Source organism: Noviherbaspirillum sp. (assembly GCF_035254865.1).
Lineage (GTDB): Bacteria > Pseudomonadota > Gammaproteobacteria > Burkholderiales > Burkholderiaceae_D > Noviherbaspirillum.
The window spans coordinates 1-56475 of record NZ_DATFAF010000011.1 but is presented as its reverse complement, the minus strand read 5'-3'; the positions used below and the strand labels follow the sequence as shown (position 1 = coordinate 56475).

The following is a 56475-nucleotide window of genomic DNA, read 5'->3' as shown; positions in this document are numbered from 1 at the left end:
ACGGGCATCTGGTCGCAAGCGATGTCGCTGGCAGCCGCAAACTCAATCTCGAGATCGCCAATGCGATTCAGGCGAGCCGCGGTGCGGCCGTTCCATTGAACGAAGTCGTATTGCTGCCCAGACCCGCGAAATTGCCGCTGATGCTCATGGTGGCGCCGGTGCGGCTCGGTGCGGAGCAGGCACATGGCGCCGCCCTGGTTTTCGTCTTCGACCCCGACCATGCGCCCAGCCTGACGACGGATCGGGTACGCAAACTGTTCGGTCTGACCGACGCGGAAGCGAGCCTGGCGGTGGCTTTGTGCGGCGGCAGAACACTCGACGACATCGCCCGCGAGCGTCATGTCTCCCTGAACACGCTGAAAACGCAGCTCAAAAGCGTCTTTGCCAAGACCGGCACCAATCGCCAGACCGAACTGGTTTCCCTGTTGCTGGCCAGCCCCGCGTATTTTCTGGCGGAGCGCACCGGCCTGGATCTTCCGCCTACCTCCGCCGGCTGAAACTCTCGCGGTGCCACGATCACCTGTTCGGGTGATAGTCGGCCTGACGCTATTCCACTAGCATCCAGACTGGTATTTCCGGAATGCATGTCCACTGACGGACTGGCTTCGCGGAATCGGACAGTGAACAGGGAGATTTCAAATCATGAAGACAGGGTTCAATAGCAAGCTGAGCGAATTAATGATGGTCAGTGCAATCGCCGGCGCTCTTGCCGGCTGCGGCGGAGGTTCGTCCGACACGGCTCAGACGCCTGCGCCGGGCACCAGCCATGCCATTTCAGGTAGCGCGGCTGTTGGCGCGCCGCTGGTCGGATCGGTAACGGTCAAGGACGCGCTTGGCGCCACCAAGACCGTGGCGATCGGAACCAACGGCGCCTACTCGGTCGACGTGACCGGCATGACCGCGCCATTTGTGTTCCGTGCCTCGGGCACTGCCAACGGGCAGACGTACACGGTCCATTCCATTGCAACTGCCGCAGATGCGGACGGCAAGATCAACATCACGCAGTTGACTGACCTGGTGGTCGCCAACATCGCCGGCCAGATTGCGCAAAACTACTACGACAGGTTCGAGCAGAGCGGCAATGCCGGCGCCGGGACCACGGCAGCGATCAATGCCGAAGCGGCCAAGCTGAAGGAGAAGCTGCTGCCGGTACTGACTGCGTTGGGCGTGGAGGCATCCGTCGATCTGCTGCGCACGCCGTTTACCCCGCTCGCCGACAAGCTGGATCAGGCGCTCGATGCGATCCAGGTCTCGGTCGATGCGAATACCAACATTGCCACCATCTCGACATTGGCCAATGCAATCACCATCGCCGACGACCTGAGGATCAAGGCGGCGGCCGAGACTGCGCCGGCCACGCTCAGTGCCGACAACGTGGTCGACGCTGCCGCCGACATGGTGCGTGTCAAGAAGGCCGTGACCGATTTTTCGGACAAGTTTGCAAACGCGCTGCCATCGGTATCGGAGCTGACGCCCTTGTTGACGACGGGTTTCCTCAACGATGACCAGAACAGCTCGGAGTTCCTGGGGTGGATCAGCAGCGAGTCGAACCTGGTCGGTGGCGCGTTCACCGACATTAGCGTCCATCAGATTGACTACAGCGATCCGACGAAAGTCACTGCTCGCGTCTCGTTCACCGTCAAGACCAAACAAGGTATCGAGCTGGGGCGCTTGCAGAATTGGCGCGTGCGCAAGAGCAATACTGACGGCGTATGGCGTCTGCACGGCAACCAGCGTGCGCTTGCGCTGGAAGCTTTCGCAAGCATGACGAAAGTCGTCTCTGCATCGTCTGCTTCGTGCGTCAACCTCGGATTCAATTTCAATATCGAGGATCTCAACAGCACCAATAACGGCGGAGCCATCGACCATGTTCTCGTCACGGGCGCTGGCTTGCCGCCTGCCGGTCTGCGCTACAACAAGCCCACGACGGGCGGCCGTTGGGTCAACACTGTCAACGGCTTGACGAATTACACGCTGGCGACCGACTGCGGCGGTACGTCAGCAGTTTCCGATGACGCGATCGCGGCGATTCCGGATGACTCGGTCTACACGTTCACCGCCTACGACAGCAGCGATGCCAAGGTCAGTTTCCCGTCCGGTACCTCAAACGGCACCTACGGGATCAAAATCCATCGCCGCCCGATGACGCTTGCCGAGGCCAAGGCAAGCACTGCCTACCCGGTCATCTCGCCGGATACGGTCAGCGCTTTCTCGAACTTCGTGAGCGGGACCTTGCAATTCTCGGCCAGCAATGTCAATCCGTCGAAATCGTCCTGGATTCATCTGATCCAGAACACCGCACAAAACGATGCGACGCGCGACATTGAGGTAACCGCACTGCCGACAACGGCGGGAGCTGTCAGCGCCAACCTGGCACTGCCGTCCCTGCAATCGGGCGACAACATCACCTCGCGCAAATTATGGATAGAGTCACCCGATGCGTATCGCCGGAACATGCAGACGCTTTACAATCAATAACGAGCAGGAAGAAGCAGAAAGAGGCAGAATAAGGCAGAATAAGGCCGAGTGTGGTTTGATCGGCCACGTATGCGAATCAGCCCCGCCACGGCGGGGCTTTTTTGCGCGCTTGCGCAGTAAAGGCTGTGACATGTTCTCGCCATGCCGCAAACCGATGGCGGCCTGTCGCATTAATCAACATCATCTCAGTTGCAATGGGTCCGCCACCCGGAGAATGCTTTGCATCGTCGAGGGACAGCGGTATTCTAGAGTTTGTTTCCCATTCCGCCGGCCCATGTCATGCCGGCAATGCCAAATCCGCAATGTTGATCCACGAATACCACAACCGAATCAGCCTGGCGCTCGACGCACTGGGCATCCCTGGCGAACTCATCGCACGCAAGCGCCTCCCGTTTTACGTGGAAGCCAGCGAGCTGGTGATCGCCGAAACCGATGAAAGCAACCGCGAGTACCTGCTCGTGCCCGAGGCGGCGCAGGCGTGGTGGGCGATGAAGGATGCGGCGCAGGAAGATGGCGTTGTACTGGAAGTGGTCTCCGCATTCCGCAGCGTCGAACGGCAGATCGAGATCATTCGTGCCAAGCTTGAACGCGACATGCCGATCGAAACCATCCTGACGCTGAGCGCGCCGCCGGGCTACAGCGAACATCACACCGGGCGCGCGGTCGATATCAACACGCCGGGTTGCGTCGCCACCGAAGAACCCTTCGAGCACACCGACGCGTTCCGCTGGCTGTGCCGCCACGCCGACCGATTCAGCTTCACGCTGTCCTACCCGCGCGGGAACGACCTGGGGTTCATTTACGAACCATGGCACTGGTGTTATCAGACGGGGCGGTAGGCTACAGGCGCACCGTCCGCTCGCCGAAGTAGCCGAGCTGCAGGCTGCCCGCGATGCGGTCGGCGATTTCCAACATTTCGGCCGCCGCAGCATCCTCGAATAGCCGCGTCGCGGTGTCCTTGAACAAGGTCAGCCAGCGTACGAAATGCTCCTCGCGAATGCCGCTGAGCGCCATGTGCTTGCCGAACACGTTTCCCTGGAAGCTGCTGCTGCCGAGCAGAACGGTCGACCAGAATGCATACATGCGCGGCATGTGCGTGTCCCATGCGCCGTGCAGCGCTTCCTCGAACACCGGCCCGAGGACTGCATCCTTGCGCACGCCGTCGTAAAAGGTGTCGACCAGGACGCGAATGGACTCTTCCGTGATTGTTTCAAATTTCATGATAGTCAAATGCTACGCGATGCCGGGCATCGAAAAAGGTGAGGGTGCGTTGGCGCTCATCGGTGTTTGCCCGCGACAACCGGTTGACAAGTTTGCAACTGAAAGCCTGGACAAGGCTTAATTCATCCGTGGGCCGGCCACGCCACAGGGTGTCTTTTTCAGGAAGCTGCGATGCATGCGCGCGAGCTGCTCGCCGGTCCGGCTGTCGGTAATGTCCGCCAGCGTATAGCGGTCCATTGCTCCGTAGAAGGCACCCAGGCCCACCTTGAGCGCCTCGCGCAGCTTGCAACTGCGTCGCAGGCTGCAGCCGCGGCTGTCGCAGCCGACCAGCTCGGTATCGCCTTCGAGTTCGCGCAGCACGGAACCGATCTTCAGGCCGGACGCCTCGACGCAAAGGCGGATGCCGCCGTTGCGCCCCCGCGTTGCCAGCACCCAGCCGGAGCGCGCCAGGTGCCCGACGACCTTGACCAGATGGTTGACCGGAATCTCGAATTGCGTGGCGATTTCCGCAACGGTCACTGGCCTGGGTCTCTCGCCACTGCGGGCGAGATACATCAGGACACGAAGCCCGATATCGGAAAATTGGGTCAGGCGCATCGGATGGATGATTGTGCGAGGTAGGACCATTCTACCAAAGCTGCACCGTGGATATGCGTTTCAGTGCGTTCGCGCACGATTTGAAGCCGGTCGAATATTTTCCTTGACCTCGAGCGCACTCGAGCATCTTTAATGCAATCCCGTCAATCGACGGGAGAAACAGCATGATTGCACTGAAAAACCAGTAACGCAGGCGGGAAATTTTCGAGGAACTGGCGCCAGGCAATGGCAAACGCTTCATCGACAGCCTGCACGACGACTTCTGCTGGATCATAATTGCTCAGCATTCTCCTCACCGCCATTGTGAGGGACCCCGGGCGGGCGCACTTCGTGCTGACATACTCGCTGATCTTCGGGCGACGCTGAAACAGCAAGCGCAGCGCCGCAATTCATTCAAGGAAGAATAATGAGCATTGAACTTTCCAAGGAAGCCCACAAGGAAGCGGTCGCCTCCATCGAACGCTACTTCAAGGAAAACATGGAAGAACCCATCGGCAATATTGCGGCGAGCGGCCTGCTGTCATACTTTCTGGAAGAGATCGGCCCGCTGGTCTACAACAAGGCTGTCGCGGATGTGCAGGAGCGCTTGCAGGCGCGCATCATGGACCTGGACTTCGAAGTGCATGAAGAGGAATTCCAGTACTGGCGCAAGTATGATCGCCAGCGCAAGGGAAAATAAGGTTAAACCTCGATCACCATGCCCGGATCGAAGGCGGGATTCTCCCATTGCAGCTCATCGGGTGACTGGGCGCTGGAGCGGTTGAGCGTGTAGCCGCGCGGGTTCGCGATCACGCGCGTCTTGCCCACGCGATAGTCGAAGCTGTCGTGCACATGGCCGTGGATCCACACATCGGCCTGTTCCACCAGCGGACCGAGGTCGGTGATGAATGCCGGATTCAGCAGGCTGCCGGCGAAACGCGGATGGATCGAGGACGGATGCGGCGCATGATGGGTGACCACCACGGTCGGGCCGCTGAAAGCTTCCTGCAGCTTGTTCTCCAGCCATGCGCGCGCCGCATGATGCAAGGCCTCGGCGTCGCGTGCGGTGAACAAGTTGCCGTTCATCTTGATCAGTTGATGGTCGATCAGGGTGCGCTCCGCTTCTTCCATGGCGTCGGTCTTGCGATCGCCGTACAGTCCGTAATCGGTCCAGAGGCAGCAGCCCAGGAAGCGCACGCCGCCCTGCACATGCTCGTCGCATTCGAGAAATCGGATGTTCGTGCCGGCCGAGGCGGCGCGCAGCTCTTTTACCGTCTCGAGATAGTCGCGGTGATAAGCCTCGTGATTGCCGTGGATATAGATGACAGGAATCGGCCAGTCGCGGAAAGCATTGACGGCGCCGATTCCCTGATGAATATCGCCTGCGATGACCAGCACGTCGGCATCGGTCGGTGCGACAATCCGATATTCCGGAAAGCGGCGCGCGAAGAATTCGAGGTGCAGGTCGGAGGCGATTTGTATCTTCATGATCACGCTATATTACAACGAGCGTGAAATGATTTCTTTCATGATTTCGTTGGCGCCGCCGTAGATGCGTTGCACACGTGCATCGGCATACATCTGCGCAATCGGATACTCCATCATGTAGCCGTAGCCGCCGAAGAGCTGCAGGCATTTGTCGATCGTCGTGCACTGCAGGTCGGAGATCCAGTATTTCGCCATCGACGCCAGTTCGGTATCCATGCGGCCTTCGATCATGTCGACGATGCAGCGGTCGATGAAGGTGCGTGCGACGGTGGCCTCGGTCTTGACTTCGGCCAGCAGGAAGCGCGTATTCTGCATCTCGATCAGCGCCTGGCCGAATGCCTTGCGCTCGCGCGCATGCTCGACGGTGAGACGCAACGCGCGCTCGATGCTGGCCACGCCGGATACGCCGATGATGGTGCGCTCATAGGGCAGTTCATTCATCAGTTGCGCAAAGCCCTTGCCTTCGACGCCGCCCAGCACGCTGTCGAGCGGCATGCGCACGCCGTCGAAGAACAGCTCGCAGGTGTCCTGGCCTTTCTGGCCGAGCTTTTCGAGGATGCGGCCGACGCGGAATCCCGGGCAGTCGCGGGTTTCCAGCAGCATTAATGACACGCCCTTGGCGCCGGCGGCCGGCTCGGTCTTCGCCACCACCAGGATCAGGTCAGCCATGTAACCGTTCGAGATGAAGGTCTTGGATCCGTTCAGCACGTAGGCATCGCCGTCTTTCAGCGCCGTGGTGCGGATGCCTTTCAGATCCGACCCCGCGCCCGGTTCCGTCATGGCAATGGCGGCGATCATTTCGCCGCTGGCGAGTTTGGGCAGGTACTTCTTCTTCTGCGCCTCGGTGCCCTGGTTCAGCAGGTAGTGCGCGACGATGGCGTGCACATGCAGTCCGAAGGCGGTATCGCCCACATAGCTGAGTTCCTCGAACACGATGCACTGATGCGCGAAGCTGCCGCCCGAGCCGCCGAAGTCCTCGGAAATGTCGGCCAGCAGCATGCCCATTTCGCCGGCCTTGCTCCATACCGCGCGGTCCACATGCTGCTGCTTCTTCCAGGTTTCCTGATGCGGCACGATTTCCGCGCTGACGAAGCGGCGCACTGCGTCGCGGAAGCTTTCGAGTTCCGGCGTCATCCAGGGGGAGGTGGAGTTCATGTTGTTTCTCTCGATGTCGTTGTTATTGCCGATTGCGAAATCAGGATGCCTGATACAACGTTACCACGCAGGCACCGCCAAGGCCGAGATTGTGCTGCAAGGCCACGCGCGCGCCTTCCACCTGGCGCGCCTGCGCCGTGCCGCGCAACTGGTGCGTGAGTTCATAGCATTGCGCGAGGCCGGTCGCGCCCAGCGGATGGCCCTTGGACAACAAGCCACCGGAGGGATTGGTCACCACCTTGCCGCCATAGGTATTGTCGCCATCGTCGATGAATTTTTCCGCGCCGCCTTCCGGGCACAGGCCGAGTGCTTCATAGGTGATCAGTTCGTTCTGCGCGAAGCAGTCGTGCAGCTCGACCACGTCCAGCTCGCTCGCGCCGATGCCGGCTTCTTCATACACCTTGTTCGCCGCTTCCTTCGCCATGTCGTAGCCGACCAGTTTCATCATGTCGCCGGACTCGAAGGTGCTCGGCCGATCGGTGGTCATGGCCTGCGCGGCGATGTGCACCGACATGTTCAAGCCCTTCGCCCTGGCAAATTCTTCCGAGACCAGCACCGCCGCCGCGCCGCCGCAAGTGGGCGGGCAGGCCATCAGGCGCGTCATCACGCCGGGCCAGATCATCGGCGCGTTCATCACATCGTCGGCTGACACCACTTGCTTGAACAGGGCGAGCGGATTGTTGGCGGCGTGACGGCTGGCTTTCGCGCGGATCTTGGCGAAGGCATCGAGCCTGGTGCCGTATTTCTTCATGTGGCTCAGGCCCGCGCCGCCGAAGTAGCGCAGCGCGAGCGGAATCTCGGGCATGCCGACCAGCTTGTCGGTCACCGCGTCGAAGGCGTCGAAGGGCGTGGGGCGATCCCGGAACACGGAACCGAGCGCGCCGGGGCTCATCTGCTCGAAGCCGACCACCAGTACGCAGTCGGCCGCGCCGCTGGCCACTGCCTGCCGCGCGAGAAACAGCGCGGTCGATCCGGTCGAGCAGTTATTGTTCACGTTGACGATGGGGATGCCCGTCATGCCCAGCTGATACACCGCCTTCTGGCCGCTGGTGGAGTCGCCGTACACATAGCCGACATAGGCTTGCTGCACGTCTTCATAGCGGATTCCGGCGTCGTCCAACGCGAGCCGTCCGGCCGCAGCGCCCATCTGGTCATAGCTGGCGCTGGCGCCCGGCTTGGCGAAGGGGATCATGCCTACGCCCGATACATATACTTTGCGGCTCATTTTGCGCTCCATCAACGTGAGGATTGGCGGTTACTGTTCTTATAGGTCGGTTGACCTAAAGTGAAATATTATAGGTCAAGTGGCCTATTCGTCAACGCGCGTGGGATAATTTTGCGATTGATCAATAGCTGTCGATGGCAGACCTTCACCATGTCACCCACCCTCAAGACCTCGCTCAAGCGAAAGACATCGAACACGACGGAAAAGGGCTACGAGCGCGCGCACGACATCCTGCGGGCGGCACGCGAAATATTCGCGGCCGAGGGTTACGGCGGCCTGTCGATGCGCCGCGTCGCCGCACAGGTCGGCGCGAGCCTGAGCAATGTGCAGCATTACTACGGCAGCAAGGACACGCTGATCGAGGCCTTGCTGCTGGACGCGATGAACCAGCTGCAGGACAAGATCGACAGCATCGTCGCGTCCATGGAAGGCAAGTCGCGCGTCGAGCAGTTCCTGGCGACGATCGACATGTTTCTCGAAGAGCTGGGCAGCCCGGTCATGCGCGGCATGTTTTTCGAATTCTGGGCGCTGGCCACGCGTAACACCTTTGCCTCCGCGTTGATGGAAAAGATGCAGGCGCGCGAGAGGAAGGCGATCTTCAAGCTGATCCAGGGCATGTCGCCGCACATCTCGGACGAGGATTACATCGTGCGCGCGGCACTGATCGTGGCGCAGGTCGAGGGGCTGATGCTGTTTCGCGTGCGCAATCGCCCGAGGCGGCCGGAACTCGAAGGACTGGAAAACGCGGCGCGCGAGGCGGTACTGCGCCTGGCGACGCAGCCATAAAAAAACGGACGAACAATGCGTGATTCGCCAGAAGACAGCCTGCCGGCCGCACCGCGCCAGATTCCGGAGCGCGACGGGCAAGCCCGCTTCGGCCGCTTTGCCGGTGCGGCGGCAAGCATCGACTGGTCGCGCCTGGCCGCGCCCTACGCCCGCAGCGCGCTCTGGCGGCGTTTTCACCACAAGCGCTGGCAATACATTGCGCTCGCCACCGAAGAGCTGTTTTGCGGGCTGGCCATCGTCGATCTCGGCTGGACCAATACCGCCTTCGCGTACGCCTTCGACCGCCGTCTGCGCAAGGAAGTGGCTGCTTACTCGCAGAACGGACTGCCGGGGCTGAGCGCACGCGTTGCGCAGCATCCGGGGCAGGGCAGTGCATTCCATTGGCTCGGCAATCGCATCGTGCATGAAGTGCATGACGGGCAGCGCCATCGGCTCGCCTTGCATTGCGGCGCGTTCCGGATCGAGGCGGAATTCCTGGCCGCGGGCTGCGCGCCATTGCTGCTCGCGGTCGGCCCGGTGTGCGGAGGATCGGTGCACGCGACGCAGAAATCTCCCGGCATGCCGCTGACGGGCAAGGTGCAGGCCGGCCAGCGCACCTACGATTTGCAGGGCGGCGTGGCCAGTTTCGACTATTCGAACGGATTGCTGGCGCGCGAAACGGCATGGCAATGGGCGTCAGCGCACAATCGGGAACTGGGATTCAACCTGCAGTCCGGTTATTTCGGCGATCAGGAGAATGCCTTGTGGCTGGATGGCCGCCTGATTCCGCTGGGGACGGCGCACTTCGAGCACGACGCCGCCGATCCGCTCGCGCCCTGGCATATCCGCACCGACGACGGTTTGCTGGATCTGCGCTTCCAGCCCGAAGGCGCGCGCCGCGAAGACAAGAACCTGCTGATTGCGGCATCGCGCTACGTGCAACCGGTCGGCAGTTTCAGCGGCTGGGTCAAATCCTCCTCCGATGCGGCGCCACGGACGGTCACGCGTCTGGTCGGCGTGACCGAAGACCATTTTTCACGCTGGTAAGACGCGTCGAAGTTTCGCTGGCAGAATAGCGCTTGGGATTCTGACATTGGCCGGCGCGGGGCATTCGCGCCAATTGCATGAATTCACGACTACCTCCTCCGCAGGGCCGGAGTTCCCTTTATCGCGCGGCGCCATTGACGCCCGATTGAGAAGCACGCATGAGCAACAGCAGAGATCCCTGGAAGATAATCCGCATTCTGGCCTTCACGCAGATCGTGTCCTGGGGCTCGATGTACTACGCGTTCGCCATCGTGGCGCACGACATCCAGCAGGAGTTCGGCTGGCGCACCGAACTGGTGTTCGGCGCCTATTCCTGGGGCTTGCTGATCTCGGGCCTGGCCGCCACGCCGGCCGGCATGCTGATCGATCGCATCGGCGGTCGCGCGGTGATGGGCATCGGTTCGGTGCTGGCCGGTATCGGCATGATCGGTGTCGCGCTTTCGCATTCGGTGCTGCTGTATTACGCCGCGTGGAGCGTGATCGGCGTGGCCATGGCGATGGTCTTGTACGAAGCGGCGTTTGCCACCATCAATCGCGAATTCCTGCACAGCCCGCGCAAGGGCATTTCGGTGCTGACCCTGTTCGGCGGTTTAGCCAGCACCGTGGCATGGCCGCTGACGCTGAAGCTCAACGGCATGCTCGGCTGGCGCGATACCTTCCTGGTCTACGGCATCGTGCACCTGGCGCTGTGCGCGCCGCTGCACGCCTTGCTGCAAACCGGCCCGCGCCGTCTTCCGCCGCCAGGCGCGCATGCGGTGCGCAACTACACCCTGCATGAAGCGTTGCGCGATCCGACCTTCTGGAAGCTGGCCTTTGCATTTTCGGCCAACATGTTCATCTTTTCGGTGCTTGCGGCGCACCTGATTCCGCTGCTGCAGCGCTTTGGACACAGCGCCGGCACGGCCGTGCTGATGTCGACACTGATCGGGCCGATGCAGGTGGTGGGACGCATCGGCGAAATGGCCTTCGAGCGGCATGTGCGGCCGCAAACGGTCGGCAAGCTGACCTTCGCCATCCTGCCTGCCGGCTTGCTGGTGCTGCTCTTCCTCGGCCAGCACCAGTATGCGGTGGCGGCATTCTGCATCCTGTACGGCGGCAGCAATGGCGTGCTGACGATCGTGCGCGGCACCGTGCCGCAAGCCTTGTTCGGACGCGAGAACTACGGCGCGATTTCCGGCGCGCTGGCCGGGCCGTCCATGATTGCCAAGGCGGCCGGTCCGATCGTGGCCGCCGCGTTTATCGAATTCAATTCCTCTCCGGCATGGCTGCTCGGCATCCTGCTTGCGGTCTCCCTCGTCTCGCTCACTTGCTTCGTCGCCGCAGTCAACGGGCGCCGCGCGGAAATGGCCATGGTTGCGGAGTAGAACTTTGTCCGCCGGGCAGGGTCAACCTGACATCTTTGCAGTCGTGAAAGGATGCCGCGATGTCGCCCGGATTCATTTTTGCCACCGGCATTGAGAACAGCATTCCCACCATCAACGGTGGAACGCTGCGCATGGATGAGCTGGAGAAATGCGGACATTACACGCATTGGCGCACCGACTTCGACCGGGTGCAGGAACTCGGTATCGGTTTCCTGCGCTACGGTCCGCCTCTGCATCGCTGCATGGTGGGCGCGGATCGCTATGACTGGTCCTTTGCCGGCGAAACCTTTAGCGACCTGCAGCGGCGCGACATCGTGCCCATCGTCGACCTGTGCCATTTCGGCGTGCCGGACTGGATAGGCAATTTCCAGAATCCCGACTTTCCGGCACTGTTCGCCTGCTATGCGAAAACCTTCGCCGAGCGCTTCCCCTGGGTGCAGTTGTACACGCCGGTCAACGAAATGTTCATTTGCGCGGTGTTCTCCGGACTGTACGGCTGGTGGAATGAGCAGCAGCGCAGCGACCGCGCCTTCGTCACCGCGCTGAAGAACCTGGTCAAGGCCAATGTGCTGGCCATGTGGGCCATCCTCAAGGTGCGTCCAGATGCGCTGTTCATCCAGAGCGAATCGACCGAGTATTTTCACGCGGAGAGCCCGGATGCGATACGCCCGGCCGAACTGGCCAACGCGCGCCGCTTCCTGTCGCTCGACCTGAACTACGGCAAGCGGGTCGACTCCGAGATGTATGAGTACCTGATGGACAATGGCATGACGCGCGGCGAGTACCGCTTCTTCATGCATAACAATCTCAAGCATCACTGCATCGGCGAGTACCGCTTCTTCATGCATAACAATCTCAAGCATCACTGCATCATGGGCAACGACTATTACGTGACCAACGAACACCTGGTGCACGATGATGGCAGCATGCAGGCGTCGGGAGAAATCTTCGGGTATGCGATGATCACCAATCAGTACTACGACCGCTTCCGCCTTCCGGTCATGCATACCGAGACCAATCTGTGCCAGGGGCCGAAAGGCGACGAGGCGGTGTGCTGGCTGCGCAAGGAATGGGCCAATGTGCTGCGCGTGCGCAACGACGGCGTGCCGATTGTCGGCTTCACCTGGTATTCGCTGACGGATCAGGTGGATTGGGACAGTGCCCTGCGTGAAAACCGGGGAACCGTCAATGCGCTCGGCCTGTACGACCTCGATCGCAATATCCGCCCGGTCGGCGAAGCCTATCGCAAGCTGATCGCGGCATGGAAGCAGGTGCTGCCGACGCAAAGCGTCTGCCTGCAGGTGCCGGTAGTGATGCCGAGCGAAGCGGACAAGGAATGGGCGATCAGGCAGCGCGAGCACGCGTATCGCACGCGTCGGCGCGCCGGCTCGGAGGCGGACGATACGACTTGAGGATCATGCTGTTCCGGCTCTTGATGACGGCGTGCGTGAACGATGCAAGGCGAACCAATCCTCCCTACGTCGGCACAAAACTCACCCTGATGCAGGTCCCGCCATCTCGCGAGGAGCTCCGCAGGCTGATCGTCGCATCATGACGGTCGGCCACTTCCTTGACAATCGCCAGGCCCAGGCCGGTCCCTGTGGGCGATCCGTCCGCAAGCCGGTAAAAGCGGTCGAAGATGCGGGCATGCGCGCTTTCCGGAATGCCGGGACCGTTGTCTTCCACTTCCATGAACGGCCGGCCGTCTTCACCGATGCCGCTGCGGGCTGTCACGGTTCCTCCGCGCGGGGTGTACTGGATCGCATTGTTGATCAGGTTGGCCAGCAATTCCCTGAGCAACCATTCCGAGCCTTCAATCAGGGCCGGCTCCGCTTCGAATCCCAGGTCGATGTCCTTTGCCAGGGCTGCATCGAACCAGGACGATGCACTGGCGCGCAACAGTTCCGCAAGATCGATCTTCCTGTGCTCGTTGCCGATGTTGGCCTCGGATCCGGAGCGCGCCAATGCCAGCAATTGATGCGTCAGGTGGCCAAGTCGCTGGGTGGCGTCGCGCAAGCGAACCACGCGGCTGCTGTATTCTTCGGGGAGTTCCTGGGCGGCGAGTTCAAGCTGGGTCTGCAAGCCCGCTAGCGGCGTCTTCAACTGGTGCGCGGCATTGGCAAGAAATACCTGCTGCGCGGCGGCCGCGGCCCGCAGCTCCGCGATCAGGACGTTCATCGCGTTGATGAGTGGTTCTGCCTCTCCCGGCGTGTCGCGTTTCGGTATCGGGCTGGTATCGTGCGCGGGGCGATTGGCGATTTCGTGCCCGAGACGATTCAAGGGGGCCAGGCCTCGCCGCACGCCGAAGTAGACCAGCACGAGGGTGGCAAGGACGAGCAGGACATTGGGCAGGACCATCGTTGCCAGTATCCTGGAGCGGGCGCGGTCGCGTTTCCTGACGGTCTCTGCGAACACCACGGTGACATCGCCGAGGCTGGTCGCCTTCTTGTAGGTCGCTTTCCGGATCTTGAATCCGCGAAGCACGGCGTCGGAAATAAGCAGGCCGCTCTCGGGCAACACGAGATCCGGGGTCAGGTCGGCATCTCCTGCAAGGAGGCGGCCATGCGGATCGTAGACCGCCAGAAATTCCTGGTCGGTGCGGTCGGCGCGCATGAGCGACTCAATGTCGCGCGGAAGATCGACAATCAATGCGCCGTCGCGAACGACGACACGTGCAGCGAGTTCAAAGGCACTCTCCGTCAGTGCATAGTCGTAGGCTTCTTCAGCGGGGCTGACCGCGAGCCGGTAGTCAAAGGGCATGCCCAGCAGGAGCAAGGCCGCCAGCGGCAACAGCAGGGACAGGAGCAGGCGTCGGCGCAGCGTCTGGCGCGCCGGTTCAGGACGGGTCGGTCTCATCGACGCGGTAACCTATTCCGCGCAAGGTGCGGACTTCGACTCCGCTGTCGCGAAGCTTGGTGCGCAGGCGGCATATGTAGATTTCAATGGCGTTCATGGTCAGCTCGTTGTCCCACTCGCTCAGGCTCTCCACCAGTTTTTTCTTGGAGACGACGTTCGGGCTGGCCAGCATCAACTGCTGGAGGATGTCCCACTCGCGGCCTGTCAGCTCGATCGGTTGGTTTCTCAGGGTTGCGGTGCGGCGGGCGAGGTCCAGGCTCAGGGGACCCACGCTCAGTTCGGATGAGGCAACGGAGCGGCTGCGCCGTATCAGCGCGCGCATGCGTGCCTGCAGTTCGGTCAGGTGGAAGGGTTTGACCATGTAGTCGTCCGCGCCCAGATCCAGCCCTCTCACGCGATCATCGATGCCGTCGCGTGCGGTGAGTATGAGGACAGGGACGGCAATGTTGCGGGCACGGATGCGCCGGATGAATTCATGGCCGCTCATGCCGGGCAAGCCGATATCGACGATCGCAAGATCGTACTGCGTCAGCTCCATCGCGTGCTCGACCGGCTCGGCCGAGAGACTGTGGTCCACGGCGTTACCCGACTTTTCCAGCGCCTCGCGTATGCCGGAGGCCACCATGACGTCGTCTTCAATGAGCAGAATGCGCATGTTCAGCCGGGGCCGTAACGCTTGATGGCAAGCGACACATTGCTGCCGCCGAAGGCAAAGGTATTCGACAATGCTGCTTCGATCTGCATATGCCTTGCCTCACCGAATAGGAGATTGATGCCATCCACGTCTGGTTCCTCGAGATGTGCGGTGGGCGGAAGCCGGCCATGTTCGAGCGCAAGCACGGTAATCGCCAGTTCCAGTGCGCCGGCCGCGCCCAGCGTATGTCCGTGCACGCCTTTCGTGGATGATACCGCAGGCAACGCACCCGAGCCCGAAAAGAAGTCGCGGATCGCGGCGGCTTCCGTCTGGTCCCCGATCGTTGTAGCGGTTGCATGGGCATTGATATAGCCGATCTCCGCCGGCGCCAGACCGGCATCCCGCACTGCCAGACTCATCGCCCGCCGCTGGCCGTCCGCATCGGGCCGCGCGTAATTGCTGGCGTCTCCGGCATTGCCGTAGCCGCACAATTCGGCATGCACCCGCGCGCCGCGCTCCAGCGCTACGCTTTCGCGTTCAAGCACGAATGCCGAGGCACCTTCCCCCAGCACCAGGCCGCTTCGCCTGCGGTCGAAAGGTCTGCAACTCTTCTTCGGCGCGCCTTCATCCCGGCGGGCGAGCACCCGCAATGCCTCCCATGCCTGCATCTGACCTTGCACGACGGGTGCCTCCGACCCGCCGACAACGATGCGGTCGGCGCGGCCCCATCGTAGCGCGAGCATGGCCTCGCCGATGGCCGCAGCCGCCGACGCGCATGCCTGCGAAACGGAAAGCTGCGGACCGCGCAGTCCGAATTCGAGAGCGATCTGGGCCAGGGCCGCATTCTGCATTGCCAGCAGCACGGTCATGGGGCCGATCCGCTGCCCGGCATGCAGGCGTGCATAGCTGTTCTCCGTGGTCGCCGCGCTGCCCACGCCCGTTCCCCAATACACGCCCGAGCGTTCGCTCTGTGCCGGAGAAAATTCCGCCAGCCGGGCATCCGACATGGCTTCGCGCACGGCCAGCGAGGCAAGCGTGACATGCCGGTCAACGTTGGTCGGTAGTCCGGGCATGGAGCGAAGCGCCATCTCGTCCGGTATGGTCGCCGCAACCCAACGGCCTTCTGCCGCAGGCCACGGGCGAACGCCGGATGTCCCGGCCAGGGCGCCGGCGAACAGAGGTTCGACACCGAGCCCGAGGGACGATACGGCTCCGATACCTGTTATAAAAACGCGCTCGGGCTTGTTCATTGCACTGTGGATGCGCGAAGCTGGTCAACCAGGGCAGCGATATCCGACAGGCTCTTCAGGTTCGCAGCCTGTGCGTTGTCGACCTCGATGCCGAAGATGTCTTCGATGCGGAAGATGAATTCCAGCAAGCCGATCGAGTCGATCCCGAGCTCGGCAATCGATGCCGCGGGCGCGATCTTGTCTGGATCGCAGCCGAATTCCTTGATGGCGAGTTCGGCGAGGATTGTTCGTGTGTCCATGTTCGGTCTCTCTTTCAGGGGCGGGTCAGGCGAAATGCCTGGTGTTGAAAACGGATTCCTCCGTCAGTTCGCGAAGGAAGCTGACGCTCGCGCGCGCCACGGCGTCGCGATCGTTGTCGAGGGTAAGCATGTGGTAACTGTTGTCGAATATGATCTTCCTGATCATCGACGAACCAAGCCGCGCCGCAAGCAGGGCGGGCGAGCGCAGGCTGGCGACTTCATCTTCCGCCGCGTGCAGGATGAGCGTGGGCTGGCTGATGTCGGGAAGGCTGTTCCGCACCCGCCGCATCAGACGGTACGCTTCGTAGATCGCGGTCAAGGGCAGGTCGCGCGCGCCTGCGACGGAGTTGCCGGTGATTTCCATCTGGCGCGCAATCCATGCGCGGATGCGTACATTCTTGACGCCGTAGGGATCCTTTTCCCGCAAGGAATAGCAGTGCTTGAGCGGCGTGCATCCTGCGACGGGAAGAAGCCACCGATACGAAGGCAGGTTCCAGCCGTCATAAAAGAGCGTCGTGGAAATGAGCAGCAGGGCGCTCACTGAATCGCCTGCACGGTGCGCCAGACGCAGTGCGAGATCCGCTCCGATGCAGATGCCGCCCGCAGCGACCGGACCGTAGCTCTTCGCGAGCAACGCCAGCCGTTCCTGCGCCATGTCCGTCCATTGCTCGCTGCCGGCAAGCGGCGTGCGGTCGCTGTCGCTTTGGCCATATCCCGGCAGGAATGGAACGCTGACAGTGTGCCCGGCAGCATGCAAACGTTGCGCAAGCAGTTGCAGCTCCATGGGGTTGCCGCGCAGGCCATGCAACAGCAGCACCGGGCTGCCGCGTCCTTCCAGGAAAATATCTTTCATCGGGCAGGCTTTCTTGTTCGGGAAAGGCATCTTATCCGGGCCTGTCTTTCATTTGCCTGACAGAGAAAATGCAAAGCGAGCAAGAAACCAATGCCTGATGACATCCATTCGATGTCATCAGGCAAATTCATTGCCAGGGCAACTACCTTGGCAATGCGCGGGGAGCAGGCCCTGGTACGGGCGCGGGGACCTTAGTAGTTGTAGCCTACGTTCAGACCGGCACCCCAATCCGGGCTGCCGTCGGAAAAGCCCTTGGTCGCGTAGGCTTGCATCTTGTAGCCGCCGCCGAGCTTGCGCGAATAGAAGGCGGTGAGTTCGCGCTGGTCGAAGCCGGCATCGGTGGACTTGCTTCGATAGTCGAAGACCGCGCCGGTGCTGGCCTGCTCATCCAGCTTGTAGGAGAGGCCCGCATTGGCGCTGACGACATCCTTGAGCGGCAGGGTGCTTGAGCTGCCGAGCATCCCGTAGCCCACGCCGCCGAAGTAAGTCACGTTCCCGAATTTCCGGTAAGGGTCGACCAGCACCCAGGCGTCGTTTTCACCCGTGCCCAGGCCCTTGGCGCTGTCGGCGGTGCCGAACTTGATCTTCCCGGTGACGTCGACGCCGAACTGCGATGTCGGATCGATCACGAAGGAGTACGTGGCGGCGGTGGTGATGTCGCCGAAGCCGGTCGAGGTGCGCACCTTGGTGGTGGTCGGTCGCACTGCACCGACGCCTGCGATGACGCTGTCGGAACCGGTGATGCGCACGTAAGGCACGGTCAGCTTGAAGGCCCAGTTGCCGGTTTCATAGTTGGCGATGAAGGGAATCGACGAAATCTCGGTGCGCGTATTGGTGCCATACGTGCCGGTGCTGTAGTCGAACCCGGTCTTCACCGTGAAATTGCTTTGGGCGAGCGCTGCCTGCGACAAGAGAACTGCGGCTGCTACAAGACTCAGTTTTTTCATTCTTTCAACAATCGGTTTGTTCAATAAAAAACCGGGCAACGCATGTTGCCCGGCTGGAAGTGGCGATATTTAGTTGCGGCGCGTACGCTCAACCTTTTCGGGGCGCTCTACCCGTTCAATCTTTACCGGCCTTTCAATTTTTTCCACTTTGGCGATCTTCTCGAGCTTTTCGATTTTCTCGACCTTCTCGACTTTTTCCACTTTCACCGGCCGTTCTACCTTGAGTGCCAGAGCGGCTTCATGTCGTTCTTCGGCAGCGACCCGGTTTTCGGCGGCCCGTGCCTGTCCGGCCTGCGCTGCTGCCGGCAACACCACGGTCGCGCCATGCTTTTTCGCTACTACGCCATCCGGCAGGGTGGCGCCACGCTTGTAGACCGTGGCGCCTTTTTTGACGGCTGCGGCAGTCGTGGTGGTAGTCGTGCCCGTCGTCGTGGTGGTCGGATCAGTCGTTGCCGTGGTCGTTGTACCCGTTGCAGTGCCCGTGCCGGCCGTCGTTGTCGTGGTCGTGCCTGTGGTCGTTGTACCAGTCGTCGCCACCGGGGTGGTCGTTGCCGTGGTGGTGCCCGTTGCGGTATCCGTGGTCGTCGGGGGCGTTGTCGCAGTCGTGCCTGTCGTCGCCGTTGTGTCGGCTGTCGTGGTTGTCTGCGCCATGGCGGCGCCGGTGGACAGCAGAGCAGTGACAAGTGTGCTCAGAACAACAGTGTGGCTCAGGGACTTTGTATGTTTCATGGTATTTCTCCGATGACTGTTATCAAATTGATGATGCGAGCTCATCTTAGGGGCTGTGTCGCGATTCGAGATCCACTGAAGTTGTATCAGCTGTAAGAGAATGCAACCGGGAAACGAAATCGATGCCGATTCTTGCCAAAGCATTATCAAGCTTGCAGATCGAATAATGATCTGCACCCCTTGTTGTCATTCTTTGCATGGCGATGTTCTAGTCGCCGTCGAGCTGCGGCCTGTGGAATTTATAATCGCCGCTTTCTCTATTACTCGGAGGCGCGACATGGATGACAAGGACCAACAATTCGAAGGCGGCTTGCAGATGCGCAAACAGGTCATGGGCGAGGAATTCGTCGAGAAGGCATTTGCCAACGCCGACGCATTCACCCTGCCGCTGCAGGAATTCATCACGCGCAATGCCTGGGGCACGGTCTGGTGCCGCGATGGTCTTGACCTGAAGACGCGCAGCCTGATTACGGTATCGATGCTCACGGCGCTCGGTCGTGCACACGAGCTGAAAGGGCATGTGCGCGGCGCCCTCAACAACGGCGCGACGCCGGAAGAAATTCGCGAAGTGCTGTTGCATGCAGCGGTGTATTGTGGCGCACCGCTGGCGGTGGATGCATTTCGTGTCGCGCAGGAAGTGGTGGCGGCGGCCGCTTGATCCTGCGCATGGGCACAGCGGGTGCGCGGACCTATGATGAAGATGCGCACTGTCCGCGGGGAATGCGGGCGTGCGCGGGCATTCTTCCCGAAAGGTATCTGCCATGTTCACCGACCGCCTGTCTGCAATACGCACTTGTCTGCTGGGTGTTGTCGCCGCCGTTTTGCTTGCCGCTTGCGGTGGCAGTCCCGGGCCCAGGATACGGGTATTCACAACGACCTTAAGCAGCGCGGAGGAAGTGCCGCGCACGGCCAGCAACGCGATCGGCACGGGCCTCATCACGGTCGACCTCGACACGATGGCAATGACCGCGAGCATCGTCACTTCCGGCAGTGCGGACAGCGGCGCGGCGATCCATGAGGGCGGGTTCGGTGTCAATGGCCCGGTGCTGTTTCCGCTGGCCAGAATCTCGGGCAGTCCGGTGTGGACCGGCGGCGCGATGATCAGCGATGCGCAATTGCGCGCACTGCGCCGCCAGGCCTATTACTTCAATGTGCAGAGCGCCGCATTTCCGGCCGGTGAAATCCGCGGCCAGATCATCGAGCAGCTGCCCTCGTCCGACGAATGGGCGCAGCTGAGCCATGCGCGCCAGCTTTCGCCGCAACTGGATCAGCAATTGTGGCTGCTGGAGCATGCGGATGACTTCCGGGATTGGCGCTTTTCCGGTATCGGGTTGGGATTTACGATTGGTTTTTGATTACGGTTTCGGATACAGCTGATAAATCGCTCCCGCGTAATCATCCGAAATCAGCAGATTGCCTTTGCCATCGGGGATGACGTCGACCGGCCTGCCCCATATTGCACGGCTGTCGGGATCGGTGACGAAGCCGGTGACCAGGTCGATTTCCGCGCCCGCGTTGCCCGCGTCATCAAACGGAAAATAGATGACCTTGTAGCCGGCGCGCAGGCTGGTGCAGTTCCAGCATCCGTGCAGGGCGATCGCCGCGCCCTTGCGATAATCGGCCGGGATATTGCTCGCTTGCAGGAAGCTGAAGCCGAGCGGCGCCGAGTGCGCGCGTATGCCCTTGGATGCGCGGTCGACCGTGGCGCAATTGAAATCGGCGCCGCCCTCGTTCAGTTCGAAATCCGGCAGAACGTCGAGATTCGACATGCTCGCATTCGGGACAGCATTGCAGAACGGCCAGCCGTAGTTGCCGCCGTCGCGTACGAAGGTGAAGGGTTCGGGCGGATTTTCATCGACATACGCCGGCACTATCTCTCCAAGGTCGCTGACCTTATCGCCATTGACGTCGATATCGAGCGGGACGCGGATTTCATCACGATTGTTGACGGCTGCCCACAGCGTGTTGGTACCGGGAATGAAGTCCAGTCCTTCCGCATTGCGCAGTCCGCGCGCAAAAAGCCGCCGGTCCTTGCCATCGGCGCTGTACTGATAGATGGCGCCGCGTACCGGGTCGCTGACGGTATCCGACACGCAGGCGTTGCAGGTGGAAGCGATCGAGACGTACAGCTTGTGGTCAGCCGAGAGAGCGATGTTCTTCAACTCGTGCCCATAACTGCCTTGCAGTTCGGGCGTGGAGTCATCGGGCAGATCGGCGACGACGGTTTCGCGCGCACCGCTTGTGGTCTCGCCGGTCTGATAGACAGAACGCGTGATGCGATTCGATTCCGCGACATACAGATAGATGACGTCGCCGATGCGGTGAAACACCATGCCATGCGGATTGCGCAGACTCGTGGCGTAATCGAAGGTCTGCGGCACGTCGTTCGGGCGTTCGCGCAACAGCACGATCTTGCCCGAACCCGGGATTGATACCAGGATGTCGCCGTTGGGCGCTGATGCCATGAAGCGCGCGCCGCGTACGCGTGCCCACAGGCGGACGCCGAAGCCGGGCGGGACGGTGAGCTTGCGCTCGCGGTCAAAGGGATCGTCCGCGAGTGCTTGCGGCACCTCCAGCACGCGCGTAACGCTTGCTGCGGCAGGTTGCGTGCTGGCCGGAGCCGGAGCCGTTGCCGCGCTGGTGTTCGTTGCATCGCTGCTTGTTGCCCCGCCACCTCCACCGCCGCACGCGGTGGTTGCCATACCTGTCGCCAATGTCAGGGCGAACAGTATTCCCAGCGCGCGCAACTTGTGGCTGCGCAACGCTTCACTGATCGACGATTTCATTTTGCACCAACACCTTAATCCATTGCCCAGTGTGATGCGAAAGTGTCAATTTGGTTCAAGCTTGAGAATGATTGAGATAGCTGCTCGCTACGATTTACATAAATCAATGGCGAGCATCATCTGTTTTCGTCGCGGCACTCTGCGGAACGAAAACCACAGGAACAGCGGTGAGCATTGATCGAATCGATCGACGCGTATCGGCCACTTACAGCCAGTACTGGAACGCACGTGCGGCCCATTCACGCATGCGCTGCATGAAGCCGCGATGGCGCCATTTCTCCGGATCGATTTCCACCGAGTCCTGCAAGTCGCGCACGAACAGGTTTTCCATGCGTTGCGCGAAATCCACGTCCAGCACCACCGCATTGATTTCATCGTTGTGCAGGAAGCTGCGGATATCGAGATTGGTCGATCCGATGGTGGACCACACACCGTCGATCACCGCGGTTTTTGCATGCAACACGTAAGCCTTGCGCTCATACACATGAATACCGGCGGCCAGCAGTTCCTCATAGAAGGAGCGGCCGGCATGCAGGATCATGCCCACGTCGCTCAGGCTGGGGAAGATGATGCGCACGTCCACGCCGCGCCGCGCCGCATCCGTCATCGCCTGCACCACCTGACGGTCGGGCACGAAATAGGCGGTAGTGACGTGGATCGTCTTGTCGGCATTCGCGAAGGCGGAAATATAGGTCTTGTAGATGGCGTAATCCGCCTTGTCCGGCGTGCTGCCGATGGCGCGCACCAGTGCCTTGCCTTCGACTTTCAACGGTGGAAAGTACATGGCGTCGGGCAGGGTCTCGCCGGTTTCGCGCTGCCAGGTGGCGAGGAACAGTTTCTGGAAATCCGCCACCACCGGCCCTTCGATCTGCATGTGGGTGTCGCGCCAGGCATTTTCCTTGGCATCCTTGGGTGGCGGATTGCTGCGCTTGCTTTTGATGAGCGAGCTCTTGCCGTACACCTTGCTGATGTTGACGCCGCCGGTGAAGGCGACGTGACCGTCGACCACCAGCAGCTTGCGATGGTCGCGCTGGTTGATTTCCCAGTCGCCTTTGGCGTTGGCCGGATTGATCGGGTTGTATTCGAGCACGTGGATGCCGGCTTGGCGCATGCGGTCGAAGAATTCGCGCGGCGTGCCGAGTGCGCCGACGCTGTCGTAGATCAGATTGACGGTGACGCCGGCGGCGTGCTTGCGGATCAGCAGATCGGCCAGCGCGCGTCCGACTTCATCGTCTTCAAAGATGTAGGTTTCGAGATTGATGTGATGGCGCGCATTGCGGATCGCTGCCATCATGGCGCGCATCGTGACCGGTCCGTCGGCCAGCAGCGTGACCTTGTTGCCCGCCACCAGCGGCGTGCCGCTGATCGCTTCTTCCGCCGCGACGTGGCGCGACAGGATGTCGGTATGTCCGACCCGATTCTCCATCCGGTCGAGCAGCACTTGCTTCTTCGCATCGGGCAGCTCGCCGCGCACGCTGACAATGGTGGCATCCTGCGTGCCGAGCTGGCGCTCCTGCAGATAGCGGACATCGGGCAGGCTGGCGCATGCCGCCAGCAGCGCGACCACCACCAGCACGCGAAACCATGCGCCGCGTTTCGGGCGGTCCGCGCTTTCATGCAAACGGTCCATCGCTGCACCAACCTTCCACTTGTTATTGGTATCCACCATTGGAATCCGTTTGCCGCGAGATAATTCCTGAAAAAATAAAGCTGCACGAAAAGAGTTGCCGAACGGAGTTGCAGGGCGCGCACGTTAAACTTGTCGGCATGAACATCATCGGTGTCGATTTCACTTCCGCGCCTCGCCGCGCCAAACCCATCGCCGTCGCCCACGGCAGCAGCGCGGGCGATGTGCTGCGCATCGACAAGATCGTCGCGCATGCCGACTGGGACTCGTATGAAGCATGGCTGGCGCAACCGGGGCCGTGGATCGGCGCTTTCGATTTCCCATTCGGCCTGTCGCGCGAACTGGTGGAGCATCTTGGCTGGCCGCTGAGCTGGGCAGAGCTTGTCACGCATTGCGCCGCGATATCGCGTGCGGAATTGCGGACGGTCTTCAAGGCATTCTGTGACGCGCGTCCGGTCGGCAACAAGTTCGCGCATCGCGTGACGGATGGGCCGGCCGGCTCCAGCCCGTCAATGAAGTGGGTCAATCCGCCGGTGGCGTATATGTTTCATGAAGGAACGCGGCGTTTGCTGCGCGCCGGCGTGACCGTGTTCGGCCTGCATGAGGGTGATCCACAACGCATTGCGCTGGAAGGCTATCCGGGTCTGGTGGCACGCGCAGTCACGCGTGCTTCCTACAAGAGTGACGAGCGAGCCAGGCAAACGCCGGAGCGTCGCGCCGCGCGAGAAGCCATCATCAAGGCATTGGAAGAGGGTGCCCATCCCTTGGGCGTCATCCTGCAACTGAAGAAGTCCTTGCGGCGAACGCTGCTGGACGATGGCACTGCCGATTGGCTGGACGCAGTCTTGTGCGCGGTGGCCGCAACATGGGCCGCGCGCAGGCCGCATTACGGCTTGCCTTTGGAGATCGATCCGGTAGAGGGGTGGACGGCGGGAGCCGCGCATGAAGGCTTGTGATAGCGATGCGTGCCGCCTTGTCGTTTCAATGGATGAAAGCTGGCACGGCGACCAGAACTGGTGCCGTGCGCATGTGAGACGCCCTGCGCCGGCCGCTGGAGCGGGCCGGCATGTCATCAAATATTCGGACCGATCCGAATCTTGTTATTCACGCTCGATATCGCGTAACCCTTTGCGCTGATCTGCTGTAGCGCGTCGTCCGCCGACAGGCCATGCACCGGCTCGTTGTTTTCGTCGAGGTCGATATTGTGCTCGGCTGTTTCCCAATCGGTATTGGTTGCCTCCTCCGGTATCGGTCGTCCTTCGGGCACTGCCAGATAAGAAAACCTGCCGCCGCGGTCAGGGCGTTTGTACACATCAACTTTCATAGTGACATCCTTTTAAGAACGGGTGTGAGCTATTGACTCCTCGCCATCACAAAGGTTGCGCGTTACCGCAAATAAAGTGTAGTGCATGCCAGACATCGCGTCAGCACTATTGCTTAACGTTAGAGCAACAAGCGTGCATAAAACGTTCGGACTTGCAACAAATTCGTAAAAAAATGTTTCCGAGTTGCATAAACGCATATTGAGTCCTGGAAAACCGGTATTTAGAATGGGCAACACTTGTGCTGCATCAAGAATTTTGAAGCAGCACGCCGGCGGTTCGCCAAGCGGGCCGGTGTGTTCAACATTCGACGTGTATCGGATCTATGACAGGCTTATTTGTACAGAAACCCCACGCGAAGAAAACCTGGACCCGATCCGTTGTTCTGGGCATTCTGATTTTCGCTTCAAGCTTGCTGGCCAGCACCACTCCCGCCGAAGCCGTCGTGCTCGACGCCGCTCTCAACGAGCAAGTCGTCATGATCCCCGTTGTTTCCGGCGGCGCGACGGTCGAACTGGAAACCACGATTTTCAAACCGCCGGGCAATGGCCCGTTCCCGCTGGTGATCATGAATCACGGCAAGGCGCTCGGCAATCCGCATTCACAACATCGTGACCGCTTCGTCGTGCTGAGCCGCGAATTCGTCAAGCGCGGTTACGCCGTCGTCGTTCCGATGCGCAAAGGCTTTTCGAAGTCGACCGGCGAGTATATCGATCCGGGTTGCGACATGACCGCGCACGGCCAGACCCAGGCCGACGACCTGCAGGGCACGCTGGAATACCTGCGTGCGCAAAGCTGGGTGGACCGCGAACACATCGTTGTCGCCGGCCAGTCGTATGGCGGCTTGACTGCGCTCGCTTTCGGCACGCGCCAGTTTCCCGGCGTGCGCGGCCTGATCAATTTCGCGGGCGGCCTCAAGATGCACGGCGGCGATTGCCGTTGGCAGCAGTCGCTGGTGCAGGCATTCGCGACCTACGGCGCGAAAACCACGCTGCCGAGCATCTGGTTCTATGGCGAGAACGATCATCACTTCGGCCCGGATCTGGCAGCGCGCCTTTTTAGCGCCTACAACCAGGCCGGCGGCCGAGCCAAACTGGTGGCCTATGGCCCCTTCAAGAAGGATGCGCACGGCATGAGCGCAAGCCGCGACGGCGTCAAGATCTGGTGGCCGGAGACGGAGAAATTCCTCAAGGAACTCGGCATGCCGACGCAGCAGGTGCTCGCGCTGGATGACGAAATCAAGGTGCCCGCGCATGAATACGCCGCCATCGACAATGTCGAGGCGATTCCCTTCCTGAAGTCCGGCGCACGCGAGCAGTATCGCGTCTTTCTCGGCAAATCTTATCCGCGTGCCTTCGCGGTTTCGCCGACCGGTGCATGGAGCTGGGCCGAGGATGGTGATGATCCGGTAGAGCAGGCGCTCTCCGATTGCCAGATGCACAGCAATGTCCCGTGCAAGCTGTATGCGGTCGATAACCATGTTGTGTGGACCGACGAGCAGAATCCGGTCATGGCCACCGCCGCAAGTCCGGCCGTGACCAGCGTTCCCGATCAGCCTGCGCCCGCCGCCGCTGCGATCACCGCGGCAGCGCCGACCACCGCCACGACCGCTGCGGTTGCCGGCCCCTGACTTCGCGGCATGGTCATCCCGCGGCCGCGAGGATGACCATGCCCCACCAATGTTTTTTACGCAACTCGCCTCGATGGCGAAGCCTGCGAACCGGTCCATCCCGCTTGCCAGGAATAAAACGTCCTGTCGCAAGTACTTCCACTCGCCAAGCAAATACGCGCTGCGAGCTTGCCGGATGGATCGCTTCGCCACACCATGCAGTCAAGGAGTATTCGATGACCAAGCAATCTGATCCGATCCCGCCCACTCCCAGGAAGCCGAATCTCCTGACGCTATTCGCCAGAAATTATTCCGGACCGATAACCGGCGTTGCACTGTCCGCGCTGAGCGCCTGGATGATCGTCACGGGTCTGAAAGGCCTCGCGGGCTTCGAAGTCACGCAGCAGAGCGCGCTCGCCGATCTGCTCGGCATTGTGATCATCATCGGCATCGCACGCTGGCTGAAGATCAGATTCAATGTGAAATAGGCTCTCCCGCGGCCTTTCCGCCAAACCCGCTTCCGGTGGACGGAATCGGGTCTACACTGGCAGAGAGAGGCTGCGGAAATCCGCTCACGCATGCGCGCTCCCGCACAGTTCCCGGCAGCCGCAAGCGGTTGCTGTCGCTCGCACACGTATGGCCGTTCGCAATTTGACTGGACAAGGATATTGAAGCCGATTCATTGATACCGTCCCGCGCTGTTTGCTTTCACCGGAGGGCAACATGTCGACGATCTTTCGTACAAGACATCTGGCGTGCGCCTTGGGCGCGCTGTTGCTGAGCGGTGCTGCCTGCGCGGCCGAACTGGTCGCGTTGACCGAAGACCTGCCGCCGCTGAATTACAAGGAAGGCGGCGTCGTCACCGGCTACTCGACCGAGTTGCTCAAGGCAATGGCCAGGGAGTCGGGCTTCGATCTGTCAGTCACCATGCTGCCGTGGCCGCGCGCCTATCGCACCACGCTCGCGCGTCCCGACACGATTCTCTACAGCCTGGTGAAGACCGAGGAACGCGATCCGTTGTTTGCCTGGATCGGACCGATCAGCCCGCGCAAGATATTCCTGTTCCGCCTGAAACAGCGCAAGGACGTGCACGTCGCCACCCTTGCCGATGCCCGCAAATACCGTATCGGCGCCGTCTACGAAATGGCAGCCACCACGACGCTGATGCGACACGGGTTCAGCTTCCGGAAGGAACTGGATGGTGCGCAGAATGACGAAAGCAACATCAAGAAGCTGTTTGCGGGGCGGGTCGACCTGATCCTCGCGCTCGACTGGTCCGCGTATTACTACGCGAAGAAGTACGGCCGCAAGCCCGCCGAGCTGGTACCGGAAATACTGGTCGACGACAGCCACGCCTACTACTTCGGCATGCGCAAGGATAGCGATCCGGCGATTGTCAGGCGGTTGTCCGACGCGCTGGAGAAAGTGCGCGCCGACGGATTGACCGAAAAGCTTCGGAAGAAATACATGGGGAAGTGATGCGGCAATCGCATAACCGCGACAACGGAACGAGCGCGCAAGCCGCTTCAGCCCCGTCAGGGAATGTACTTGTCACCTGTGCGCGCCGCCGCTTCATACACCTTTGGCAGCACGAAACCACGCGCCTTCATCTTCGATCCGTTCATCGTCACGATGAACTGGCTGGACGTGGCAACAGGAATGACGGACGGCGCCTTGCCTTCCAGTGCAATCTGTATCGCCATGGTCGCCGCCACTTCACCTTGCTCATAGGGTGAAGTGCCGATCGCCAGCATGCCGCCTTCCTCGGTGAAGAAACCGTTGCCGGAAATGACCGGCACGCGTGCATGCCGTTCGGTCCACTCCACCACTTCATGCGCCGGCACCAGCGATTTGTCGCTGGCCGAACGCGCCAGCCGCCGATAACCGGTAAGCAGGATGACATCGGCCCGCGTGCCCAGTGTTTCCACCTGCGTCTGCCATTCCGGCCAAGTGGCGACGCGAGCGGTGTCGGTGAGTTGCACCGGCGCCCAGGCAAAGCCCTTCACCTGGCGCGCGTCGCCGCTGACGCTCTCCGACTTGTCGCCAAGGTACGCCAGCCGCACCGGCCGGCCGAGCGCCTTGAAATTGTCGGCGATGAGCAGCGTCTCGCGGATCGCGCCCAGCGGCAGGCGTTCCAGCACGCCCGTCACATTGTTCGCGCGGTCGAAGCCGTAGTCGCTGGTGTCGTTGTTGACGCCGGCGAACACGATCCTGATTTTCGGGTCGTTGAGGAAATAGCGCGTCACATATTGCTGCGCGTCGTCGTCCACAGCGATGATCACATCCGGTTGCATGTTTTCGATCACGCGACGCGCGGCAACGCCTGCGCTGGTACGGTACTCCGGCCACGGATGGCGCTTGGTATCCATGTAATACCAGCGCAACCGATAGTCATGCTTGCTGTCGAGTACACGCTCCAGTCCCGCCGTGACATCGCGCGTCCACGCGTAGCTCTTGTCATAGCTGTGCAGCACCAGGATGCGCGGCTTGGACATGTTGAACCATCCGAACAGCGCCAGCGAGGCTGCCAGGAACAAGCCGATCAGCAGGTTTTCGGGCTTGAAATTCTTCATAGCAGACCAAGCATTTTCCAGTAAGGGAGCGATACGTACACTGCCGCCAGCCGGGCGAAATTCATCAGTGCGTTAAAGCGCAGGAAGGCGCGTTCGTCATACATCGCTTGCTGCCGGTTGGCCTCCTGCAGTTGCAGGTAGTAGGAGCACTGGTAGGGGAAGAACCAGGTTTCGGCGAACAGCAGGATGATGAAACCCACCACCCAGGGATTGACGCCGCCGATATCCGCCAGCGGCATGAGGATCGCCGCCAGTATCACGACCGTGGCATTGATCGGCACCACCAGCCGCACCAGGTTGACCAGGCCGAACAGCAGCAGCACGAACACCCCGAAGCTGCCGCGCATGGTAGCGCCCAGCCCCGGCAGCGCCGCCCCAAGCGCCTTGTCGAGACCGAGATAATCGAACGCGGCGACGATGCCGGTGATGCCGCTCAGGTAGAGCAGAAAGGTCCAGTCGACCTTTTCCTTCAATTCCTGCTTGCGCAGCACGCCGCACAGCAGCAGCCCGAACAGCATCGCAAAGCCGAGCCAGGGCGGCTGCACCTTGTGGATCGAACTGGTGACGATGCCCACGATCATGAAGCCGACGCCGGCCAGCGCCGCCCATTCGCGCGTCTTCATCGGGCCCAGCAGCTTCAGCTGCGCCTGCACGCGCTCCTTCGGCAGTTGCGGCACTTCGCCGTTGCGGAACCAGATGGCGACCGCTACTGCATTGAGCGCCAGCAGCGCCGCTCCCGCCACGCTCGCGGTGAGCAGCCAGGTCAGCCACTGGAAATGATCCTGCCCTTGCGGTGGCAACAATCCGAACACCGCGAAGTTGACCGACTTGCTGGTGATGACCATCGCGGAAAACAGGCTGATGCCGCCGAAGCAGGCGATTGCCAGTCGTGTCGCCGCCGCGCCCTGAGGTTTGAGGTACAGGCTCTCCACCATGTCGGCGTAAAACGGCGCCACCAGCGCGACGCGGCCGTTCGCGGTCGGGATCACGGGCGTCAGGAAGCTGCCGGTGATGAACAGTCCGGCAAAGTGCCAGAACTGGGTATTGGGCAGGCGCAGCAGCAGCGTCAGCATCACGCGATAACTCAGCCCCGAGCTGACCACCACGGTGCCCAGCGCCAGCGTGCTGAGCGCCATCATGAATCCGTCCGACGCAAAGCCGGACAGGATCACCGGCGCCGGCACCAGCCCCGTCACCAGGGTGGCCAGCAGTGCAAACAGGCCCGGAATGTAGTCGTCGACCAGATTGAACACCCACATCGACACCGTGGCCGAAAAGATCGCGGTGAAGGTGAGCGCGTTGCGATCCAGTCCGAAGCGTCCGCCATACAACAGCACCAGCAGCGGCAGCAGCAGGGTCAGCAGCCATCCGGCGACTGGCGCCCATCCGCGTGCTGCCGGTCTGGCCGCGGCTTGCGCACTGTGGCGCTGCAGTCGTTCTCCCGCGAGATGGCTGGCCAGCGAGAGCAGCAAATCGGTCTTGAGTGCCGGATTGGCCGCCACCAGTGCCGTCATCGCGCCGCGCGGAATGCTCAGGACGTGCACCGGTGCCAGCGCGACAGCATCGGTCAGGTAGTGGCTCGCGTCGGACGCGGCTTCTTCGCCGAAGCGTCGGTGCATCAAGCCCGACTCGCGCCCCTCGGGGGACACCAGCTTCACCGCGCCGTCGGCCAGCAGATAGAAATGATCGGCCGCATCGCCGGCGCGATAGATGGTTTCGCCGGTGGCGAATCGCCGCGCCGCAAGCTGCGGCAACAGCCGTGCCAGGCTCTGGTAGTTGCTTCGGCTGAAAACCTCGTCGCGCAGCAGGATATCGATGGTGTCGGTAGTGTCAGCCATGTGCATCCGTCATGAGCGGATCGCGCGCGATCGTGGCGCGCGCATCAGCGATCGCCAGCAGTACGCTGTGCGGAAGCTGTGGGTTGTCGAGATTGGCATTGGCCATGCGGGACAAGGTCTGCGCCTTGATGCCGGCCAGCCGTGTCTGCAGGTCGCTGATGGCCTCCGGTGTTGCGGCACCACGCGCGCTCAGTTCCTCGTATTCCTTCTCCAGGGCCGCCACCTGGCCGATATAACCGAGGAAGGCTTCGTCATCCTTCTCCGGTTCCGCCTCGGGCGGCACGCCCAGGAACCACTTGACCGCGACCAGTACCGTGGACGCGACCGACAGCAACAGGCCGAACAAGGCTTGCAGGCGGTCCAGCGTTTCGGAGGAGAAGGGCGGGTTCTTGCGAGCCATGAACATCTTGGTGCCTTCCGACAGTTCGAATCCGGAAGGCACGGTCAGCAGGCTTTCGTCCATCTTCATTTTCAGCCGCACTTCCAGCGCCGGGCTGAACAGGCTGTCGAGGATCTTGAAAATGGCGCGCGGATCGACCTTGTCATTGGCAACCAGGTGCAGGTTGACGCCGATGGTCTTGATGTCCTTCGGCGGCACCGGCGGACTTACGTTGTACATGTAGGCCAGGATTCGACTGTCGGCGACCCAGCCCAGACGCAGCGCCAGCGACGCCGGAAACGGAATTTCGAGCAGCCTGAAGCCGCGCTGCTTGATCAGGAAGTCGGCCACGTCGGACGGGGCGAACGAGGTGATCACGATGGCGTCGGGCAGCTTCTCCGCGCGCATCGTCAGCAGGTCTTCCGACGGAATGTTGGATTCCACGTAGTCGATGCCTTCGCTCAGGCCGGAGAATTCCAGCACTTGCCGGGTGATCACGCGCGTACCTCCCCGCTTGCTGCCGAGATTGACCAGTTTGCCGCGCAAGTCGCCGATATCCTTGATCTCCGGCCGCACCAGCACATGCAGCAATTCCGGCGCGACGGTGGCCACATGCGTCACGTGCGCATAATTGTTTTCGAGCCCGCCCTGGATTAATGCGAGGTCGAGCTTGCCCGCGTCCACCAGCGCCAGCGCCTCCTGCGACCCGGCGATCGGGTGCACATCGAGCGATACGCCATGGCTTGCGGCCTCTTCCTGCAGGCTCTTCGCCAGATAGTGGCGGTTGCTCACAATGTCGCCGCCGCTGATCGTCAGCGCGTAGCGGCGTGGCATCACGTCGTAGGCAAAATAGGCGGCCACGCACAGCAGCGCCAGCAGCAGGCACACGGCGAGCAGCTTGCGCACGATGGCATTGCGCTGCAGCCGCGCCAGGAACCTGGATAGTATCTTCTCCGCTTCATTTGCCATGGGCAGGTCTTTCGTGTGTTGGTTCGGTGGCAGTTCAGCGGTTCAGCGGACCGGCACCAGGCCTTGTTGCGCGACGATCTTCTGTCCCGCTGCGCTGCGCGCGAAAGCGACGAACTCGGCGGCCACCGGATGCCGCTCGCCGTACAGCACCATGTGCAGCGACTGCGTATAGGGGTAGCGTCCCGACAGCACCGATTCCCGCGTGGCGATCACGCCGTCGACGCCGAGCTGCACGATGCCGGAAACATCGTTGCGGTCCTTCAGCGACAGGTAGCCGACCGCGTACGGATCGGCGGCCACCTGTTCGGACAGCTGGCGCGAAGTCTCCACGTCGCGCGCGTTCACCGCGATATCGTCGCCGCCCAGCACCACCTCCTCGACGAACTGGCGCGAGGTCGAGCCGCGCGTGCGCGAGATCAGCCGCACCGTCGCGTCAGGGCCGCCGAGCTGTTTCCAATTGGTGATGGCCCCGGTCAGCAAGGCACGCACCTGCTCGCGTGAAAGCGAGGAGAGCGGCGACCTGGCGTTGACGATGATGGCAATGTTGTTGCGTGCGATCAGGAAATTGCGGGTCAGCAGGTCGTCTTCAGCTACCGACAGATCGCGCTCCAGGGCCGCCACGTCGAGTGCGCCGCGCTTGAGCGCAATCAGCGCCGGCAGCGATCCGCCTTTTTCCACCACCGCGTCGACCAGCGGGTGCTGTGTCGAGAACGCCGCGACCAGCGCGAGATTCAGGTTGAACATGGTCGGCGAACCCGCGATCAGAAGCGGCGTACGCTCGGCCTTGACGCTGAAAGACCACGGAAAGACGCCGGCATGCGCGCTGCTGTTGCCGAGCAGGGATGCGCATGCCGCGCCCAGGAAATTGCGTCGTTTCACTTGCGCTCCTCCCTCAATCCACCGATTCCACGGTGACGATGCCCGCAAAGCGGTTGCGTTTGCGCGGCCTGGAAAAGTACCTGACGAAGTCGCGCGCGGCGGCTGAGGCGTGCTCGCGCATGACCAGCGTCAGCGGGGAGCGCAATGGGTAGCGCCCGTCGAGCACGGTTTCGGTGGTCGCGGAGATGCCATTGATGTTGAGCCGCTTGACGCTGGGATTCGTTCCGCCGAAGGCCACGAAGCTGATGGCCAGCGGGTCGGCGGCCACGCGCCGGACCCGTTCATCGGTGGCGAGCACGATGCCTTTTGCGGTGTAGGTGCCGTCGTCGCCGATGATCGCTTCCTTCCACGCCTCGGTAATGCCGCCCGAGGGCGGGCCGACATACACCTTGATCGGCGCGTTCCTGCCGCCGACATCCTTCCAGTTGCTGATGCGGCCGGTGAAGATGTGTTTCAGCTGGTTGGTGTCCAGGCTGCCGAGTGGATTGGAGAGATGAACGATAGGCACCAGTGCGTTGTAGGCCGCGGTGACGCTCGCCAGCTTGATGCCGCGCCGCTGCATTTCGCGTTCCAGTTCCGGCGGCATGGGGCCGCTGACCAGGCCGACGTCGGCCGTGCCGTCCAGCACGGCCTTGTAGCCGCGCGCGGTGCCGCCGGCGCTCACGGCGATGGTGCTGCCGGGATGTTCCGCCATGTAGGATTCGGCGATGCGCTGCGCCATCGGCAGCAAGGTGGTGGAGCCGCGCACCTGAACCGCCGGCGCGGCGCCATCCGCCGCGTTGGCGACGGACGCAAACCAGAATGCGCCGACGAACAGCGCGGCGCCAGACAGATACTTTGACATGTCCCCCAACCCTCGCCTTCGGCGATTGTAAAATTGTTGCAAGATTGTAATGGTTGCGGACCACTTGGTAAACGAAGGATTTGCCGTTTGGCATGCAGTCCAGCCGCCAGCAGGTTTGCGTACTCTCAAGCGCCCGCCGAACGAGTCTGGTAAATCTTGCGGTTCATCTCCCTTTTCGGCCTGTCTGCCGTCGATCACCATGCGAATGCTCTCCCTGCTTGCGCTCTTCATGCTCGTTCCCGCCACCTTCGCCTTGGCGGAAGAGGCCGACTTCAGCGGCGCGTGGGTCGCCTGGATATGCCCCGCCGGCGTGCAGCGCGCATCGGGAAAGTGTTCGAATTTCACGCTCGAACTGCATCAGCAAGGCGACAAGCTGTGCGGCTCGCATTTCTTCGCGACCGCCGGTGCGGCCGAAATCGATGAAGGCGCCGCGCCCTCGCTCATGGGCGACATCGCCGACGGCAAGGCGAATCTGATCGCGGTCAGCAGCCGCGCCTCGCCGCCGGTGCGGCTGCGGGTGGAAATCAGGAAGCACAACGATAGCCTGCAATGGCAGCGCCTCGATGATCCCGTCGGCAATTACCTGCTGCCAATGCAGGCGCGGCTGACGAAGTCGAGGAGCAAGACTCTGTTCGCGCCCATCTTTGCGCATGAACTCAAAGCCGCGTGCCTGTCGGCCTTCACCATGGTCGACAACGGCCGGGCGAGAGAAGCGGAGCCGAAAAAGCAGTAGGCCTCCCCGGTGCTGACTGCCGCATGCCGAAAACACAAGCGCCGCAAGTCCCGGCGCGGGTTCGCCGGCCGCATGCCGCGTTTTCGGCCTGTTTTTCTGACCATGCCGCTGAATCTTCTTAGATAGAGCGCACGACTTTCCGGATTTTCTATTGCGGGAGGACTGTTACATTTCTTGCGTGGTCATTTTGCCCACAGCGAGCCGAAGCTGCGCACCCACCGTGGACCGGCCCGATGCAAGATGCAGTCTCTCCTCAGTGTCTCCTGAGGTTTGGAGTGGAGATATACGGTGACAATGCAGTCTCCACTCCATTTTTTCGGCGACAGCGCAAGGCCGGCATGCTCATCGGCGGGTGCGACGAATGCGGCTAAAGTCGGCAGAGAGTGGTACGCTTACACTTTTGTCGCCTCTGGGAAACAGCCTGCCGGGGTGTGACAATGCTCTTGCATCCGCGTCAGCCCCCACATGCCGATCAATTATCTTGCTTCCTTAACCGCTCCCGAACGTTCCGCGCGCGCCAACCTGCATCTCGGGGTCTCGCTTGCGTTTGTGGCGGGCGCCCTCAACGCCGGCGGCTTCCTCGCCATCGGCCAGTACACCTCGCACATGACGGGGATGCTGTCCACCGCCGCCGATTTTTTCGTGCTCGGCAATCTCGAGGTGGTGGGCACGGCTTTCCTGTCCGTGCTGTCGTTCGCCGGCGGCGCGGCGTCGACCGCCATCATGGTGAATTATTCAAAACGCAACACCGATCGCAATATCTACATGCCGCCGTTGCTGGTGGAAGCCGTGCTCCTGCTGGTGTTCGGGCTGATGGGCGCGAATCTGCAGATGCACGAATTCATCAACCTGTCGCTGACGGCCGTGCTGCTGTGCTATGTGATGGGACTGCAGAACGCCCTGGTGACGAAGATTTCGAATGCAGAGATCCGTACCACCCATGTGACGGGGCTGGTCACCGATATCGGCATCGAACTGGGCAAGCTGTTTTACTGGAACCGGCACGACAGCGATGCCAGGGAGTTCTACGTCCTGGCCAACCGCACCAAGCTGCGCGTGCATCTGATGCTGGTGACGTCCTTCTTTTGCGGCGGCGTGGTCGGCGCGATGGGCTTCAAGCATATCGGTTTTGCCACCACCATTCCGCTGGCCATCGGGCTGGTGCTGATGTCGTTCGCATCGATGTTCAAGCCGAACGACTGAACCTCGGGCAAAGGGATCTGCGGCGGGCTGGCCTGCCGCCATGCTCGCCTTTCGCGGGAATGCCGGTATGAGACCTTGCCGGGGAAGGGGTTACTCCGGCGTTGCGCTCAGCGCGTCTTCAAGCTCGGCGGCATGCCAGGTCTTTTCTTCCGGGCGCCTGAATGCGCACTCCAGTATCGTGCAGTGACGATACATCTGAAAAAGCTTGCGCTCGGCGTCAGCCCGGTCGCGCCCGCCGATGATGATGTTGCTCACCCGCTGGCCCATCCGGTTCTTGACCGAGAAATTGAACTTCAACATTCTCCCCCCTCCCTGTACTTCTTGGAATTGTTGTCACTTTATAGGAGACATTACAAAGCTTGTCAAAGCGGATCAGGTGGGGAAAACGGGCCTTATTCACACTTCCTTACAACTCTTACGCCTGTGAACGGAAATTGGTTACAGGTTCAGGCCTTGCTGAGGATCGCGGCCTTCCATTTGTCGACCAGGCCGAGCGCCAGCGCGGTCGCGCACAACACGATGGCAATGCCGACGACGGTGCCGGGGGTGACCGGCTCGTTCAGGAACAGCCAGGCCCATATCGAGGCGGTGGCCGGCACCAGGAAGGTCACCGTAATCGCCTTGCTCGATCCTTCGGTGGCGATCAGGTGGAAGAAGATCGCATAGGCCAGGCCGGTGCAGAAGATGCCGAGCACGGCGACGGCCAGCAGGACCGTTCCCGTCGCCGCCGCTGCCGCGTGCGGCACGCCGGGCAGGGCAAACGGCAGCAGCGCCAGGCCCGCCGTCAACTGGCTGCCGGTGGCCGTCGCCAGCGAGGGCAGATCGGACGCTTTCATGCGGGTGTAGGTGGCGGCGAAGCCATAGCAGACTGCCGCCGCCATGCCGGCCAGCACGCCGAGCACCACATTGAGCGTCACGGCGGTTGGTCCGACGCCGACCAGCACTGCCACCCCGGCCAGGCCCAGTACGCAGGCCGCCACGCGTGTCGCGGTCAGGCGTTCCGCCAGCAGCAGGATGCCGAACACGCCGGTGAAGATCGGCGCCAGCGAATTCATGGTCGCCATGTAGGAAGAGGGAATGTACAGCGCGGACCATGCAAACAAGGCAAACGGAATCGCCGTATTGAACAGGCCGATGATCAGGTAGGTGAAGGCATTGCGGCGCCACGCGAAGTCGATGTCGCGCGAGCGGGCGAACAGATACAGCGCGGCGCCGCCCAGCAGCACGCGGCCGAGCGTGGTCAGCATGGGGCCGAGTACCGGTGCGGCTATGCGCATGAGCATGAAGCTCGTGCCCCAGATGGCGCCGAGCAGAAAGAGTCTTATCAGATTGGAGGTGGACATGGGAGCGATGTGCTTGTTGTCATCGAGTCAAGCTCTTGTGGTGCTCGCAGGATGGCAAACAGGGAAGGATTTTTTCCAATCCTCCATTCTATGTGTGCAGGTGACGAAAAGCTAACGAGATTTATTGGCATGGCCTGTGAGGAAAACTCACAAAACAAAAATGCCGCATGCACCCCGTGCCTCGCAATGGATTGCATGCCTTCGCATCATGGCGGCATGCGACGCAGGCAGCCCTCATGCGAAAGAGAATCAGGTCGAATACACTGGCGGGCTGGTTCTGTTTTAAACATATCCGCGTCATGATCCAAACCACACGCCTTTCAAGCCTCGCCGCCGGAGCGCGCGACACCTTGCCGATGCTGGTCGGCGCCGCACCCTTCGGCATGATTTTCGGTACGCTGGTCGCCACCACCCCGCTCGCCGCCTGGCAGGGGCAATTGATGTCGATGAGCGTGTTTGCCGGTTCCAGCCAGTTCATCGCCGTCGGCCTGGTCGCCGGCCATGCCGGTCTGCTGGTGATCTGGCTCACCACCTTCATCGTCAACCTGCGGCACATGCTGTATGCGGCGACCATGCTGCCACATGTGGCGCACCTGCCCGCGCGCTGGCGCTGGACGCTCGGCTTTCTGATGACCGATGAAACCTTCGCGGTGATGAACGGCTATTACAGCAAGCGCGGCGACGCACGGCTCGGTCACTGGTATTTTCTCGGCTCCGGCCTGTCCATGTACGCCAACTGGCAGTTGTGGACGCTGGTGGGACTGCTGTTCGGCGCGGTGTTCCCGCAGTTGCCGTCGCTGGGCCTCGATTTCGCCATGGTGGCGACCTTCATTGCGATCGTGGTGCCGCAGCTGAATCGCTTGCCGCAATTCTTCGCGGCGCTCGCCGCAGGCATCTTTGCCTATCTGTTGAAGGATGTTCCCTACAAGCTGGGCTTGATGAGCGCGGTGCTGATCGGCGTAGCGGTCGGGATGGCGCTGACAAAACAAGGGAAGAAATGATGAATTACACGCTGATGATCGTCGGCATGGCGCTGGTCACCGTCGTTATCAAGGCCGGGATTTTCATGCTGGGCGGCCGGCTGTCGCTCCCGCCACTGATGCAGCAGGCCCTGAGTTTTGTGCCGGTGACGGTATTGACGGCCATTATCGTCCCGCTGGTGCTGGCGCCGCAGGGCGCGGACCTGGAGCTGAGCTGGCGCAACCCGCAACTGGTGGCGTCCCTCGTCGCGATAGCGGTATGCGCGGCGACACGCCGCCAGCTGCTCACGATTACGGTGGCGCTGGGCGTGTTCTTTGGGTGGCGCTTCGGGGTGCTTCTATAAGACAGACTAGGCGTTCTGCTTGCGCTTCTTCTTCGGCGCCAGCAAGGTACGGCGGCACTTTTCCGCGCCGCACAGGCAGCCGTAGGCACGCTTGAGCGCCGGTGTGTGACGTTCGTCCAATGTCAGGCCATAGTCGTAGTTGAGTTCCTCGCCGCGCTTGATGTCGCGCAGCGCGTAGATGAACACATGGCCATCCTCTTCTCGCGCTTCGCAATTCGGCTCGCACGCATGGTTGATCCAGCGCGCGTCGTTGCCCTTGCTGCCGCCGTCGATGATCTTGCCGCTTTCCAGGCTGAAGAAGAAGGTGTGGAAATCGTCGGCAGCCTTGGCGTTTTCCCGTTTGACTGCTTCCTTCCAGTTGATGCGCTCGCCTTCGTATTCCACGATGCGAGTGCCGGCGGGGATGTTGCGCACCGCGAATACGCCGCGGCCATGGATGCGGGAATTGCGGACCGCGAAGATGGGGCGAACGGCGGATGCGGGTTCTGTCTTGCTGATGCGACTCATTTCGATTCCGGAGAAAGTAAAACGAAAAGGCTTGTATACAACACGTATTTTGCGAAGGTTTGAAGTTTAAACAATTCTCATGGGCTTTTGGTCCTTCTGCCCGCCAGGACTCTTAAAAATGTTGGGCAGGGCGCCACGACAGGCACTGCCGGCTGCCATGCAACGCGGCCAGCGGAACCAAGGGCGGGATGTTTCCTCAAATACAAGGCAAGCCTGTGCGCCGGGTCTCCTGTACGCGGCGGGGCCAAGGCTAATTGACGAGCGGCGCGCACGGCCTATGCTGTAATTAAAGACATGTACCGGCGCCCATGGATCGTCACGACCGCCACGATTGCAAAGGGATCTGATGCACAAGACCGCCAGGAATATTCTGATCGCCCTCGCCGCACTGATCGCGCTGCTGCTCGCGGCGGCCGGCATTATCGCGGCGACCTTCAACCCGAACGATTACAAGCCCTTGCTGATCCGCCTGGTGCAGGAGAAGAAGCAGCGCACGCTCAGCATTCCGGGCGACATCAAGCTGACCTTCTTTCCGAAACTCGGCGCCGACCTGGGCCGGGTCAGCATTTCCGAGCACAACAACAAGGCCGAATTCGCCGCCGTGGATAGTGCCAAGGTCTCGCTCGCGCTGATTCCGCTGCTGGCGAAGCAACTGGTGGTCGACCGTGTTCGCATCGATGGCCTGCGTGCCCACATCACGCGTTCCGAGGATGGCAGCGCCAACTACGACGACCTGCTTTCCAAGGATGAGTCGGGGCAGCAGGTCAAGTTCGCCATCGACAGCGTGCATATTTCGCGCGCGAATGTGATCTATGACGATCGCCAGCAAGGGCGCAAGTTCGAACTCGCGAACATGGATCTGGAAACCGGCAAGATCGCCAACAATGTGCCAAGCAAACTGGACTTTGCGGCCGACGTCAAAGGCAACAAGCCGGAAGTGAATGCGCGGGTCAACTTCAAGACCGGCTTCACGCTCGACCTCGATCGAAAGCGCTATACGCTGAAGAGTCTGGACGCACAGCTCAAGGGTGGTCTGCTCGGTTTCAATGACCTGCTGCTGAAGGCGGCCGGCGACGCTGACCTGCAACCGGAGGCCAAGCGCTTCCTGCTCGATGGCATCAAGCTGTCCGCCAACGGCAAGCAGGCCGGCAATGCGATCGACGCCAGTGTGGACATACCGAAGCTGGCGGTGACAGACGCGAACGTCAGCGGCGGCAAGCTGAGCGGCCAGGCCAAGCTGAGCGAGGGCGGACGCAGCATCAGCGCCGACTTCAGCATGCAGTCCTTCGAAGGCACGCCGCAGGCATTCAAGCTGCCGGCCCTGACGCTCGACGCCGCCATCAAGGACGCCACGCTGGATGCCAAGGCGAATATCTCCGGCGCATTGGCCGGCGACTTGGACAAGCTCCTGTTTACATCGCCGCAACTTGCCTTGCGCCTGTCGGGGCGGCAGGGCGACACCACGCTCAGCGGATCGCTGACCACGCCCTTGTCGGCCGACCTGAAAACCCAGCTGATCGAACTGTCGCGCATCGCGGCGGACTTCACCCTGCCCAATCCCGGCGGAGGAACGCTGGCGCTGAAAGCCGGTGGCAATGCGAGTGTGCACCTTGGCAAGCAATCCGCGTCGGCCGTGCTCAAGGGCAGCCTCGACCAGAGCAATTTCAATGCGAAACTCGGGCTGAAGGATTTCTCCCCCGCTGCGTATACTTTCGATATCGGCATCGATCAGCTCGATCTTGATCGCTACCAGCGCAAGGCCGCGGCGGCAAGCGCGCCGGCATCAAAGCCGGCGACGGAAGCGCCCATGGATTTTTCCGCACTGCAGAAATTGCAGGCCAGCGGCAGCGTGCGCGTCGGCGCCCTGAAGGTGGCAAATCTCAAGACCTCGAACGTGCGCTTCGACGTGCACGCATCGGGCGGCAAGCTGGACGTCAGCCCGCTCGCCGCCAATCTGTACGGCGGCAGCGCAAGCGGCGCGCTCGCCATCACGGCAGGCAAGCCGGTGCGTTTCGCGCTGCGTCAAACGCTGTCCGGCATCAACGTCGGTCCGCTCCTGAAGGATGCGATCGACAAGGAGCCGATCGAAGGCCGTGGCAATGTGCAGCTCGATGTCAGCACCAGCGGTGCGAGCTTCAATCAGATCAGGAAAGGCTTGAACGGCAACGCAAGACTGGAACTGCGCGACGGCGCGATTCGCGGCGTCAATATCGCGCAAACGGTGCGACGCGCAAAAGCGCAGATTGGCGCCGTCCGGGGTGATGCACCGCCGCAAAGCGGGACTGCCTCGGCGGCGGAGAAAACCGACTTCAGCGAACTGACCGGAAGCTTCCGCATCGCCAATGGTGTCGCGCACAACGACGACCTCAATATCAAATCGCCACTGGTGCGTGTTGGCGGTTCTGGCGATATCAATCTGGGCGAAGAACGCATCGACTATCTGGCCAGGGCAACCGTGGTGTCCACGCTGCAGGGGCAGGGCGGTCCGGAACTGCAGGCGCTGAAGGGATTGACGGTGCCGGTCAAACTATCGGGACCGTTCAGCGCGATTGGCTGGCGCATCGACTTCGCCGGCATGGCGAGCGAACTCGCCAAACAAAAGATCGATGAAAAGAAAGAAGAAGTGAAAGCCAAAATCCAGGAGCAGCTCAGGGACAAGCTGAAGGGATTTCTTGGCAGATAAATTCCGTGGCTCTTTTACTATATCCGACTACAAAAACGGTGCAAGAAAAATCATGACAAGTGCATTGTGATTTTGCATCGATGCAACGCATAACAGATGCGTTGCCCTTCAATTTTCTTCACAAGGTGCAAGGCAATCGCATGAACAGCGCGTGCTTTTGCGTTCAATTCCCGCGATAGATTTTGCGACGCATTTTTCGATGCGTGAAGAGTGTCGCATTTACGCAAACATGCTGCGCGTATTGCGTGGCAAAGGCGAGCGAACAGCAGAGGCTTTCGACCATGCATGTGCAAAAAAGTTTTGCGCAATCGAAAGTTTTTCACGACTAAAGTGCGAGAAATATCGCTTTGAAAAGATGAAGTGACTACACAAATTCTCAACGATTTTCTCTGTCGGAAAAAAACGAAAAATTTTCTATGGACAATGGAAAACAACGCGTATTATTAAATTGCGGAGTGGAAATTCAAATCTGTATCCGACACCCACTGACCGGTAGATTTACAAAGGAAACCCCATGAAAATCTTTGACAACTACGCATCACGGTATGAGCGGACACGGGAAGAGGAGTACTCCCTGCAAGAATATCTGGAATTGTGCAAGCGCGATCGACTCGCCTACGCCACCGCTGCCGAGCGCATGCTCGAAGCGATCGGCGAGCCCGAACTGGTCGACACGCGCCACGATCCGCGACTCTCGCGCATCTTCGCCAACAAGGTTATCAAGATCTATCCTGCCTTCCGTGAGTTCTACGGAATGGAGGAAGTCATCGAGCAGGTCGTCTCTTATTTTCGTCATGCAGCACAAGGCCTGGAAGAGCGCAAACAGGTGCTCTACCTCCTCGGCCCTGTTGGCGGCGGCAAATCGTCGATCGCCGAAAAACTGAAAGCGTTGATGGAACATGTTCCGTTCTACGCGATCAAGGGTTCGCCCGTGAATGAATCGCCGCTCGGCCTGTTCGACGCGGATGAAGACGGCGCGATCCTCGAAGAAGATTACGGCATCCCGCGCCGCTATCTGAAAACCATCCCCAGCCCTTGGGCAGTGAAACGCCTGCACGAATTCAACGGCGACATCAATCAGTTCCGCGTGGTGCGGCGCTATCCGTCCGTGCTGAAGCAGATCGCGATTTCGAAAACCGAGCCGGGCGACGAAAACAACCAGGACATCTCATCGCTGGTGGGCAAGGTCGACATCCGCAAGCTGGAAGACTATTCGCAGGACGATCCGGATGCCTACAGCTACTCCGGCGGTCTGTGCCTGTCGAACCAGGGCCTGATGGAATTCGTCGAAATGTTCAAGGCCCCGATCAAGGTGCTGCATCCGCTGCTGACTGCAACGCAGGAAGGCAACTACAAGGGTACCGAAGGTTTCGGCGCGATCCCCTTCGACGGCGTGGTGCTGGCGCACTCGAACGAGTCGGAATGGAAGGCGTTCAAGAACAACAAGAACAATGAAGCATTTCTCGATCGTATCTACATCGTGAAAGTGCCGTATTGCCTGAGAGTGTCCGAGGAAATCAAGATTTACGAAAAGCTGGTCCGCACCTCCTCGTTGTCGCAAGCGCCCTGCGCGCCCGGCACCTTGAAGATGATGGCGCAGTTCGCCATCCTGTCACGCCTGAAGGAACCGGAAAATTCCAGCATCTTCTCCAAGATGCAGGTGTATGACGGCGACAACCTCAAGGACACCGATCCGAAAGCGAAGTCGCGCCAGGAATATGCGGACTATGCCGGCGTTGACGAAGGAATGAACGGCCTGTCGACACGCTTCGCGTTCAAGATCCTGTCCAAGGTATTCAACTTCGACAACACCGAAGTCGCGGCCAACCCGGTGCACTTGCTGTACGTGCTGGAGCAACAGGTCGAGCGCGAGCAGTTCCCGCCGGAGACCGAGCAGAAGTACATGTCGTATATCAAGGAGTACCTGGCGCAGCGTTACGTGGAATTCATTGGCAAGGAGATCCAGACGGCCTACCTCGAAAGCTATTCGGAATACGGCCAGAACATCTTCGATCGTTATGTGACCTTCGCCGACTTCTGGATCCAGGATCAGGAATTCCGCGATCCGGACACCGGCGAGAGCTTCGACCGCGAATCGCTGAACAGCGAGCTCGAGAAGATCGAGAAGCCCGCCGGCATTTCGAATCCGAAGGACTTCCGCAACGAGATCGTCAACTTCGTGTTGCGTGCGCGTGCCCAGAACAACGGCAAGAACCCGGCCTGGACCAGCTACGAGAAGCTGCGCACGGTGATCGAGAAGAAGATGTTCTCGAATACCGAAGAGCTGCTGCCGGTGATCTCCTTCAACGCGAAGGCGAGCGCCGACGACGCGAACAAGCATCAGGAGTTCGTCTCGCGCATGGTGGACAAGGGTTACACCGCCAAGCAGGTACGCCTGCTGTGCGAATGGTATCTGCGGGTCCGCAAGTCGTCTTGATGTAGAAGTACCCCGCGCCTTGCATGTCGGTTCCCTCCCCCTTGCAGGGGGAGGGGCAGGGTGGAGCAGGGAGGTCGAGATATCGGTATCGATGGCTCGGGCACTCTACCCCCATCCCAACCTTCCCCTTACAAGGGGGACGGCGCCGGCAAGCGGGTGCAGGATAATCCCTCGCTTGCGAGCAAAAGAGGGATATAACAAACGCCCATACAGAGTTTCAGGAGGCATTTTGGCTTACCTCATCGACCGGCGTCTGCAAGGCAAGAACAAGTCCGCTGGCAACCGCGAGCGCTTCCTGCGTCGTTACAAGTCCCAGATCAAGGACGCCGTTACACGTGCCATCAAGGGCCGCTCGATCACCGAGGTCGAGAAAGGCGAAAAAGTATCCATTCCGGTCAAGGACATCAACGAACCCACGTTCGGCCATGCGCATGGCGGCGTGTGGGAAACGGTGCGGCCGGGTAACAAGGAATATCAGAAGGGCGACCAGATCCAGCGGCCGAAAGGCGGCAATGGCGCCGGCAAGGGCAAGGCGGGCAACAGCGAAGAGATTACCGAAGACGATTTCGTATTCGAGCTCTCGCGCGAAGAGTTCATGAACTACTTCTTCGAAGACCTGGAGTTGCCCAACCTGGTCAAGACGCAACTGACTTCCATCACGGAATTCAAGCAGCAGCGCGCCGGCTACACCATCTCCGGCACGCCGACCAACATCCATGTGCTGCGCTCGATGCGCGGCGCGATCGGCCGCCGCATCGCCGTGGGCGCCAAGTCGCGCAAGCGCCTGAAGGAAGCCGAAGCGGAGATGGACGAGCTGCTGAAGACCACCTTCGAGGACGACCACCGCATCGTGGCGCTGCGCAAGGAAATCCATCATCTGCGCGCCAAGCTGTTCGGCATTCCCTTCCTCGATCCGATCGACTTGCGCTACAGCAACCGCATCAAGGTGCCGAAGCCCTCGACGCAGGCGGTGATGTTCTGCGTGATGGACGTGTCGGGTTCGATGGACCAGGCGAAGAAGGACGCGGCCAAGCGTTTCTTCATCCTGCTCTACCTGTTCCTGGAGCGCGCCTACGAGAAGATCGAGGTGGTGTTCATCCGCCACCACACGCAGGCGACCGAAGTCGACGAAAACGAGTTCTTCAATTCGCGCGAATCGGGCGGCACCGTGGTGTCGTCGGCGCTGCACCTGCTCGACAAGATCATCAACGAGCGCTACGCGCGCGGCGACTGGAACGTGTATGTCGCGCAGGCGTCCGACGGCGACAACTGGGACAACGATTCGGTGACCTGCCGCGAACTGTTGATCAACAAGATCATGCCGCTGGTGCAGTACTTTGCTTATGTCGAAATCACCGACGGCGAACCGCAGAACCTGTGGCATGAATACACGCAGATACCGGACATCCATCCGCACTTTGCGATGCAGAAAATCGAGTCGCCGGCCGATATCTATCCGGTGTTCCGTGAACTCTTCAAGAAGCAGGCGAAATGACGACGACTGAGCTCAAGAAACCGGCCAGGAAGTCTCGCAAGAAGGCCGTCAAAACGTTCCGGCTTCCGGAGCAATCGGAGTGGACCTTCGAGCTGCTCGAACAGGTGCATGAAGAAATCCGCCGGGTGGCCGAGAACTTCGGCCTCGATACTTACCCGAACCAGCTGGAAGTCATCACCGCCGAGCAGATGATGGATGCCTACGCATCGGTCGGCATGCCGGTGTCCTACAGCCACTGGTCCTTCGGCAAGCATTTCCTGGCGACGGAAAAGAGTTACAAGCGCGGCCACATGGGGCTGGCGTACGAGATCGTGATCAACTCGAATCCGTGCATTGCCTACCTGATGGAAGAGAACAGCCTGACCATGCAGGCGCTGGTCATCGCGCACGCCTCCTACGGCCACAATTCCTTCTTCAAGGGCAATTACCTGTTCCGCACGTGGACCGATGCGGAAGCGATCATCGACTACATGGTGTTCGCGAAGAACTACATCGCGGATTGCGAGCGGCGTTACGGCATCGAAGCGGTGGAACTGCTGCTCGATTCCTGCCACGCGCTGCAGAACTATGGCGTCGACCGCTACAAGCGCCCGACCAAGCTGTCGATGGCGGAAGAACGCGAGCGGCAGGAAGAGCGCGAGCGTTACCTGCAGTCGCAGGTGAACGATTTGTGGCGCACGCTGCCGCGCAAGGCGGAAGTGGTGCAGGAGGATGCGCCCAACCGTTTCCCGGCCGAGCCGCAGGAAAACCTCTTGTACTTCATCGAGAAGTACGCGCCGCTGCTGGAACCGTGGCAGCGCGAAATCGTGCGCATCGTGCGCAAGGTGTCGCAATACTTCTATCCGCAGCGCCAGACCCAGGTGATGAACGAGGGCTGGGCCACGTTCTGGCATTACACCATCCTCAATCAGTTGTATGACGAAGGCGTGGTCGGCAACGGCTTCATGATGGAATTCCTGCAAAGCCATACCAACGTCGTCTATCAACCGCCGGTCACCAGCAAGTACTTCAACGGCATCAATCCGTATGCGCTCGGCTTCGCGATGATGCGCGACATCCGCCGCATCTGCGAAGACCCGACGGAGGAAGACCGCCAGTGGTTTCCGGATATCGCCGGCAGCGACTGGAAGAAGACGCTCGACTTCGCGATGCGCAACTTCAAGGATGAAAGCTTCATCTCGCAATACCTGTCGCCCAAGCTGATCCGCGACTTCCATTTCTTCTCCGTGCTGGACGACGACAAGAAGGACAAGCTGAGCATTTCCGCGATCCATGACGACGATGGCTACCGCTATCTGCGCGAACAGCTCGCCGGCCAGTACAACATGCACAACCGCGAGCCGAACATCCAAGTATGGTCGGTGGACACGCATGGCCAGCGCTCGCTGACCCTGCGTCACAACCAGTACCTGCGCCGTCCTCTCAGCCAGCAGACGGAGGAAGTGCTGAAACACGTGACGCGCCTGTGGGGTTTTGATGTGATTCTGGAAACCGTCGATCCGGACGGGACTGTATTGAACACTGTCGAATGCAAGTGCGAGAAAAGACACCGTTAGAAGACCGGTCATAAGGTTTGCGAGGACGCTGCTCGGAAAGGGGAGCGCCGCAAGGCGCAGCGGCGTCCTTCGCAACCCGCCTGCAACCGGTGCGCTTTCGCGTCTTGCAGGCGGCATTGACCGTTCTTCGTTCATGGGCGCTTGCCGGAGCAATCCGGCAAGTCTTGATGCCAAGGCGAAAGCCTTGGCATTTTTTTTGCGCACAACTTTTTCCCCGTGTTTCCTGCTGGCCCACATGGCCGAATATTCGCTGTAAATATTGCATTTCCTTGTAGTCTCTTCCACATCTGCATCGCATAAATTGCCGCCGGCGCGGCATCGGCTCGCCTGCGCACTCTGGCACGCACATTGCCTGACTGCTCACGCATCATCCGATGCAATTCGTTGGCTATTGCCATCATGTTCCTGAAGGAGACTAGAGATGCAAGAACGTAACAAACTCAATCGCCTGCTCGGCGTCGCCGCGCTCGCGATGCTTTTTGGCGGGACTTCGGTCTACGCGCAATCCACCGCGCCGGACGCCTCCGGCATGACGAAGGAAAACAAGGCCGGCAAGATGAGCCCGACCGGCCAGAACGAAACCTCGAGCGCGAAACCGTCAAGCAGCGCGCCGAGCAGCAGCGCGTCGAGTTCCAGCGACAAGGCTTCGTCCTCCAGCAGCGGCGCGTCCGGTACCAGCGGACAGGCGGCGTCGGGCAGCAGCGCGTCGGACACCTCGAGTAGCGCAAGCAAGAGCGCGAGCGGCGCATCGCTGAGCAAGGCCGACCAGAATCTGATGCGCGACATCGCCTATTCCAACCTGGCCGAAATCGAAGCGGCAAAAGTTGCGCAGAACAAGACCAAGAGCGATCAGGTCAAGACCTTTGCGCAAAAGATGATCGACGACCATACGCAGGCCCAGAAGGACCTGGAACAACTGGCGCAGTCGAAGGGCGTCACGCTGCCGACCGAACCCGACAGGAAGCATCAGGCCGAGCTGAAAAAGCTCAGCGCGCTGGAAGGCGACAAGTTTGACAAGCAGTACATGTCCAAGGGCGGCGTGGGCGACCATCGCAAGACCGACAATATGCTGAAGAAGGCGGAGCAGCGCGCCAAGGATCCGGACCTGAAGGCGCTGGTCGCGAAGATCAAGCCGACCGTGGACGAGCATCTGACCATGGCCAAGGACATTTCCAGCGGCAAGAGCACCGCATCGGGATCGTCCGGCAAGTCGGGCACATCGTCGAGCGGCGCCGGTTCATCCGAGAGCAAGGACAAATCCAAGCCCTCCGACACCTCCGGCTCGTCGAGTACCAGCGGAATGGAAAAGAAATAGTTCCGGGCCTCGCATGAATGCCGCGTTCCGTCGCTCCCCACGCCGGGAGCGACGCGCGCCGGTGCGAGCCGATGACATGCAACCATGACGGGAGCGGGCATGGACAACGATGAAGTAATCTCGACCTTGAACAAGCTGATCGAAACCAGCAAGGACGGCGAGGAAGGCTTCCGCAGCTGTGCGGACAATGCCAGCGATCCGCAGCTCAAGACCTTTTTCTCCAATCGCGCGCAGACCTGCACGGCGGCGGTGATCGAGTTGCAGGAGCTGGTGCGCGCCTATGGCGGCGACCCGGAAAACAGCAGCGACCTGGGGAGTGCCTTGCACCGCCGCTGGGTCGACATCAAGGGGCTGGTCACCGGCAAGAACGACAGGGCGGTGCTCAAGGAATGCGAACGCGGCGAGGATGTCGCGGTAGCGAGTTACCGCAGCGCGCTGGACAAGAATCTGCCGGCCGATGTGCGCAGCGTGGTGGAAAAGCAGTTTCACGGCGTGCTGAAGAATCATGACCAGGTGAAGAGCCTGCGCGACCAGTATCGATAGCGGTGACAGGTGATGCCAGGGCGATTGCATGAAGCCACTGCGCTGTCCACGGAAGACACGGAAAAATACAACACAAGTTCTTTCCGTGTTTTCCGTGTCTTCCGTGGACAATGTATTGCTTTTCCTGCGCAACGCACCGCTACATGCAAGCACGCCGCAGGCGATGCGCCGGTTCTATCTCGCACTTGTTTGCAGCTTGTCGATGACAAATTCCACCATCGGGACGCGACGCACCGTCTCGACGGCGTTGCCGCGCTGGCTCTCTTCGGCAATGCAACCCTCCAGCGTGACCCATTTGTGTTCCGTCGAGACCCATATCGAGGAACGCTGCAGTTGCGGCGCCGCCTTGATCGCCTGCACCACACCCTTGTTGATCTCGTGGTCGTGCTGGTAGGGGCCGCCCGGTTCGCAGCGTCCGTCCAGCACGCAGGAGTTGCCGCGCTCGATGCGATGATGGGCATCGGCAAGCGCTTCCTCCTTCGTGCGCAACGGGCCCTTGACTTGGCCGCACTGCGGAATCGTGTCCGTCGCCTGCTCGAAGGGATCGTCGTACCAGTTCTTCCTTTCCTCGGCCTGCACGGCGCCGGGCAGGAGAATCAAGGCGGCTGCCATGAGCCGCAAGGGCTTGCGAATCGGGATCGGTAACTTGCCCATCATTCCTCCACGCCTGGTCATTGCAGGCAGATTACCTGATAGGCACTTTGTTGACAAAAATGCTTCGATGCAAGGGCAGGCTCAGGTGATATGCCGTAGAGTAAAATAGCGCCCTTCCCATCGGACTCTCCACGCCACGCACATGCTGCGACTGACCAACGTCATCCTCCCGCTCGACCATACCGACGCCGACCTGCAAGCCGCCATCCTGGCAAGGCTGAAGATTGCGGCCGGCGATCTGATCCGCACCATCGTCTTCCGGCGCGGCTACGACGCGCGCAAGCGTAGCGCGATCACGCTGGTGTACACGCTCGACGTGGAGGTGAAGAATGAGGAGGCGCTGCTGGCGCGCCTGAAGGAAGTGCCGAACGTCGGCATCGCACCCGACACCAGCTACAAGTTCGTCACGCAGGCGCCGGCTCATGTCGACAAGCGGCCGGTGATCATCGGCTTCGGCCCCTGCGGCATTTTCGCGGCGCTGATCCTGGCGCAGATGGGTTTTCGGCCCATCATCCTCGAACGCGGCAAGGTCGTGCGCGAACGCACCAAGGACACCTGGGGCCTGTGGCGCAAGCGCGAGCTCAATCCGGAATCGAACGTGCAATTCGGCGAAGGCGGCGCGGGCACTTTTTCCGACGGCAAGCTGCACAGCGGGATCAAGGACCCGAAGCATTACAGCCGCAAGGTGCTGACCGAATTCGTGAAGGCGCACGCGCCGGAAGAAATCCTGTATGTCAGCAAGCCGCACATCGGCACCTTCCGCCTGGTGAAGATGGTGGAGGCGATGCGCGAGACCATCGAATCGCTCGGCGGCGAATTCCGTTTCGAGGCGAAAGTCACCGACCTGGAGATCGAGCAGGGACAGGTGCACGGCGTGGTGCTGGAAAACGGCGAACGTATCGCCACCAATCACGTCGTGCTGGCAGTCGGGCACAGCGCGCGCGACACCTTCCAGATGCTCTACGACCGTGGCGTGTATGTGGAAGCCAAGCCCTTCTCCATTGGTTTCCGTATCGAGCATCCGCAGTCGCTGATCGACAAGGCGCGCTTCGGCAACTTCGCCGGCCATCCGCTGCTGGGCGCGGCCGATTACAAGCTGGTGCATCACTGCAAGAATGGTCGCACGGTCTACAGTTTCTGCATGTGCCCGGGCGGCACCGTGGTGGCCGCGACCTCCGAGCCGGGACGCGTGGTCACCAACGGCATGAGCCAGTATTCGCGCAATGAACGCAACGCCAACAGCGGCATCGTGGTCGGCATCACGCCGGAGGATTATCCGACCGATCGCGGTCCGAACCATCCGCTGGCCGGCATCGACCTGCAGCGCGAGCTGGAATCGCGCGCCTATGTGCTCGGCGGCAGCAACTATGATGCGCCGGGCCAGCTGGTGGGCGACTTCATCGCCGGCAAGCCCTCCGGCGAACTCGGTGCGGTGCAGCCTTCGTACAAGCCGGGCGTGCATCTGACCGATCTCGCGCCCTCGCTGCCTGCTTACGCGATCGAAGCCATACGCGAAGCGCTTCCCGCATTCGATCGCCAGATCCGCGGATATGCGATGCGCGATGCGCTGCTGACTGGCGTCGAAACGCGGACCTCGTCACCGGTACGCATCAAGCGCCAGGACAACTTCCAGAGCGTGAACACCAAGGGGCTGTATCCGGCCGGCGAGGGCGCCGGTTACGCCGGCGGCATCCTGTCGGCGGCGGTCGATGGCATCAAGGTCGCCGAAGCGGTCGCCCTCAGCATGGTCGGCAGCGCCGATGCACGCGGCGGCGCCCAGGCAGGTGAGCAGATTTACTGATCCTGTCCCACCTTGTAGTTCATCCAGATGACATTAAGCGGTGCGGCAGAACGGCATGATTGTCCACGGAATACACGGAAGGCACGGAAAAAACCCTTGAGCTTTTTGCGTGGCGCGCCGAGTGTCTTTTGTGGACAAAGGTTTCTGTCCTGCTGCAGGGAAATGATGGATATCCGCGAAGGACAAGAAAATAATGATTCTTTTCGTGATTTCCGTGTATTCCGTGGACAGTCATAGCATCCCTGGCGCACCCATTCAAATCATCTAAATCCTCTACCAGGGCGACGGGGCAGATACGCTTCACAAGCGGCAAAAAATTGATCTGGATCGCGTTCCGGCAACGCCGACGTTGGCGCGGGCGGTACTCCGCGCTAATGTACTGATGACCCTCTCCGATCCGGCCGGCGGCCGGATAGCGCGATCGCCACAAGCGATCCGGAGAGCGGTGCCGAGAGATTCATCCGATTTCACGGCTTCGGTGTGGAGGAGAAGATGGAGCAACGGACCAATACCGGCTCCCCAGCGCAGGCGGCTACCGCCACTGTGCCGGGCGGGCTGTCCTTGCCGCTGGAAGTGCGGGTGCACGGCCGGGGCGGACAGGGCGGCGTCACCTGCGCCAAGCTGATCGCGGCGCTGTACACGCAGATGGGCTTGCATGTGCAGACCTTCGGGGATTACGGCAGCGAGCGCTCGGGCGCCCCCGTGCAAGCCTATACCCGCGTCGATCACGTCCCCATCGCCAACCGCAACAAGGTCTATCGGCCGAACCATTTGCTGGTGCTCGACGAAGGCCTGATGGGCGAACCGATCCTGTCCGGTGCCTCGGCGGGCGCGGTCCTGCTGCTCAACTCCCACGCCAGCCTCGACACCTACACCGGACGTTTCGCGCACTATCAGTTCGGCGTGGTGGATGCCACCGAGATCGCGCGCGAACACGGCATCGGCAGCAGTTCGGTCGTCATCATCAATACCACCATGCTGGGCGCGTATGCGCGCATGATGGGCATTCCGCTGACGGTCCTCGAAAAGACCTACGCATCGATGGGCCTGAGCGACGACCTTGACGCCGCGCGCGACGCCTATGCGCATGTTCGCATGCGCGACGCGGACCACGCCGCCGACATCCCCTCCGCCTCAGTCATCCTCGCCGCGCTGCCGGACGTGATGCCGATGAGCGAGCACAGCGCGGACACCCCGGCGACGCTCAAGACCGGCTCCTGGAGCAACCAGGCGCCGCTCTATCGCGAGCATGCAGCGCCCTGCAATGTCGCCTGCCCCGCCGGCAACGATATCGTGGGATTCATCCAGGCGCTGAAGAAGGATGGGCCGGAAGCGGCTGCAGCGATTCTCTTGCGCACGCAGGCGCTGCCATCGGTGTGCGGTCGCGTCTGCCCTGCGCCCTGCATGAAGGAATGCAATCGCGCCGCGTTCGACGGCGCGGTCAGCATCCGCAGCCTTGAACGCTGGATAGGCGACAAGGCAGCGTTGCAGCCGGCACACCAGACACCGACGCAGCGACGCCGCTTCGCTGTGGTCGGCGGCGGCCCGGCCGGCTTGTCGGCCGCGTATCAGCTTGCACTGCGCGGCCATGCCGTGACCATTTACGAAGCCGGCCCCGCGCTGGGCGGCGTGCTGCGCAACGGCATCCCGGCCTTCCGCCTGCCGCCGGAGGTATTGAAGCGCGACATCGACCGCATCATGGCGCTCGGCGTGCAAGCGCAATGCGGCCAGGCCCTGCGCGGGGAGCAACTGGCCCGTCTGGCGCAGGAGTTCGATGCGGTGATCGTGTGCACCGGCTTCGGCCCGCCGACCAGTCTTGCCGCAGAAGGTGCCGGCATGAGCGGCGTGGAACAGGGACTGGAATTCCTCGATCACGCCAAGCGCGGCGGCGTCACCCTGCAAGGCCATGTGGTGGTCGTGGGCGGCGGCAATACCGCCATCGACTGCGCGCGCAGTGCACTGCGTTGCGGCGCCACCTCGGTCAAGCTGATCTACCGGCGCGGCCGCGAAGACATGCCGGCCATCGAAGAGGAAATCGAAGACGCCGAAGAGGAAGGCGTGCGCCTCGTGCTGCATCGTCAGCCGGTCGGCTTCAGCGGCAAGGGCGCGGTCGACGGCATCGTCGTCGCGGAAGTGGAGCCCGGCCCGCCCGACGCGAGCGGGCGCCGCCGCCCTGTCGTCAGCGATCGCACCACGACCATCGCCTGCGACAAGGTGCTGCTGGCGCTCGGCCAGCAAATAGACAAGGAATTGCTGCCGCCGAACTGGCAGATGCGCGACGGCCGCGCATGGCGGGGAGACGAGGCGCTGCCGGTCTGGTTCGCCGGCGATTGCGCAACGGGCGAGGGCACCGTGACGCATGCCATCGGCAACGGCAGGCGCATTGCGTTGCAGGCATTGACGGGCGAGACGGTGGCAACGCAGCCGACGATCAACCCGGTCGCCCCTGCGCAAGTCCGCTTCTCGCATTTCGACCTCGCGACACCGCACAAGGACAGGCACCTGCCGGCGCCCGCGCGCAGGGAGAGCTTCGTCGAATACAACCTCGGCCTGGCCGGCCCCGAAGAAGCCGACCGCTGCTTCTCCTGCGGCCATTGCACCAATTGCGACACTTGCCTGGTCTACTGCCCGGACGGCGTGATCTTCCGCACCGAGGACGGCTATCGGGTCGATGAAGAGTTCTGCAAGGGCTGCGGCATGTGCGTGGCGGAATGCTCGCGCAGCGCGATGGAGATGATCAACAAGAACCAGCGGGAGGCAAGCACATGCCGCTAGAACTCATCAGCGCCAATCATGGCGCAGCACTGGCAGCGACACTCGCGGCGCGCGCCAACCGCACAGGGCGCGGCTTCTGCAGCGGCGTCTATCCGATCACGCCATCCACCGAGTGTATGGAATACCTGTGCGGACAGAGCATCGACAAGGGCAAGGTCATCCGCGTCGAGAGCGAGCACAGCGCCATGGGCGTGTGCATCGGTGCGGCTGCCGCCGGCGCGCGCAGCTTCACCGCGACCTCCTCCAACGGCCTGGCCTACATGGCGGAAAACTGCGCGGCCGCCGCCGGCCTGCGCCTGCCGGTGGTCATGGCCGTGGCCAACCGCACGGTCGGCCCGCCATGGAACATCTGGGCCGACCAGGGTGATGCGCTGATGCTGCGCGACCTCGGCTGGATCCAGTTCTATTGCACCGACAACCAGGAACTGTTCGACACGGTGTTGTGTGCCTTCCGCCTGGCCGAAGACAAGCGCATCATGATGCCCGCCATGGTCTGCATGGAAGGCTTCATCTTGTCGCATACGGTGGCGCAGATCCAGGTCCCGATGCAGGAGCAGGTGGACCGCTTCCTGCCGCCCGCCGCCATTCCGCACCAGCTTGGCGACACGCCGCATACGCTGGGACAAATGGAAGTGCCGCACCTGACCGAGATGCATCGCCTGCAGCATCACAATGCCATGCTGTCGGTGCCGGCCGTGTACGGCGAAATCCAGGATGCCTTCGCCGAGATCTTCGGACGCTGCCTGCCGGATGCCGTGGTGCCGTATCGCGCGGACGATGCCGATACCCTGATCGTTTCCATGGGCACCATCGGATCGACCGCCGAGCGCGTGGTCGACGCGCTGCGCGCCAAGGGACGCAAAGTCGGCGCCTTGCGCGTGCGCCTGTTCCGGCCGCAGCCCTCCGAACTGATCCGCGCCTGGTTTGCCGGCAAGAAGAGGATCGCCGTCATCGATCGCAACATCAGCCTCGGCTTCGGCGGCATCCTGTGGGGCGAAGTGCGCGGACTGGCCGATCCCGGCGCGGTGGTGCAGAGCTACATGGCGGGCGTGGGCGGCGGCGACCTGCGGCCGGAACACATCGACAACATCCTGGCCGACATCGAAGCGCGCCAGCAGTCTGGCCAGCCAACCCTGGTGGAGGCCGTATGAACATGATGAACGAACCGCTCCTGTGCGGCGTCGCGCAGACCGCGCTCGATCGCGCGCAACCGCTGCTGCGGCCGGGCAATACCAATTGCGGCGGCTGCGGCATGTCCAACCTGCTGCAGATGATGCGGCGCGCGATGGCAGACCGCCAGGTGCAATTGATCATCCCGGCCTGCTGCGGCGCGGTCGCCGCCGGCCTCTTCCCGCAAAGCACCTACGGCGTGCCGACACTGCTCACCACCTTCGCTTGCGCACCCGCGGCAGCCAGCGGCGCGGCCAGCGTGGCGCAACTGAACGGCGAAGACACGCGCGTGATCTGCCTGGCCGGCGACGGCGGCACCTACGACATCGGATTCGCCAGCCTGTCCGCAGCGGCCGAGCGCAACGAAGACGTACTCTACATCTGCTACGACAACGAAATCTACGGCAATACCGGCGGCCAGCGTTCCTCCGCCACGCCGCACGGCGCAGTCACCACCAACACGCCGCACGGCAAGCCGGAACAGAAAAAGGATATCGTCGCCATCATGGCCGCGCACCGCATCCCCTACGCCGCCTCTGTCTCGCTCGCGCACGCCGACGACACCCTGCGCAAGCTGCGCCACGCGCTCGACCTCAAGGGCTTCCGCTTCCTGCATGTGCTGTCGCCATGCCCCACCGGCTGGAAGTCCGAGCCCGCGCTCGGCATCGAACTGGTGCGGCTTGCCGTGCGCTCCGGCCTGTTCCCCGTGCTCGAAGTATTCGACGGCAAGCGCTACGCGATCAATATCGAACCGGACTTCTCCGACGAAGCGCTCGACATGTATTTGTCGCTGCAACGCCGCTTCCAGAAATCCGGACTGAGCGCGGCCGACCTGCGGCCCGACATCGAGCGTCACTGGCAAAACCTGCGCGCGCTGTCCGGCCGCATCGTGCCCGCCAGACGCCAAATCTGAATCAACAGCCAGAGAGGACAACCGTGCGCAAATATGTCGGAGAGCGGATACAGAAATTGCGTGAAGCGCAAGAGCTGACGATCGAGCAGGTCTGCAAGCTCACCGGCATCGAAGCCGAGCGCCTGCGCGCCTACGAAAGCGGAGAAGCGGTGCCTTCCATCGGTGCCGTGATCCAGCTCTCGCGCGTGTTCGGATCGAAGATGGAAGGCCTGCTGCACGGCGGCGCCACGGTGACCGAATCGCTCACCATCTGCCGCTCCGGCGAATCCTTCTCGGGCGAGCAGGGCGACACCGAGCAGAGCTACGCCTACAACTCCCTGACCCGCCCCGGCACCGCCGGCCACGTCATGGAACCGTTCCTCCTCACCTT

Annotated in this window: 54 protein-coding genes (1 of these 54 only partly in view); 29 read left to right on the top strand and 25 right to left on the bottom strand. The window is 61.5% G+C overall.

Features of this window, described 5'->3' with window-relative positions; genetic code table 11:
* The 3 genes from VJ651_RS03310 to VJ651_RS03300 form a co-directional block, all read left to right on the top strand.
* Positions 1-497: the final stretch of a helix-turn-helix transcriptional regulator gene (locus VJ651_RS03310; RefSeq protein WP_324106060.1), read on the top strand. It extends 700 nt beyond the left edge of the window; only the last 497 of its 1197 coding nucleotides appear in the window; its start codon lies off the left edge, out of view; it ends in the stop codon at positions 495-497.
* 145 nt (positions 498-642) lie between these two features.
* Positions 643-2478 (top strand): hypothetical protein, encoded by a 1836-nt coding sequence (locus VJ651_RS03305; RefSeq protein ID WP_324106059.1) that lies wholly within the window; start codon positions 643-645, stop codon positions 2476-2478.
* Between the two features lie 302 nt (positions 2479-2780).
* Positions 2781-3317, top strand: a complete 537-nt coding sequence (locus VJ651_RS03300) for a M15 family metallopeptidase (protein WP_324106058.1) — start codon at positions 2781-2783, stop codon at positions 3315-3317.
* A 1-nt stretch (position 3318) separates the two neighbouring features.
* Here the strand turns inward: VJ651_RS03300 and VJ651_RS03295 are convergent, their stop codons facing one another.
* The 3 genes from VJ651_RS03295 to VJ651_RS03285 form a co-directional block, all read right to left on the bottom strand.
* Positions 3319-3699 (bottom strand): group III truncated hemoglobin, encoded by a 381-nt coding sequence (locus VJ651_RS03295; protein ID WP_324106057.1) that lies wholly within the window; start codon positions 3697-3699, stop codon positions 3319-3321.
* A 117-nt stretch (positions 3700-3816) separates the two neighbouring features.
* The gene (locus VJ651_RS03290; protein ID WP_324106056.1) at positions 3817-4296 is read right to left on the bottom strand and encodes an Rrf2 family transcriptional regulator; all 480 of its coding nucleotides are present in this window, start codon (positions 4294-4296) and stop codon (positions 3817-3819) included.
* 143 nt (positions 4297-4439) lie between these two features.
* Positions 4440-4583 carry a hypothetical protein gene (locus VJ651_RS03285; RefSeq protein WP_324106055.1) on the bottom strand — a complete coding sequence of 48 codons (144 nt, stop codon included), beginning with the start codon at positions 4581-4583 and terminating at the stop codon, positions 4440-4442.
* A gap of 119 nt (positions 4584-4702) precedes the next feature.
* Between VJ651_RS03285 and VJ651_RS03280 the strand changes: the two genes are divergently transcribed.
* Positions 4703-4975: a DUF2164 domain-containing protein gene (locus VJ651_RS03280; RefSeq protein ID WP_324106054.1), complete on the top strand. Its 273-nt coding sequence runs from the start codon at positions 4703-4705 to the stop codon at positions 4973-4975.
* A 2-nt stretch (positions 4976-4977) separates the two neighbouring features.
* Here the strand turns inward: VJ651_RS03280 and VJ651_RS03275 are convergent, their stop codons facing one another.
* The 3 genes from VJ651_RS03275 to VJ651_RS03265 are packed head-to-tail and all read right to left on the bottom strand — an operon-like array spanning position 4978 to position 8143.
* Positions 4978-5763: a metallophosphoesterase gene (locus VJ651_RS03275; protein WP_324106053.1), complete on the bottom strand. Its 786-nt coding sequence runs from the start codon at positions 5761-5763 to the stop codon at positions 4978-4980.
* A gap of 12 nt (positions 5764-5775) precedes the next feature.
* Positions 5776-6918: an acyl-CoA dehydrogenase family protein gene (locus VJ651_RS03270; RefSeq protein WP_324106052.1), complete on the bottom strand. Its 1143-nt coding sequence runs from the start codon at positions 6916-6918 to the stop codon at positions 5776-5778.
* A gap of 40 nt (positions 6919-6958) precedes the next feature.
* On the bottom strand, positions 6959-8143 hold the full coding sequence (locus VJ651_RS03265) for a lipid-transfer protein (protein ID WP_324106051.1): 1185 nt from the start codon (positions 8141-8143) through the stop codon (positions 6959-6961).
* Between the two features lie 150 nt (positions 8144-8293).
* On the opposite strand from VJ651_RS03265, the gene VJ651_RS03260 reads away from it, so the two are divergent.
* The 4 genes from VJ651_RS03260 (at position 8294) to VJ651_RS03245 (ending at position 12731) form a co-directional block, all read left to right on the top strand.
* On the top strand, positions 8294-8929 hold the full coding sequence (locus VJ651_RS03260) for a TetR/AcrR family transcriptional regulator (RefSeq protein ID WP_324106050.1): 636 nt from the start codon (positions 8294-8296) through the stop codon (positions 8927-8929).
* Positions 8930-8944: 15 nt separating this feature from the next.
* Entirely contained in the window at positions 8945-9955 is a 1011-nt protein-coding gene (locus VJ651_RS03255) for a DUF2804 domain-containing protein (RefSeq protein ID WP_324106049.1), read from the top strand.
* 158 nt (positions 9956-10113) lie between these two features.
* Positions 10114-11319, top strand: a complete 1206-nt coding sequence (locus tag VJ651_RS03250) for an MFS transporter (protein WP_324106048.1) — start codon at positions 10114-10116, stop codon at positions 11317-11319.
* A 59-nt stretch (positions 11320-11378) separates the two neighbouring features.
* The gene (locus VJ651_RS03245) at positions 11379-12731 is read left to right on the top strand and encodes a family 1 glycosylhydrolase (RefSeq protein WP_324106047.1); all 1353 of its coding nucleotides are present in this window, start codon (positions 11379-11381) and stop codon (positions 12729-12731) included.
* Between the two features lie 64 nt (positions 12732-12795).
* Here the strand turns inward: VJ651_RS03245 and VJ651_RS03240 are convergent, their stop codons facing one another.
* The 7 genes from VJ651_RS03240 to VJ651_RS03210 form a co-directional block, all read right to left on the bottom strand.
* Entirely contained in the window at positions 12796-14175 is a 1380-nt protein-coding gene (locus VJ651_RS03240; RefSeq protein ID WP_324106046.1) for a sensor histidine kinase, read from the bottom strand.
* Positions 14156-14830 (bottom strand): response regulator, encoded by a 675-nt coding sequence (locus VJ651_RS03235; protein ID WP_324106045.1) that lies wholly within the window; start codon positions 14828-14830, stop codon positions 14156-14158. Before VJ651_RS03235 ends, VJ651_RS03240 begins: the two co-directional genes overlap by 20 nt.
* A 2-nt stretch (positions 14831-14832) precedes the next feature.
* Positions 14833-16059 (bottom strand): beta-ketoacyl-[acyl-carrier-protein] synthase family protein, encoded by a 1227-nt coding sequence (locus VJ651_RS03230; protein WP_324106044.1) that lies wholly within the window; start codon positions 16057-16059, stop codon positions 14833-14835.
* Complete coding sequence (locus VJ651_RS03225) at positions 16056-16298, bottom strand: acyl carrier protein (RefSeq protein WP_324106043.1); 243 nt, start codon at positions 16296-16298, stop codon at positions 16056-16058. Before VJ651_RS03225 ends, VJ651_RS03230 begins: the two co-directional genes overlap by 4 nt.
* Positions 16299-16323: 25 nt before the next feature.
* Complete coding sequence (locus VJ651_RS03220) at positions 16324-17151, bottom strand: alpha/beta hydrolase (protein ID WP_324106042.1); 828 nt, start codon at positions 17149-17151, stop codon at positions 16324-16326.
* A 191-nt stretch (positions 17152-17342) separates the two neighbouring features.
* Positions 17343-18098 carry a hypothetical protein gene (locus tag VJ651_RS03215; protein WP_324106041.1) on the bottom strand — a complete coding sequence of 252 codons (756 nt, stop codon included), beginning with the start codon at positions 18096-18098 and terminating at the stop codon, positions 17343-17345.
* A 69-nt stretch (positions 18099-18167) separates the two neighbouring features.
* Positions 18168-18827, bottom strand: a complete 660-nt coding sequence (locus VJ651_RS03210; protein WP_324106040.1) for a hypothetical protein — start codon at positions 18825-18827, stop codon at positions 18168-18170.
* A 277-nt stretch (positions 18828-19104) separates the two neighbouring features.
* Between VJ651_RS03210 and pcaC the strand changes: the two genes are divergently transcribed.
* Positions 19105-19485, top strand: a complete 381-nt coding sequence (pcaC, locus tag VJ651_RS03205) for a 4-carboxymuconolactone decarboxylase (RefSeq protein ID WP_324106039.1) — start codon at positions 19105-19107, stop codon at positions 19483-19485.
* Between the two features lie 103 nt (positions 19486-19588).
* Positions 19589-20182 carry a CHRD domain-containing protein gene (locus VJ651_RS03200; RefSeq protein WP_324106038.1) on the top strand — a complete coding sequence of 198 codons (594 nt, stop codon included), beginning with the start codon at positions 19589-19591 and terminating at the stop codon, positions 20180-20182.
* On the opposite strand, the gene VJ651_RS03195 is transcribed toward VJ651_RS03200, so the two are convergent.
* Both VJ651_RS03195 and cls read right to left on the bottom strand, forming a co-directional pair.
* Positions 20183-21613, bottom strand: coding sequence for a sugar dehydrogenase (locus VJ651_RS03195; protein ID WP_324106037.1), 1431 nt, complete (start codon positions 21611-21613; stop codon positions 20183-20185).
* A gap of 205 nt (positions 21614-21818) precedes the next feature.
* Entirely contained in the window at positions 21819-23282 is a 1464-nt protein-coding gene (gene cls, locus VJ651_RS03190; protein ID WP_324106036.1) for a cardiolipin synthase, read from the bottom strand.
* A gap of 98 nt (positions 23283-23380) precedes the next feature.
* On the opposite strand from cls, the gene VJ651_RS03185 reads away from it, so the two are divergent.
* Positions 23381-24196 carry a DUF429 domain-containing protein gene (locus VJ651_RS03185; RefSeq protein ID WP_324106035.1) on the top strand — a complete coding sequence of 272 codons (816 nt, stop codon included), beginning with the start codon at positions 23381-23383 and terminating at the stop codon, positions 24194-24196.
* 116 nt (positions 24197-24312) lie between these two features.
* Here VJ651_RS03185 and VJ651_RS03180 read toward each other — a convergent pair whose 3' ends face one another.
* Positions 24313-24564: a DUF6139 family protein gene (locus tag VJ651_RS03180; RefSeq protein WP_324106034.1), complete on the bottom strand. Its 252-nt coding sequence runs from the start codon at positions 24562-24564 to the stop codon at positions 24313-24315.
* Positions 24565-24887: 323 nt separating this feature from the next.
* On the opposite strand from VJ651_RS03180, the gene VJ651_RS03175 reads away from it, so the two are divergent.
* From VJ651_RS03175 to VJ651_RS03165, 3 genes are all read left to right on the top strand, one after another.
* A complete protein-coding gene (locus VJ651_RS03175) occupies positions 24888-26192 on the top strand; it encodes a dienelactone hydrolase family protein (RefSeq protein ID WP_324106033.1) in 1305 nt (434 codons plus the stop codon).
* Between the two features lie 215 nt (positions 26193-26407).
* Positions 26408-26659: a hypothetical protein gene (locus VJ651_RS03170; protein WP_324106032.1), complete on the top strand. Its 252-nt coding sequence runs from the start codon at positions 26408-26410 to the stop codon at positions 26657-26659.
* Between the two features lie 235 nt (positions 26660-26894).
* Positions 26895-27650, top strand: a complete 756-nt coding sequence (locus VJ651_RS03165) for a substrate-binding periplasmic protein (protein WP_324106031.1) — start codon at positions 26895-26897, stop codon at positions 27648-27650.
* A gap of 56 nt (positions 27651-27706) precedes the next feature.
* On the opposite strand, the gene VJ651_RS03160 is transcribed toward VJ651_RS03165, so the two are convergent.
* The 5 genes from VJ651_RS03160 to VJ651_RS03140 are packed head-to-tail and all read right to left on the bottom strand — an operon-like array spanning position 27707 to position 33653.
* The gene (locus VJ651_RS03160; RefSeq protein WP_324106030.1) at positions 27707-28744 is read right to left on the bottom strand and encodes an ABC transporter substrate-binding protein; all 1038 of its coding nucleotides are present in this window, start codon (positions 28742-28744) and stop codon (positions 27707-27709) included.
* On the bottom strand, positions 28741-30582 hold the full coding sequence (locus VJ651_RS03155; RefSeq protein WP_324106029.1) for an SLC13 family permease: 1842 nt from the start codon (positions 30580-30582) through the stop codon (positions 28741-28743). Before VJ651_RS03155 ends, VJ651_RS03160 begins: the two co-directional genes overlap by 4 nt.
* Positions 30575-31930: a TAXI family TRAP transporter solute-binding subunit gene (locus VJ651_RS03150; RefSeq protein WP_324106028.1), complete on the bottom strand. Its 1356-nt coding sequence runs from the start codon at positions 31928-31930 to the stop codon at positions 30575-30577. Before VJ651_RS03150 ends, VJ651_RS03155 begins: the two co-directional genes overlap by 8 nt.
* A 42-nt stretch (positions 31931-31972) precedes the next feature.
* Positions 31973-32809, bottom strand: coding sequence for a phosphate ABC transporter substrate-binding protein (locus VJ651_RS03145; protein ID WP_324106027.1), 837 nt, complete (start codon positions 32807-32809; stop codon positions 31973-31975).
* 13 nt (positions 32810-32822) lie between these two features.
* The gene (locus VJ651_RS03140) at positions 32823-33653 is read right to left on the bottom strand and encodes a phosphate ABC transporter substrate-binding protein (RefSeq protein WP_324106026.1); all 831 of its coding nucleotides are present in this window, start codon (positions 33651-33653) and stop codon (positions 32823-32825) included.
* Between the two features lie 199 nt (positions 33654-33852).
* On the opposite strand from VJ651_RS03140, the gene VJ651_RS03135 reads away from it, so the two are divergent.
* Both VJ651_RS03135 and VJ651_RS03130 read left to right on the top strand, forming a co-directional pair.
* Positions 33853-34386 (top strand): hypothetical protein, encoded by a 534-nt coding sequence (locus tag VJ651_RS03135; RefSeq protein WP_324106025.1) that lies wholly within the window; start codon positions 33853-33855, stop codon positions 34384-34386.
* A 465-nt stretch (positions 34387-34851) separates the two neighbouring features.
* Positions 34852-35589: a YoaK family protein gene (locus tag VJ651_RS03130; RefSeq protein ID WP_324106024.1), complete on the top strand. Its 738-nt coding sequence runs from the start codon at positions 34852-34854 to the stop codon at positions 35587-35589.
* A gap of 90 nt (positions 35590-35679) precedes the next feature.
* Here the strand turns inward: VJ651_RS03130 and VJ651_RS03125 are convergent, their stop codons facing one another.
* Together VJ651_RS03125 and VJ651_RS03120 are read right to left on the bottom strand one after the other, a co-directional pair.
* Positions 35680-35889 (bottom strand): hypothetical protein, encoded by a 210-nt coding sequence (locus VJ651_RS03125; protein WP_324106023.1) that lies wholly within the window; start codon positions 35887-35889, stop codon positions 35680-35682.
* Positions 35890-36035: 146 nt separating this feature from the next.
* Positions 36036-36932: a DMT family transporter gene (locus VJ651_RS03120; RefSeq protein WP_324106022.1), complete on the bottom strand. Its 897-nt coding sequence runs from the start codon at positions 36930-36932 to the stop codon at positions 36036-36038.
* 299 nt (positions 36933-37231) lie between these two features.
* Here VJ651_RS03120 and VJ651_RS03115 point away from each other — a divergent pair, with 299 nt between their 5' ends.
* Both VJ651_RS03115 and VJ651_RS03110 read left to right on the top strand, forming a co-directional pair.
* Entirely contained in the window at positions 37232-37933 is a 702-nt protein-coding gene (locus tag VJ651_RS03115; protein ID WP_324106021.1) for an AzlC family ABC transporter permease, read from the top strand.
* Positions 37933-38256 (top strand): AzlD domain-containing protein, encoded by a 324-nt coding sequence (locus VJ651_RS03110; RefSeq protein ID WP_324106020.1) that lies wholly within the window; start codon positions 37933-37935, stop codon positions 38254-38256. Before VJ651_RS03115 ends, VJ651_RS03110 begins: the two co-directional genes overlap by 1 nt.
* 6 nt (positions 38257-38262) lie before the next feature.
* Here VJ651_RS03110 and VJ651_RS03105 read toward each other — a convergent pair whose 3' ends face one another.
* Positions 38263-38763, bottom strand: a complete 501-nt coding sequence (locus tag VJ651_RS03105) for an SET domain-containing protein (RefSeq protein WP_324106019.1) — start codon at positions 38761-38763, stop codon at positions 38263-38265.
* 346 nt (positions 38764-39109) lie between these two features.
* Here VJ651_RS03105 and VJ651_RS03100 point away from each other — a divergent pair, with 346 nt between their 5' ends.
* The 6 genes from VJ651_RS03100 (at position 39110) to VJ651_RS03075 (ending at position 48792) form a co-directional block, all read left to right on the top strand.
* Positions 39110-41446, top strand: a complete 2337-nt coding sequence (locus VJ651_RS03100; protein WP_324106018.1) for an AsmA family protein — start codon at positions 39110-39112, stop codon at positions 41444-41446.
* Positions 41447-41960: 514 nt separating this feature from the next.
* Positions 41961-43883: a PrkA family serine protein kinase gene (locus VJ651_RS03095; protein ID WP_324106017.1), complete on the top strand. Its 1923-nt coding sequence runs from the start codon at positions 41961-41963 to the stop codon at positions 43881-43883.
* A gap of 229 nt (positions 43884-44112) precedes the next feature.
* Positions 44113-45378, top strand: coding sequence for a YeaH/YhbH family protein (locus VJ651_RS03090; RefSeq protein ID WP_324106016.1), 1266 nt, complete (start codon positions 44113-44115; stop codon positions 45376-45378).
* Positions 45375-46934 carry a SpoVR family protein gene (locus VJ651_RS03085; RefSeq protein WP_136413923.1) on the top strand — a complete coding sequence of 520 codons (1560 nt, stop codon included), beginning with the start codon at positions 45375-45377 and terminating at the stop codon, positions 46932-46934. The genes VJ651_RS03090 and VJ651_RS03085 overlap by 4 nt, the downstream gene beginning before the upstream one ends.
* A 421-nt stretch (positions 46935-47355) precedes the next feature.
* A complete protein-coding gene (locus VJ651_RS03080; protein WP_324106015.1) occupies positions 47356-48249 on the top strand; it encodes a DUF4142 domain-containing protein in 894 nt (297 codons plus the stop codon).
* A gap of 99 nt (positions 48250-48348) precedes the next feature.
* The gene (locus VJ651_RS03075) at positions 48349-48792 is read left to right on the top strand and encodes a PA2169 family four-helix-bundle protein (RefSeq protein ID WP_324106014.1); all 444 of its coding nucleotides are present in this window, start codon (positions 48349-48351) and stop codon (positions 48790-48792) included.
* A gap of 174 nt (positions 48793-48966) precedes the next feature.
* Here VJ651_RS03075 and VJ651_RS03070 read toward each other — a convergent pair whose 3' ends face one another.
* Positions 48967-49449, bottom strand: a complete 483-nt coding sequence (locus VJ651_RS03070) for a BON domain-containing protein (protein ID WP_324106013.1) — start codon at positions 49447-49449, stop codon at positions 48967-48969.
* Between the two features lie 139 nt (positions 49450-49588).
* On the opposite strand from VJ651_RS03070, the gene VJ651_RS03065 reads away from it, so the two are divergent.
* From VJ651_RS03065 to VJ651_RS03045, 5 genes are all read left to right on the top strand, one after another.
* Entirely contained in the window at positions 49589-51247 is a 1659-nt protein-coding gene (locus tag VJ651_RS03065; protein ID WP_324106012.1) for an NAD(P)/FAD-dependent oxidoreductase, read from the top strand.
* A 492-nt stretch (positions 51248-51739) separates the two neighbouring features.
* Complete coding sequence (locus VJ651_RS03060; RefSeq protein WP_324106011.1) at positions 51740-54022, top strand: FAD-dependent oxidoreductase; 2283 nt, start codon at positions 51740-51742, stop codon at positions 54020-54022.
* The gene (gene porA, locus VJ651_RS03055; RefSeq protein ID WP_324106010.1) at positions 54013-55173 is read left to right on the top strand and encodes a pyruvate ferredoxin oxidoreductase; all 1161 of its coding nucleotides are present in this window, start codon (positions 54013-54015) and stop codon (positions 55171-55173) included. The genes VJ651_RS03060 and porA overlap by 10 nt, the downstream gene beginning before the upstream one ends.
* A complete protein-coding gene (locus tag VJ651_RS03050) occupies positions 55170-56105 on the top strand; it encodes a thiamine pyrophosphate-dependent enzyme (protein ID WP_324106009.1) in 936 nt (311 codons plus the stop codon). The genes porA and VJ651_RS03050 overlap by 4 nt, the downstream gene beginning before the upstream one ends.
* A 23-nt stretch (positions 56106-56128) precedes the next feature.
* Positions 56129-56475: helix-turn-helix transcriptional regulator (locus VJ651_RS03045; RefSeq protein WP_324106008.1), on the top strand; the 347-nt coding region annotated here is incomplete at its 3' end.

Excerpts from the sequence above, each read along its gene's own strand:
- VJ651_RS03305 (WP_324106059.1), top strand. The coding sequence starts at position 643 with ATGAAGACAGGGTTCAATAGCAAGCTGAGCGAATTAATGATGGTCAGT.
- VJ651_RS03300 (WP_324106058.1), top strand. The coding sequence starts at position 2,781 with ATGTTGATCCACGAATACCACAACCGAATCAGCCTGGCGCTCGACGCA.
- VJ651_RS03295 (WP_324106057.1), bottom strand. The coding sequence starts at position 3,699 with ATGAAATTTGAAACAATCACGGAAGAGTCCATTCGCGTCCTGGTCGAC.
- VJ651_RS03290 (WP_324106056.1), bottom strand. The coding sequence starts at position 4,296 with ATGCGCCTGACCCAATTTTCCGATATCGGGCTTCGTGTCCTGATGTAT.
- VJ651_RS03285 (WP_324106055.1), bottom strand. The coding sequence starts at position 4,583 with ATGCTGAGCAATTATGATCCAGCAGAAGTCGTCGTGCAGGCTGTCGAT.
- VJ651_RS03280 (WP_324106054.1), top strand. The coding sequence starts at position 4,703 with ATGAGCATTGAACTTTCCAAGGAAGCCCACAAGGAAGCGGTCGCCTCC.
- VJ651_RS03275 (WP_324106053.1), bottom strand. The coding sequence starts at position 5,763 with ATGAAGATACAAATCGCCTCCGACCTGCACCTCGAATTCTTCGCGCGC.
- VJ651_RS03270 (WP_324106052.1), bottom strand. The coding sequence starts at position 6,918 with ATGAACTCCACCTCCCCCTGGATGACGCCGGAACTCGAAAGCTTCCGC.
- VJ651_RS03265 (WP_324106051.1), bottom strand. The coding sequence starts at position 8,143 with ATGAGCCGCAAAGTATATGTATCGGGCGTAGGCATGATCCCCTTCGCC.
- VJ651_RS03260 (WP_324106050.1), top strand. The coding sequence starts at position 8,294 with ATGTCACCCACCCTCAAGACCTCGCTCAAGCGAAAGACATCGAACACG.
- VJ651_RS03255 (WP_324106049.1), top strand. The coding sequence starts at position 8,945 with ATGCGTGATTCGCCAGAAGACAGCCTGCCGGCCGCACCGCGCCAGATT.
- VJ651_RS03250 (WP_324106048.1), top strand. The coding sequence starts at position 10,114 with ATGAGCAACAGCAGAGATCCCTGGAAGATAATCCGCATTCTGGCCTTC.
- VJ651_RS03245 (WP_324106047.1), top strand. The coding sequence starts at position 11,379 with ATGTCGCCCGGATTCATTTTTGCCACCGGCATTGAGAACAGCATTCCC.
- VJ651_RS03240 (WP_324106046.1), bottom strand. The coding sequence starts at position 14,175 with ATGAGACCGACCCGTCCTGAACCGGCGCGCCAGACGCTGCGCCGACGC.
- VJ651_RS03235 (WP_324106045.1), bottom strand. The coding sequence starts at position 14,830 with ATGCGCATTCTGCTCATTGAAGACGACGTCATGGTGGCCTCCGGCATA.
- VJ651_RS03230 (WP_324106044.1), bottom strand. The coding sequence starts at position 16,059 with ATGAACAAGCCCGAGCGCGTTTTTATAACAGGTATCGGAGCCGTATCG.
- VJ651_RS03225 (WP_324106043.1), bottom strand. The coding sequence starts at position 16,298 with ATGGACACACGAACAATCCTCGCCGAACTCGCCATCAAGGAATTCGGC.
- VJ651_RS03220 (WP_324106042.1), bottom strand. The coding sequence starts at position 17,151 with ATGAAAGATATTTTCCTGGAAGGACGCGGCAGCCCGGTGCTGCTGTTG.
- VJ651_RS03215 (WP_324106041.1), bottom strand. The coding sequence starts at position 18,098 with ATGAAAAAACTGAGTCTTGTAGCAGCCGCAGTTCTCTTGTCGCAGGCA.
- VJ651_RS03210 (WP_324106040.1), bottom strand. The coding sequence starts at position 18,827 with ATGAAACATACAAAGTCCCTGAGCCACACTGTTGTTCTGAGCACACTT.
- pcaC (WP_324106039.1), top strand. The coding sequence starts at position 19,105 with ATGGATGACAAGGACCAACAATTCGAAGGCGGCTTGCAGATGCGCAAA.
- VJ651_RS03200 (WP_324106038.1), top strand. The coding sequence starts at position 19,589 with ATGTTCACCGACCGCCTGTCTGCAATACGCACTTGTCTGCTGGGTGTT.
- VJ651_RS03195 (WP_324106037.1), bottom strand. The coding sequence starts at position 21,613 with ATGAAATCGTCGATCAGTGAAGCGTTGCGCAGCCACAAGTTGCGCGCG.
- cls (WP_324106036.1), bottom strand. The coding sequence starts at position 23,282 with ATGGTGGATACCAATAACAAGTGGAAGGTTGGTGCAGCGATGGACCGT.
- VJ651_RS03185 (WP_324106035.1), top strand. The coding sequence starts at position 23,381 with ATGAACATCATCGGTGTCGATTTCACTTCCGCGCCTCGCCGCGCCAAA.
- VJ651_RS03180 (WP_324106034.1), bottom strand. The coding sequence starts at position 24,564 with ATGAAAGTTGATGTGTACAAACGCCCTGACCGCGGCGGCAGGTTTTCT.
- VJ651_RS03175 (WP_324106033.1), top strand. The coding sequence starts at position 24,888 with ATGACAGGCTTATTTGTACAGAAACCCCACGCGAAGAAAACCTGGACC.
- VJ651_RS03170 (WP_324106032.1), top strand. The coding sequence starts at position 26,408 with ATGACCAAGCAATCTGATCCGATCCCGCCCACTCCCAGGAAGCCGAAT.
- VJ651_RS03165 (WP_324106031.1), top strand. The coding sequence starts at position 26,895 with ATGTCGACGATCTTTCGTACAAGACATCTGGCGTGCGCCTTGGGCGCG.
- VJ651_RS03160 (WP_324106030.1), bottom strand. The coding sequence starts at position 28,744 with ATGAAGAATTTCAAGCCCGAAAACCTGCTGATCGGCTTGTTCCTGGCA.
- VJ651_RS03155 (WP_324106029.1), bottom strand. The coding sequence starts at position 30,582 with ATGGCTGACACTACCGACACCATCGATATCCTGCTGCGCGACGAGGTT.
- VJ651_RS03150 (WP_324106028.1), bottom strand. The coding sequence starts at position 31,930 with ATGGCAAATGAAGCGGAGAAGATACTATCCAGGTTCCTGGCGCGGCTG.
- VJ651_RS03140 (WP_324106026.1), bottom strand. The coding sequence starts at position 33,653 with ATGTCAAAGTATCTGTCTGGCGCCGCGCTGTTCGTCGGCGCATTCTGG.
- VJ651_RS03135 (WP_324106025.1), top strand. The coding sequence starts at position 33,853 with ATGCGAATGCTCTCCCTGCTTGCGCTCTTCATGCTCGTTCCCGCCACC.
- VJ651_RS03130 (WP_324106024.1), top strand. The coding sequence starts at position 34,852 with ATGCCGATCAATTATCTTGCTTCCTTAACCGCTCCCGAACGTTCCGCG.
- VJ651_RS03125 (WP_324106023.1), bottom strand. The coding sequence starts at position 35,889 with ATGTTGAAGTTCAATTTCTCGGTCAAGAACCGGATGGGCCAGCGGGTG.
- VJ651_RS03120 (WP_324106022.1), bottom strand. The coding sequence starts at position 36,932 with ATGTCCACCTCCAATCTGATAAGACTCTTTCTGCTCGGCGCCATCTGG.
- VJ651_RS03115 (WP_324106021.1), top strand. The coding sequence starts at position 37,232 with ATGATCCAAACCACACGCCTTTCAAGCCTCGCCGCCGGAGCGCGCGAC.
- VJ651_RS03110 (WP_324106020.1), top strand. The coding sequence starts at position 37,933 with ATGAATTACACGCTGATGATCGTCGGCATGGCGCTGGTCACCGTCGTT.
- VJ651_RS03105 (WP_324106019.1), bottom strand. The coding sequence starts at position 38,763 with ATGAGTCGCATCAGCAAGACAGAACCCGCATCCGCCGTTCGCCCCATC.
- VJ651_RS03100 (WP_324106018.1), top strand. The coding sequence starts at position 39,110 with ATGCACAAGACCGCCAGGAATATTCTGATCGCCCTCGCCGCACTGATC.
- VJ651_RS03095 (WP_324106017.1), top strand. The coding sequence starts at position 41,961 with ATGAAAATCTTTGACAACTACGCATCACGGTATGAGCGGACACGGGAA.
- VJ651_RS03085 (WP_136413923.1), top strand. The coding sequence starts at position 45,375 with ATGACGACGACTGAGCTCAAGAAACCGGCCAGGAAGTCTCGCAAGAAG.
- VJ651_RS03080 (WP_324106015.1), top strand. The coding sequence starts at position 47,356 with ATGCAAGAACGTAACAAACTCAATCGCCTGCTCGGCGTCGCCGCGCTC.
- VJ651_RS03075 (WP_324106014.1), top strand. The coding sequence starts at position 48,349 with ATGGACAACGATGAAGTAATCTCGACCTTGAACAAGCTGATCGAAACC.
- VJ651_RS03070 (WP_324106013.1), bottom strand. The coding sequence starts at position 49,449 with ATGATGGGCAAGTTACCGATCCCGATTCGCAAGCCCTTGCGGCTCATG.
- VJ651_RS03065 (WP_324106012.1), top strand. The coding sequence starts at position 49,589 with ATGCTGCGACTGACCAACGTCATCCTCCCGCTCGACCATACCGACGCC.
- VJ651_RS03060 (WP_324106011.1), top strand. The coding sequence starts at position 51,740 with ATGGAGCAACGGACCAATACCGGCTCCCCAGCGCAGGCGGCTACCGCC.
- porA (WP_324106010.1), top strand. The coding sequence starts at position 54,013 with ATGCCGCTAGAACTCATCAGCGCCAATCATGGCGCAGCACTGGCAGCG.
- VJ651_RS03050 (WP_324106009.1), top strand. The coding sequence starts at position 55,170 with ATGAACATGATGAACGAACCGCTCCTGTGCGGCGTCGCGCAGACCGCG.